The following is a 57671-nucleotide window of genomic DNA, read 5'->3' as shown; positions in this document are numbered from 1 at the left end:
CGACCGGTATCCGGACCGACGTGGGGATTAAAGTCTACGGTCAGCGCCTCGACACCATCGCCAGCGTATCCGAGCGGGTGCGCCGCGCACTGGAGGGCACGCCGGGGGTCACGGACCTCTATGTGGAGCCGGTGACAGGCGGCAAATACCTTGGCGTGAATATCCGGCGGAATGACCTGGCGCGCTACGGGCTCAGTGCCGACGATGTGAACCGCACCGTAGAAACCGCGCTGGGCGGCGCTCCCATCGGCACTACCATCGAAGGGCGCAGGCGGTTTTCCATCAGTTTGCGGCTGGCGCAGGATTACCGCAACAGCCTCGACCAGATCCGCCGCATCCCGCTGGCATCGCCCGCATTCGGGGAAGTACCGCTTTCCGCGGTGGCGGATGTGGTGCTGGAAGATGGTCCGCCGATGATCACATCCGACAACGCCATGTTACGCGGGGCCGTGCTGTTCAACGTACGTGGCCGCGACCTGGGCAGCACCGTGGAAGACGCCATGAAGCAGCTCCGCGGGCAGGAAGGGTTATTGCCGCAGGGGTATTTCCTCGAATGGAGCGGTCAGTACGAGAACCTGGTGCGCGGGCAGCGGACTTTGCTCTGGATCGCGCCCATCGTGCTGGTAATCATCTTCGCTTCGTTGTATTTCGCATTCAGATCGGTGCGCGAAGCGTTCCTCAGCCTCATCACCGTACCCTTCGCTCTTATCGGCGGCGCTTACATGATCTGGATCTGGGGCGCCAACCTCTCGGTGGCCGTGGCGGTAGGTTTTATCGCGTTGTTCGGGATAGCGGTGGAAACGGGGATCGTGATGGTGATTTACCTGAACGACGCCATGCAGCAGCTTGTAAAGCTCAAAGGCAACAGCGCTGCAACCATCACCCGGCAAGACCTCCGGGAATATGTGATCCACGGCGCGGCCAAACGCCTCAGGCCCAAGCTCATGACCGTGTGCGTGTCGCTCTTCGGGCTGATACCCGTGCTCTGGGCCGGCGGCGTGGGCACCGATGTGATGAAGCCAATTGTATTACCCATGATCGGCGGCGTACTCACCAGCTCCACGCATATTTTGCTGGTTACGCCGCTCATCTTCCTAATGACGAAAGAATATGAATTACGCAAATACGGCAAGCTGGAAATCCATCCTGGCGGCCATTAGCATCCTATTCCTCACCAGCGCCGCATCCGCGCAAACGCTGCCGCTCGACAGCATCCTGGCCCGGATCGACGGCAACAACCTGCTGCTGAAAAGCTACGGGCAAAAAGCCGAAGGTTTCCGGCACAGCGCAGATGCCGCCACCGCCTGGATGGCGCCCATGGCCGGCGCGGGAACTTTCATGACGCCCTGGCCCGGACAAATGGTGATGGACGGCCGCGACAAAGGCAGCATCATGCTGCAGCTGAAACAGGACATTCCCAATCCCGCGAAGCAACAGGCCAAAAAACGCTTCATCGCTTCGCAGGGGAACGCTGAAACGGCCGCCCGCGGCGTGACGCTCAACGAGCTGCGCGCCCAGGCCCGGAAGCTGTACTACGCCTGGGTAATCTCCGAACGGAAGCAACGATTGCTGCAGCAAAATGAGAAGATCATGCATATGATACTGGAGATCGAAAAGCTGCGGTACCCTTACAATCAATCGCAGCTGGGCAATGCTTTCCGCGCGGAAGCGAAGCTGGAGGAAAATGCCAACATGCTGCGCATGGAAGAAGGAATCGTCATCAAATCGAGGTCCTGGCTGAACAGCCTGATGAACCAGCCCGGCATGGCCGAATTCGCGGTAGACACTACCTGGGAGCCGCACTTCTCACCCACCGTGCACGATACGGCAACGATCGCATCGGCAAGAATGGATATCCGGAAGATGGAAGAAAACATCCGCACGATGCAACTCGGTATCCGGTCGATGCAGGCGGAAAAGAAGCCCGATTTCCGCGTGCGCCTCGACCATATGTTCCCGCTCGCTTCCGGCATGCCGAAAGCGTACAGCGTGATGGGGATGCTCAGCATCCCGATAGCGCCGTGGTCGAGGGGGATGTACCGTTCCGAAATCAAATCCATGGAACGAAACATCGCCGCAATGGAAAACGAGCGCAGCGCCATGTTGCAGGAAACGCAAGGCATGTTGTACGGCATGCTGGCGGAGATAAGGCAGATGGACCGGCGGATTGCATCGATGGAAAAAGTGATCATCCCCTCGCTCCGCAAAGCCCTCGACGCCAACTTCGCGGCTTACCAGGAAAACCGCCTGCAGCTCCCCGTGGTGATCGACGCCTGGGAAGCGCTGACGATGAGCGAAACCGGTTTGCAGGATGAAAAATTTAAACGTTACGAAATGATCGTGGAATATGAAAAAGCGCTTTACCGTTAATATACTCCTCCTCACCGCCATGGCGGCTTTCGCGGCTTGCGGCACGGCGCCCGCAACTAAGGAAGCGCCCGCCGCAAACGCCGATTCCCTCCCGCTGCTATTCCCGCGGCAGCAAAGCAGGGTCGTGGTGATGGAGGCCCCCGGCACCGTGCGCTACGACAGCCGCAACCGGGCCATCCTGCCGGCACGCGTGGCCGGAAGGATCGAAAAATTGTACGTGCGGTATAATTACCAGCCGGTCCGGAAAGGACAGCTCATCCTCGAAATTTATGCGCCCGAACTGGTGGCCGCGCAACGGGAAATGTTGTCTGTCGGCAACGATCCGCAGATGCAGGCACTGGCCGTCCGCAAGCTGGAGCTGATGGGCATGCCGGGGAACCTGGTGCGGGAGGTCCTCCGCACCCGCCAGGTACGCGTGACCATCCCGGTGTACAGTAACGCCGACGGCTATATCCTCGAGGAATCCGCCGTTGCATCGGCGGATTCGCCGGCCCCAGCCGCGGCGCCCGCGAGAGGAGACGCAATGGGCAACATGGGCGCCGCCGCGCCGATGGCCGCGCCTTCCGGCCCCGCTCCTACCCAATCGCCTGTATTGCTGCGGGCCGGGCAATACGTAACAGCCGGGCAGAACCTGTTTTCCATTTACAAAACCGGCCGCATGATCGCTGAATTCGCGCTGCCCGCGGGTATCGCCGCAGCCGCAGGGCCTGGCGCCCGCGTGCTGATCGGCGGCAACGGCATGAACGGGGAACTGCGCAACGGCAACATCCACCTGCTCGAACCCGTATTCGCCAACGGCGAAAAGTTCAGCAGGGCCAGGGTGTACATCGACGGACAAGCCGCCGCCGGCCAGCTCATCACCGCCTGGATTCCCGTCCTCATCCGCAACAGCTGGTGGGTGCCTGCATCCGCGGTGATCCGGCTGGGACAGGAGAATGTGGTATTCAAAAAGTCGGGGCAGGAATACCTGGCGATGCCGGTGCGCACGGGCATCCGGACAGGCGGGATGGTGCAACTGACGGAAGAGATATCCGGCATCGCCGCCAACGCCGCCTACATCGCCGACAGCGAAGGTTTCATTTGGCCGGAGGCCAGCATTTCATCATCACATCCATAACCGAAACATATGGAAAGAAGACATTTTCTCAGGTCCATCGCCGTAGCGGCTGCAGCGCCAGCGGTATTGCTCGCCGCATGTGGGGAAACGGCAGAAAAAACAGCCGGCGCGCAGCAGACTTTCACCTGCCCCATGCACCCGCAGGTTATCCAGAACTCGCCGGGCGCCTGCCCCATTTGCGCAATGGACCTGGTGCCGTTCGATAAAAACAGCACCAGCGCCTCCCTCCAGCTGATGGACAATCAGGTGCAACTCGCCAACATCACCACCGCCACCGCAGGCGCAGGCATGCTCACGCAAACGCGCAGCCTCAACGCGCGGCTCATGCCCGATCCTCAGCGCACGGGCATCATCAGCGCCCGGATCGCGGGGCGGATCGATAAATTGCATATCCGCGAAACGGGCGTCCGTATTCAAAAAGGACAAGCCCTGTACGCCATCTATTCCGAAAACCTCGCCACCCTGCAATCCGAATACCTGCTGGCCGCCGCGCAAACGCGACGGTTCCCGGAAGATGCGCGGTTCCGGCAGATCGCCGAAGGCGCCAAAACGAAGCTCGAACGCTACGGGCAAAACACTACAGATATCGCGCAGCTGGAAAAGGAAGGCATGCCCCGGCCATTGGTTACCTATCATGCGGAACAGGGCGGCCTGGTAACGGAATTGTCGGTCACTGAAGGGCAATACGTTTCTGAAGGCGGAACGCTACTGCAGGTGGAAGATTACAGCCGGTTGTGGGTGGAAGCAGATATTTATCCTTCCGAAGCCGCTTTGCTGAAAGAAGGCCAAACGTTGCAGGTAACGGTCCCGGGGTGGGAAAACGAGCCCCTGCGCATGCAGGCTGAATTCGTTTACCCCGCGATCCAGACCGGCAAGCAAACCCTCCAGCTCCGCGGCTCCATCGCCAACCCCGATGCGCGCTGGCAACCAGGAATGGCCGCCACCGTGCTGCTGCCCGTCGCTTCGCGCAGCGAATCCCTTCAGGTACCCATCGATGCCGTCATCCGCGACGGCGCCTCCGCGCACATCTGGATCGAAAAGCCAAAGAATACCTTCACACCGCGGAAAGTGAGGACAGGACTGGAAAACAACCGCTCCGTCGAAATCACGGAAGGCTTGGCGGAGGGCGAAAAAGTGGTGGTTACCGGGGCCTATTTGTTGTACAGCGAATTTGTCCTGAAGAGAGGAAAACAGCCCGTTTAAAAAATTTTCATCATATTCATCATTCAAAAAACACCTGAAATCATGAAACAATGGATCCTTCCCGCCGCATTAACCGTACTGGCAGCCTGCGGCGGCAACGCCACCCAGCAATCGGAACAAAAGCAACCCGCCGCCGAATCCACAGCGCCCGCGGCTGCCCCCGCCGGCGTGGTGCTGAAGAACGACGCACTGAATGCCGTGTTTGAACATTACGAAAATCTGACCGAAGCCCTCGTGAAAGGCGATGCTTCCGCGGCGAAAATCTCCGCCGCCGCAATCGAAACCGGCGCCACTGCGGCCGATCCTTCCGGCAAACTGGCCGAAGCCGCTAAAACCATCGGCGCCGCAGCGGATATCAAAGCCCAGCGCGATGCCTTTTCAGTGTTAAACGATACTTTTATCGGACTGGTGAAAACATCAGGACTGAGCAGCGGCGAACTGCACGTAGAATTCTGCCCGATGGCGCTAAACGACAAAGGTGCCCATTGGCTCAGCCGTTCCAAAGATATCCGCAACCCGTATTTTGGCGACGAAATGCTGACCTGCGGCACCGTGGAAGAAACCCTGCAATAAAGCGCCATGTTGATAGCCGGCAAGCCCGGCCCACGAAAGAAAGCCGGTCCCGGGACCGGCTCTTCTTTTTACGGTTAATTTCTATAAAAAACGGCGCATACAGTCATGCATGCGCCGTTTTTAGGGCCACCAACAATTGATAATCAATCATGTGGCAGCTTTTCCGGTCATTTCTATAGCTGTACCGATTTCCTTCGTTTCCAGCGTTTCGTTGTCAGCTCCCTCCTCGAACCAGTGCAAAGCACCTTCATTGTCCTCTTTCCTCACAAGGTAGAGATCTTTCCACGGCAACGAAACGAGGAAGAGGTTTTCTTCTTCCAGCGATACCGGGATGTCGTGGCTCCTGTAGCGGATGTGAAAAGTGTTCATACCGCTACAACTGCAATCACTGTGCCTGAATGCGGTACGATACGCCTAGGGTAAAGTAAATATTATACATCGGAAAGTCCATTCCCCGGAAATCAGAAGTAAAAACGGGCCGCAATCCCCAATTGAGGGTACCCATTACATTAATTTTCTTCCCGTCACGCCTTTCTGCGCCGCCCCTGGGCGGTACGTCTTTGATACAGGACTGGAGCAGCGCAAACGACACGGAAATGGCGCGGATGTTTAAAAACGGAAAACCCGCCAGGTAAGTGACGGGCTGAATCCGGTTTTGTAGCCAGAAGCAAGGATTCCGTTGCGGACAAACAACGTCTCAGTATAAAATTTCCACCACCCTTCCTACCTGTCCGTCTTCCAGCCTGACTTTAATACCTCTGGAATGGTACGCAGCGGAAGTGAGGAGATCTTGAACGATACCGTAAGTCACTTTTCCGCTGCGCTGGTCTTTCTTCAGGACTATGCCGACTTCGAGGCCGGGTGTAATGTTTTTTCTGTATTGTGCGTCTTCCCTCATGCTGGTCGCGGATTTTTTTGTGTCGCGCGAAGGTACGAAATCAGCCCCAGTTGCCGCTGTAGCCGAAAAGGTAACTGAACATGTGCGGATTGGCTTCGCCTGCGCGGGTTCCGGTTTCACGCGGGGCTATTTTTCTGGTAAGGAAAAAACGGACGTTTCCGGATGCTTCCAGGGAGCCGGGGTTGGTTTTCCCCTTTTCTACCTGTAATACGAAATGTGAATAATCGTCTACGATCCCGGGTGCCGGGTCTATGTAGGCCGGGCAGCCGGCTACGTTTCCTAAGGAATACCTGTTTTCCTCCGCTTCCTTGGCATTGCCGTGGACGCATGTGAGTGAAAAACCTTCTACACAACTTCCGCTGATCCTGAATTCTAACGGACCGTAGCGTGAAACGAGTTGCCGGATTAATTGCATAGCCGGTTTGGCGGCTACGATTCTGGAGTCATTCATAATGGGCGGTTGTGGTTACAATACATCCGTGCTGATGTTGGTCATAGGGTGCGCTGCAATTCTTCGAACATCATGATGCTAAATTCACACAAATACGGAAAAGCCCCCGCTACTTTCGTACTGTTTATTAGCACGATTGTACCCGACTTCATGCCAGTTTCGGGAAAAAAACCTTATTTTGAAATAGTTACATCTGTTATGGCCCGGAAACACCTGTTAGAGCATATTGAGCTGATGCCCGCCAGAATGTTGAAGACTTTGGTGGAAAACCGTCGCGTTTTCAATTTGAATAACTGCGAGCTGAATGTTTTTGAATGTTTTGAAACGGCCTGGGCCGTGCCAATGCAGTTCAATGAGTTCATCGTCACCAGTATGGTGCGTGGAAAGAAGATCATGCATCTTCCCAACCAGCCCAGTTTCGACTACCTTCCCGGCGAAACGGTCATTTACCCGGCCAACGAAAAAATGGCGATCGATTTTCCCGAAGCCAGTTTCGACAATCCTACCCAATGTATCGCGCTGGCTATCGACGCGCTGTATGTGCGCGGCACGATCGAATACCTGAATAATTATTATCAATCGCCTGACGAGCGCCGTTCCTGGCGTTTGCAGTTCAACCAGTATCATTTCGAGAACGACGATGAGGTTTCGGCGCTGATCAACAAGCTGATCCGTATCTGCTGCAGTGCGGATAACAGTAAGGACATTTACGCCGATCTCAACCTGAAGGAGCTGCTCATCCGCCTGATGCAGAGCCAGCACCTCACGCAGGTGATGACGGAATCCGCGGTCAGCAACAACCAGAGCCGCCAGCACTTTGTGCTCAACTATATCCGCGAGCACCTGACCGAGCGCATTTCGGTGGACACGCTCAGCAAGAAAGCCTACCTGAGCCGCAATCTCTTTTTCCGCTGGTTCCGCGAGCAATTCGGCATCACGCCGCTGGAATACATCAACCGCGAGCGCATCACGCTGGCCAAGCGCCTCCTCTCCCAACCCGACCATAGCGTGGGCGACGTGAGCGAGCTTTGCGGGTTCACTGATGTCAACTATTTCATCCGGATGTTTAAAAAAGTGGAAGGCATCACGCCCAAAACCTACCAGACCATCAGCTCCGACCATTCGAGCCTGATCGCTTCCCAACCGTAAACTTACCCCGTGGCACATCGTTTGCCCTTGTTCCGGAAACTTCCGGATATGAAAACACTGGGTATTATTCTCATCATTGCGGGCATCGTCATGATGCTGGTACGCGGCTTCTTCATTCAAGAAGACAAAGAAATCCTCGACGCGGGCCCCATCGAGATCACCAAAAAGGAAAACCGCTGGATCGGCTGGCCTACTTATGTGGGCGCAGTGGTAACGGTAGCGGGGATCGTGATGGTGATGAGCGGCAGGCGGCGCGGCGCATAGGCATAAAACCGGGCCCCTGCGATCAGGGGCCCGGCGGATTGCTTCCATATTAATCATTACACATTCTGCCTTTCGAAAACGGCCAGGGTCCGGCGCTTCCCGGGCGCGGCGCCGTAGGTTCCCCGGCCTTGTCTCTTTATTTTTCCTGCAGATAAGCCTTCAGCCATTTGCCGGCCTGTATGCGATCGTCTTCCCCGGCCGCGCCGAAGATGAGCGTCAGCCGCTGCGGATAAGCCCGCCCAGCGTTATGTCTTCCAGTTCTACCATGGCATTACCGTTTACGCAGGCGCATTTCCCTCCGGTCGATAACGATCTGGGCCACCACGCCCCATACCTGGAACGCGTCGCTGTCGCGGATAACGATGGGGTCGTACAGGGAGTTTTCGGGATAGAGCATCCAGCCGGTGGACGATTTGACGAGGGTTTTGACGGTGAATTCACCATTGAGGACGGCCACCACGATATCGTTGGGCATGGGCTTGAGGGAGCGGTCTACCACCAAGTAACTCCTGTCGGGAACGTGCGCGTCGGTCATGGAATTACCGTCGACGCGGACGATGAACACCGAGGGTTTGTTCATTCCCAGCAGGTTCACGAGGTCGATTTCTTCTTCCATATAGTCCTGCGCGGGCGAAGGGAAGCCTGCTTTCAGCGGGGTCCAGACATAGGGAACGCTGATCTCTCCTGTCTCCCGGACGGCGTAAAAGGAAAGGCCGTTCCGTTGGTTAACTGCACACATGACTGCTAATATTTTTAGCAATATTAGCTAACAAATTTAGTAAAACTGATGGGCAGCAACCCAACATCCGGGGGCGCGGATAAAGTTATGTTAAAGAACGGCCGTATATCACACAAATGTGTTACCTTGAAACAACTATAATGTCATCCTGTGACCCCTTCATTTGAAAAACCGAACATCATGCAATCACGTATTCTATTAATTTCCCCCAGCGGGCCGCTTTGCTTCATCGACTATAGCACGATCGATGAGGGCATGGCAGTTTTGGAGCAGATGAAGAGAACGGTTAACATCAGCAGGTTAACGAGCATGATTTATGAGTTCAGATTATTCAGAATGATACAGGACAGCTTTGTCGGCATCGACCACTTGCTCCTCCCACGGTTCGACCGCAAAAGCATTGATATCTTCCTCGACAGCTGTTATCGCGCTACGCGATTACAATAAAATCCCCGCCAGCAGGAGTCCCATCACAACAGATACGGTAGCCGCCACGAGCCCCGGCCGCATGAAACTGTGGTTGATCAGGTATTTGCCTACCCGGGTAGTGCCGGTTTTGTCGAATTCCATGGCGCGCTGCATGTGGAAGATAAGCGTGTAAATGTTTTTTCAAACAACACGCAAGGCGGACCGCATCTACCACCAAGCCAGCGGCGCCCCCATCGCAAAAGCCCACACGATTAGCGTCGCGTATTCGCCGGAAATTCATTTTTGAAATGGGTACCTACCCCGAAGGTGCCGGCGGCCCAGTCGGTGGAGTAGTTATTTTCTTCGTCCATCCGTTGCCGGCTGAGGCGGTAGATGCGGTCCGCTTTCCCGTGGAACCGGTCGTAGCTCAGTTCGTTGGAAACATACTGGAGGATCAGCAGCGAGGCGGCGATGCCGGCGGCGAGGCCCAGGATGTTGATGACAGAGAACATCTTGTTGCGGGTGAGGTTACGCCAGGCGATTTTAATATAATTCATCCACATACGGGAAAGGATTTGGCCGATGGGTCCAAACAGGTTGGCATAAATGGGTTTGCAGCACCAGCAAGGGTTTCGGGTTACGGCGACCGGGGGAAACGTCCGGATTCGGACAGGGTACGCCCGGCCCCGGGCGCTTCGCGGCGGCATCGCTGCTTGCAGAAACGGGCGGGTTTGAATATTTTTATACCCAGATGAAAAATATGAACAAACCGATACTTGTCATAAAATTTGGTACGGCATCCATTACGCACGGCAACGGGGAGCTGAATGAATCCGTGATCGCCGAGATCGCCAAACAGGTGGCGGCGGTACACGACCGGTATAATGTAGTGCTGGTTTCTTCCGGGGCCGTGGCCGCAGGCAGGCGTTTCCTGAAAGATTATTCCGGCACCATCAGCGAGCGAAAAGCGGCTGCCGCCATCGGCAATCCCTTGCTGCTCAATCATTACACCCATCATTTCGCCCAATACGGCATCCCCGTGGCGCAGAGCCTCTGCGAACGGAGCCACTTTTCCAACCGCAACCAGTTCCTCCAGCTCCATAAGACTTACGAAGAGCTGTGGGCGAGCGGTATCATCCCCATCGCCAACGAAAACGATGTGGTGAGCGACCTGGAGCTGAAATTCTCCGATAACGACGAGCTGGCCACGCTTATCGCCGTGGGCTTCGGCGCCTCCATGCTGCTGTTCTCCACCAGCGTAGGCGGCGTGCTCGACCGTTCGAATACCATCGTGCCCCTGATCCCCGTGATCGACGAAGCCGCCTTTTCGCTGGCAGATACCAGCAAATCGAGCCTCGGCCTGGGCGGCATGGTGTCCAAACTGACGTTTGCCCGCCTGGCTACCCGCATGGGCATCCAGGTGGTGATTTTCGGGATCGGGACGCCCAACGGCATCGCCCTGGCCACCGAAGGCAAAACCGGGACGCTCTGCCCGCCGCAACCCTGCAGCATGCCCGCCCGCCGCAAATGGCTGGCCAGCGGCAGCCTGGTGACCGGCAGGATCCGCGTGGACGCCGGCGCGCAACATGCGCTGGAAAAACGGCATTCCCTGCTCGCCGTGGGCGTACGCGAAGTGCTGGAGAAGTTCGAATGCGGGGAAGTGATTGAAATTGCAGGCGAATCCGGCGAGGTGTTTGCCGTGGCCCGCGCGAAAGTCAGCTCCGAAGCCATCGCCGGCGGCAACCGCGCGAAGAACGTGGAGGTTGCCCATGCCGACGAAATCGTGATCCTTTAAAAAACTAATTATGTCCACCACCATCATACCCCTTCTCGAAAAAGCGCAAAACGCCTCCCGCTCCGTCAAATCTTCGGCCGACGCCGCCAAACAGGCGATCCTTCGCCGCATCGGCGCGCTCCTGCAGGAAAACGCCGCCGCTATCATGGCCGAAAACCAGAAAGATCTCGACGCCATGGCCGACGGTGATCCGCGGAAAGACAGGCTCCTGCTCAACGAGCGCCGCATCCGCGACCTGGCCCAAAGCCTGGAAGATATTGCGATGCTGCCAGATCCCTCCGGCCAATTGCTCTCCGAAAAACAGTTGGAGAACGGCTTGCTCGTACGAAAAGTAACGGCGCCCCTGGGCGTGGTGGGCGTTATTTACGAATCGCGGCCCAATGTAACGGTGGACGTGGCCGCCCTCTGCATCCGCTCCGGCAACGCCGCCGTGCTCCGCGGCGGAACCGACGCCTTCCATACCAATACCATCCTCGTTTCCCTCATCCGCCGCGCCCTGGAAGAAAACAGTATCGACCCCGACGCCGTTGTGCTTCTGCCCACCGACCGCGCCCTGGTAAACGAGCTGCTTACCGCCACGCAGTATGTGGACATCATCATTCCACGCGGCTCACAGCAACTGATCGATTTCGTGCGGCAGCATTCCCGCGTGCCCGTGATCGAAACCGGCGCCGGCGTTTGCCATACCTACGTAGAATCCAGCGCCGACCTGGAAAAAGCCGCCAACATCGTTACCAACGCGAAAGTGAGCCGTCCTTCCGTTTGCAACGCGCTCGACACGGTGATCGTGGACGCCGGGATCGCTGAAAACTTTCTTCTGCTTCTCGCGCCTTCCCTCGCCGCATATAACGTGGAGATTTTCGCGGACGAAGCTGCCTGGCCCATCCTCGAAAAAGTAGGGTATCCTTACCTGCAACACGCTGCGGAAGCGGATTTCGGCAGGGAATTCCTCGATTTCAAATGCTCCGTGAAAACGGTGGACGGCCCGGAAGCAGCGCTGTCGCACATCCGCCGCTATTCCAGCCGGCATTCCGAAGCCATCATTACTCAAAACTCCACGCTGGGCGAGCGTTTCCAGCAGGAAGTGGATGCCGCCGCTGTGTATGTCAACGCTTCCACCCGGTTTACCGACGGCGGCGTGTTCGGGTTAGGTGCGGAAATAGGGATTTCGACACAGAAACTACATGCCCGCGGGCCTTTCGCGCTCGAAAAACTGGTGACCGAAAAATGGATCGTGACCGGCGACGGCCAAACCCGCTGAGCTTTCCCCCGAACAAAACAGGCAAAACGGTTGTTCTCCATTAGAACAATCCGAATTCCCATGTTGAAAGATCAAATGCATAAACTGGCCCAAACCCAGGAAGGGCCCTGCATCACTATCGCACTCGCCACGCACCGCACGCATCCCGACAACCAGCAGGACGCCATTCTGCTGAAGAACCTGATTCATGAGGCGGAAGACCGGCTGCTGAAGCACAACGACCGCCGGAGCGTGGATGCCGTATTGAAAAACCTTCATGCCATCGAGCCCAAAATCGACAACCGCCTCAACGACTTCGGGCTGTACGTGTTCGTGTCCGGCAATACCGCGGAATTTATTCGCACCATGTGGCCGCCGGCGGAAAATAAAGTGTACGTCGACAAGGAATTCGCCATGCGCGACATTATCAAAGCCTACAACCGCTCCGAAGATTATTATATCCTCCACCTCAGTCAATCTGGCGTACAGCTGTATGAAGCCCTGAACGACCGGATTTACGGCGAAGTGGAGCACAACGGCTTCCCGTTCCGCGACAACCCGCATTACCTCACCGACCGCCTGGCGAAAAGCGATCCGAAGAAAATCGATAATCAAATAAAGGAATTTTTAAATACGGTGGATAAATCGATGGTGGCGGTACATGCCATGCACCCGATGGAGATCGTGGTGGCTTCCACGCGGGAGAATTTCGATTTCCTGCTGGAAGTGGCCGACCAGCCGAAAATCTATTCCGGGCATTTTGCGATAGACGCGGGCCGGGCGGATATTCATTACCTGTCAGACAAGGCATGGCCCGTGGTGAAAGATCTCCAGAAGGCGCGCCGTGCCGCGGCGATCGACGAGCTGATGGCGGGTATATCCAGCGGAAAGGTGCTGACCGACATGCAGGAAATCTACCAGGCCGCCCGGGAAGGGCGCGGTGAGCTGCTCCTGGTGAAAAGTAATTTCTCCCAGCCTATCGATATAACGCCTAAAGGGTTTGATTTTGTGAAAGACGCCACCGTGCCGGGGATCAACGACGACATCGTGAACGACATCGCCTGGGAGGTGGTGGATAAGAAAGGGCGGGTATACTTCACCGACCAGCCGGCGCTCCGCCAGCTCGGCGATATCGCACTGCTGACGCGTTATTGATGCAAATCACGCGGAATTGCGCCGAATTCGTTTTCTTTGCAAAGCATGTCGCTATATTTCACATCGCTCAATTCGGGCAGCAACGGGAACTGTTATTACGTCGGCAACAGCCAGGAGGCAGTGCTGGTGGATGCGGGCATCTCGTGCCGGGAAACCGAGCGCCGCATGGCGCGGCTCGGATTGGATATGGGCAAGGTGAAGGCGATCGTGGTGTCTCACGAGCATGTGGACCACATCCGCGGGATACCGGTGCTCAGTAAAAAGTACAATCTCCCCGTATATATCACCGAGGCAACGCTGCGCCACAGCGGCATGCAGCTGGAAGGGCGGGCATTCAGCGCCACGGAGCCCATCCGCATCGGCGCGCTGGAAATCCAGCCGTTCGTGAAATACCATGACGCCGCCGATCCGCATAGTTTCCTTATCAGCTCCGGCCAGGCGCGCGTAGGCGTGTTTACCGACATCGGGCGGCCCTGCGGGGAGCTGGCGCGTTATTTCTCCATGTGCCACGCCGCCTTCCTCGAAACCAATTACGACACCGACATGCTCGACAAAGGGCGTTACCCTGTTTTCCTGAAAAACCGGATCAGGGGCGGCCACGGGCATCTTTCCAATAACGAGGCGCTGGAAGTGTTTCTCCGGCACCGCACGCGGCACCTCAGCCACGTATTGCTCTCGCACCTGTCGCAGGACAATAACGACCCCGACCTGGTGCATTCGCTCTTCACGCGGCATTCCAACGGCACGCAAATCGTGGTGGCAGGGCGATACGCCGAAACGCCGGTGTTCCACATCAACCCTACCGAAGTCCCGGAACCGGTGCATCTTCCCATCACCCAGCTTCCGGCCATCCTCCCCCAGCCTGCCGCCAGCCGCAAATCTTCCGCACAAAAAAACCGGCCTGTCCAGACATCGCTGTTCTGAACCAACCGGAAACGGTGGATGGTGATCCCGCGGTATTTATCCGGCCGGTGCCTGCCGGAATGCTTACTCTTAACACGCGGATTCGCAGAAGGTTATAAAAATCAGGAAGTCTGGATCGTGAGGTTGAACAGGTCATCGAACGCCAGGCGGCCATCTTTTTCACCATTGGGCGTAACGAGGCCTTTGATTTTGCCGGTCTTGCCTTTTGAGAGGAGGTCTTCGAGTTGTTTGTCGCTCAATTTTTTCCCGAACGCCTCGAAGGGCACCTTGAACCCGCAGACGGCGAAGTTGGCGCAACCGTAAGCCGTATTCCCTTTTTTGACGGGGTGGGCTTTGCATTTGGGGCAAGTGGCGGCGGTGGGATCGGCGGCTTTTTTGGGCGCTTTCGGTTTGGGCGGCGCGGCGTCCTTTTCCTTTTTCTCTTTTTCGGCGGGCTTGTCGGGTGCAAAGGAAATGGAGCGGCCGGTATTGTTCTTCACGTCGCGGATGAGGGCGATCACCATTTCGGTGAGCTCCTGGCGGAAGGCTTCCATCGCGTATTCCCCCTTCTCCATGAGGCGCAGCTTTCGCTCCCAGGCGCCGGTGAGCTCGGGGCTTTTGAGCAGTTCGTTTTCGATCGTATCGATGAGGTCGATGCCGGTTTGGGTGGCGAAGATGTTCTTCTTCTTCTTTTCGATGTATTTGCGGCGGAAGAGCGTTTCGATGATATTGGCGCGGGTGGAGGGGCGGCCGATGCCGTTATCCTTCAGCAGTTCGCGCATTTCCTCGTTGTCGACCTGTTTGCCGGCGGTTTCCATGGCGCGCAGCAGCGTGGCCTCGGTGTAGGGTTTCGGTGGCGAGGTTTTGCCTTTGTGGATGCGGGGCTCGTGCGGGCCGCTTTCGCCTACCTCGAACACCGGGAGGATTTTTTCCCCTTCCTCGGCGGGTTCGTCATTTTCCTTGTCGCCGTCCCTGGCGGCGGGCGCGTCGTTGGCGTATACTTCCTTCCAGCCGGGTTCGAGGATTTGCTTGCCGGTGGCTTTGAATTCCACCTGGCCTACTTTCCCGAGCACGGTGGTATTGGAAATTTTACATTCCGGATAGAAGGCGGCGATAAATCGGCGTGCCACGAGGTCGTAGATCCGCTTTTCGTCGAGGTGCAGGTTTTCGGGGTACATGCCGGTGGGGATGATGGCATGGTGGTCTGTCACTTTTTTATCGTCGAAAACGGATTTGAGTTTCGGGATCGGCTTTTCAAGCAGTGGCGCGATGAGGTTCGCGTAGGGCGTCATGTCTTTAAGGATGCCGGCGATTTTGGGATGGAGGTCTTCGGAAAGGTAAGTGGTGTCTACCCTGGGATAAGTCACCAGTTTTTTCTCGTAGAGGCTCTGGATATAGCGCAGGGTATCGTCTGCCGAATAGGCGTATTTTTTGTTGGCTTCCACCTGCAGGGCGGTGAGGTCGAACAGGCGGGGATTGCCTTCTTTGCCTTCCTTTTTCTCGAAGGAAGTGATTTCGAAGGGATGTTCCTTGAGGTAGGCGAGCCCTTTTTCAGCGCGTTCCACGATTACGATACGGTCGATGGCGGCGGTGAATTCGACTTTTTTATAGATGGTTTTCAGTTCCCAGTATTCGGCGGAAACGAAGGCGTTGATTTCCTTTTGGCGGGCCACGATCATGGCGAGCGTAGGCGTCTGGACGCGGCCGATGGAGAGTACGGCTTTGCCTTGCGCAAACTTTTTGGTGAAGAGGCGCGTGGCGTTCATGCCGAGCAGCCAGTCGCCGATGGCGCGCGCGCTGCCGGCGGCGTAGAGGTTATCGTATTGGGCGGCGTCTTTAAGGGATTGAAAGCCGTTGCGGATGGCTTCTTCGGTGAGGGAAGAGATCCAAAGGCGTTTGACCGGCGCGGCGCAGCGGGCTTTCAGGAGCACCCAGCGCTGGATGAGCTCGCCTTCCTGGCCGGCGTCACCGCAGTTGATGACTTCCTCGCATTGCTGTATGAGGCTTTCGATGACGCGGAATTGTTTTTCCACCCCGTTGTTCTCGATCAGCTTGATGCCGAACTGGGATGGGATGATGGGCAGGTCGGACAGGGACCAGTATTTCCAGTGGGGGGAATAGTCGTGCGGTTCTTTGAGGGTACAGAAGTGCCCGAAGGTCCAGGTGACCTGGAACCCGTTCCCTTCATAATACCCATCTTTCCGGGTTTTGGCGCCCAGCACTTCTGCAATGTCGCGCGCAACGCTCGGTTTTTCCGCTATACAGACTTTCATATCTGCCGCGAATTTCGTGGAAATGGGGGAATATTACAAAGGTAAGTGGGTGCATTACCTGCAATTTTTCCACAATGATGGTATGAATACCAATTTGAAAAATGGTACGGCAAAATCAACTTCCGAAAAAGTTTTGCATGCATTTAGCCCTTACATTAGGCAAAAATTATTTGCTATGGATATACATCTTTCCTACAAAAGAGCTTATATGAAAGAGCTGTTAAGATTAACTTATTCGCTGGAACATGCCAAGACTTTGAGAACGCCCAAAACCGAGCAACGCTGAAAGTTATAACCACCAAATAAAAACAATGTCCATTAGTTTGAAAAACCCGTTAATGCTGGTTGCTTCCAATCAACAGAAGTAACGTTTCCAATTAGTTGCTTTTGCACTTTTACCATCCTGATATCCATCGTGGGTATTGGGATGATACTATTAGTATTGAAATTCGATGCTTCAGGAATACAGCCGTATGAACCTGCGCATACCAGCTACGCTGCAACATCCCGTCATTCGGCACTTTCGGATAGTTTATTCTATCGCTTGCGCATAGAAGCCGCAATTATTGCGCAGGAAGAAAAGAAGGAATTCCGGGAGTTTTTCCTGAAAATTTGCCAGACGGTGCTGTTGAATCTCTTACTCCCTACGCTGACGGCTACCTTGGGATACCAACTCCGTGGCAGCAAGGACGATTAATTCTTCGCTCGGGGCGGAAATTTTCCGTTGGGATGTTTATTTTTGACGGGTAATTACAGGAAGCTTTCCTTACCCTGAAAAACTGAACTTATGGCAACCCAATCCGGCAAAAAGAAAATACCGGCCGATCAGGCGGAAGAATTGTTAAAAACGCTAAAAACGCGTTTCGAGAAAAATATGCGCAGGCATAAGGGGCTCGACTGGCAAAAGGTCCTGGAAAGGATCGAATCGCATCCTGCGAAGTTGTGGTCGCTCAACGAGATGGAGGAAACCGGTGGCGAGCCGGACGTAATTGGCTTCGATAAAAAGTCGGGCGAGTTTATATTCTGTGACTGCGCTCCGGAGAGTCCCAAAGGCCGGAGGAGCACCTGTTACGATTATGAGGCATTGCAGTCCAGGAAGGAGCACAAGCCTAAAACCAGCGCGATGGACATGGCGCATGAGATCGGCATTGAGATGTTGACGGAGGAGCAGTACCGGTCATTGCAGGAGCTCGGCGAATTCGACCTCAAAACATCCAGCTGGGTCAAGACTCCTGACGATATCCGCGAGCTGGGCGGCGCGATATTCTGCGACCGCCGGTACAACAAGGTATTCATGTACCACAACGGCGCCGAGTCGTATTACGGGGCGAGGGGGTTTAGGGGGCTGCTGAAAGTGTAGTCTGCGCGGCTGTTGCATGCGGCTGGCCATTAAGACGTCATCACCGCAGCAGCCGCATCCGGTAGGCGTTCATGGCGGTTTCACCGAGGCGGGTAACGAGCCGGTAGTTGACGACAACGCCCACCGCAGCGCCGATCACCGGCATCAGCTGGGCCATTTTCGCGATATCGAGGTAGTCGCGGTATTCCTGTTGGAAAGCCCTCCAGTCAAAGGACTCCTCCTTTTCCGGAAGCGCTCCCGCCCGGTGGTCCCAGTCTTCCATTTGCCCAAACACCTTCCGCCGGTGGTCCTGGCTGCTGAAAGCCAGTTGGAAAATAAACAGGATGTACAACCGCTCCCGGTAATCCTTCACATCAAACCCGTACATCGTTGCAATATCAAACAGCAATTTCAATTTCATAGATAACAGGATCGGGAAATCCGCCAGCCCCAGCAAGATCCCTCCCGCGCCCGTCACCCCGCCTTCCGCCGCAGCCGTATGCCGGTAAAAACCAATCCGCTTCCGCACCGCTTCTTCCATCTCCGCAAACGACGCATACACCTGCTTGCCCGGCACCGAATACGACGACCCGAACAACACCCCGCGCACCATCTGTTTGATCGTCACCGTAATCGCTTTGTGCACCTTTCTGGAATAATCCGGTTCACCCGCGCCTGCAAGGTGCGCGACAACCGCTGCACCGCGTTCGGCACCTTACGCATGCGGACCTTCCAGGATTCCATTTCAGCGCGCGTCTGTAATTCGTATAGCATATTGTTGAATCAGGTGAAAACTTGTTTGTCATTGTTTGCGGCGCTTTCGCATCACACATGCACCACCAGCCTGCAGGGCAACTGAATGCTCCGGGCCAATTGCCCCTCTCCTTCACTTTCGCTGATCCGGGAAAACAGCTGCATGGCCGCTTCCAGCCCCATCTCCCGGGAGCCCTCCTCGATCGAGGCCGCCGGTTTATGATCCAGGTAACCGAGGATGGGCAAATTCCCGAACCCTGTAAACCGGAACGTATCCAGCAACGCCGGATGATACTTCTTCAGATACGCGATCCCATCCAGCGCCACATAATTCTTAAACGCAAAAACAGCCGTGGGTGGCGTTTCCAATGCCAGCATCCTGGCCAGCGCCGCTTCCGTATTCTCCCGCGTAAAATCCACCACTTCCACCAGCTCCTCCCGCAACGGAATCCCGTGCTGCTCCAATGCCAGCCGGTACCCTTCATACCGCGCCCTGCCCGTCCGCATTTCCTCGGGCCCGCGCAAATGCGCGATGTGGCGATGCCCCTGCCGGATCAGAAAATCCGTTGCCAGTCGCCCGCCTTCCATATTATCGCTCGAAACAAAATCGAATTCCGGCGTCGATGGCTCCCGGCCGATACACACCACCGGAATCCCGATCGACAGTAACTTCTGATAAGGCGCCATGTCTGTCCGCGTCTTCGAAATCGCCGCCACCACGCCATCCACCCGGTTGCGGATCATCAGGTCGATGATGCGCTCTTCCTTCTGCTCGTCTTCCCGCGATTGCGCCAACATCACATGATACCCCTTCTCCTCCGCCGCCGCTTCCACGCCATTAGCCGCAAAAGCATAATACTGGTCGAGAATATCAGGCACGATCAGCCCCAACGTAAACGTACGGTTCAACTTGAAATGCCGCGCCGCTTCGTTGGGAACATAGTTCAGTTCCCGCGCCAAAGCCTTCACCCGCTCGCTTGTCAACGAACTGATGGTAGCATCATTATTCAACGCTTTCGAAACCGTCGATACCGACATATTCAATTTCCGCGCAATATCTTTTATCGTTACTCCCCTTTTCATAATTCAAAAAAAACGATTTCAAACGTTGTAATAGACTTTTTCCGTCCTCATATAAAGTTAAATCGATTGCAAATACTAATTTGGTAAAAGAACATTGAAAAATCGCGTTTACGGTAATATATTTTTTCACGTTAAAAATTGATGCACGTTTACCCTCCGCTATTCTAACCATATTTTTCGCCCGTTTACGGTAGGATGATTTCACGTTGATGCTGGCAACCGGTCCCCCTCCCGCCATTCGGACCCTACGCGCCAGGTGTGCTGCCACCCGTTTGACCACCCGCCGGTCAGGCACTATTACACCCGTTACGGAAAAGACATATTTCAAACTGCAAACTGATCCATACATCACGTTTACGGCAAACTATTTTTTCACGATAAAACAGGTACAGCAATTCACACGTTACGAAGTATTCCGAACATTTAACACTAACACGTCGATATTACCATTTCTAAATCCTTAATCTGATTCACCATGACAATGCGTATCGGAAGGAGCCTCTATTGGCCCTCCCCGGCCTGTTGCGCCCTGCTACTTGCGCTAACGGCCGGAAGCCCCGCCGCCAGCGGCATGCATGCAACCGATTTCAAGATGCATGTGCATGTAGCGAAAGACATTTCCGGCATCGTCCGCGACAAATCCGGATCCCCGCTCCCCGGCGTGACCGTCGCCATCGAAGGCACATCCAAAGGCACCACCACCGGTCCCGAAGGCAAATTCACGCTGAACGGTGTGCCCGACAACGCCACGCTTGTATTCAGCTTCATCGGCTACCAGGCGCAGAAAGTGCCCGTGGCCGGCACCACCAGCTGGACCATCATCCTGCAAGACAATGCCACCGAACTCGACCAGCTCGTGGTGGTAGGATACGGCACCCGCAAAAAATCGGATCTCACGGGCGCCGTAGCCCAGCTGCAGCTCGGCAAACTGGAGAACGAAAACCCCTCCGCCGTACAGGATGCCCTTCGCGGCAATATCCCCGGCCTTTCCGTGACGGGCAACAACTCCGCCAAAGGCGGCGGCGACCTCCAGATCCGCGGGCGCTCTTCCCTCAACGCCAACAGCTCGCCCCTCCTCGTGCTCGATGGTGTGATCTATCCCGGCGCCCTGTCCGACATCAACCCGAACGATATCCAGACCATAGACGTACTCAAAGATGCCAGCGCGGCCGCCGTTTTCGGCGCCAAATCCGCTTCGGGCGTAGTGCTGATCACCACCAAAAAAGGCTCCACCGGCAAACCCACCGTAACCCTTAACAGCAACATCGGGCTGGCCACGCTGGCCATGGACCAACCGCTATACGACGGCGCGGGATTCGTGCGCTGGCGGACCGACGTGCTCAAAAGCATGAACGCCAATGCAAAGCCCTACCAGTTCGACGATCCCCGGCAACTCCCATCCGATATCACCATCGACCAATGGAAGGCATACGACAACTCTCAGGGCGACCCCGTGGATATCTGGCTGAACCGCCTCAAAATTCTCTCGCTCGAAGTGAAAAACTATAAAGCCGGCCAGGAAACAGACTGGTACAGCCAAATGTTCCAAAAAGGCCTCCGCAACGACCATACCGTGAGCGTGAGCGGCAAAAACGAAAACGTTTCCTACTACATTTCGGCGGGATATACCAACAATGAAGGCGTTATCCTCGGCGATAAATTCACCACCTTCCGCACCCGCATCAACGTGGAAGCAAAAGCCGCCAAATGGGCCACCGTGGGCATCAACCTCCAATTCGCCGACCGCGACGAAAGCCAGGTAACGGTGGATTGGGGACAGATGATCAACGCCAGCCCATGGGGCCAGAAATACAAAGACGACGGCGTTACCTTGCGCGACAGTCCCAACGACGACATCGGCAACAACACCAATCCTTTCCTCAACTACGCATACACCGACCGGCTGCAGAAATTCCATACGCTGTTCGGGAGCATTTATGCGAAAGGGGAAATCGGTTACGGCTTTTCATACCAGGTGAACTTCACGCCCAATTTCGAATGGGGCAAATACTTCAACGCGAACCTCGCGAAAGATTTCCGGTATGCGGCCCGTAAAGGATATGCGGTAAGAAGACAACAGGATTTCTTCAACTGGCAGATCGATAATATCCTTCGCTGGAACAAGTCTTACGGCGATCATGATTTCGATGTGACGCTGCTGTACAACTCCGAAAAATACCAGAGCTGGCGCAACCAGATGGAAAATGAAGGATTCGATCCCAACGATAACCTGAGCTGGCACAACATCGGAAGCGGCATCAAGCCCGTGATTTCCAGCTTCGACTCCCTGGCCACCGGCGACGCGCTGATGGGAAGGCTCAACTATTCGTGGAAACAGAAATACATGCTGACGGCGTCCATCCGCCGCGACGGGTATTCCGCTTTCGGGCAGTCGAATCCCCGGGCCAATTTCCCTTCCATTGGCCTTGGCTGGGTTTTCAGCAAGGAGAAATTCGTAAACCTTCCCTGGCTCGATTTCGGTAAGCTCCGCGCCTCCTGGGGGGTAGTCGGCAACCGCGACATCGGGCGGTACGTGGCCCTCGGCAACCTCACCACCGGCAAATACCAGTACATCATGCCCAACGGCAACATCGTGCTGGTATCGCAACTGTACGGCAGCCGCATGCCCAACCCGCAACTCAAATGGGAAAAGAGCATTTCCTATAACCTGGGACTCGATTTCAGCGTGCTGAACAACCGGCTGTCCGGAACGGTGGAAGTGTACCGGAAAAGCACGACGGATCTCCTCACCAGCCGCTCCCTTTCCGACGTTACGGGCTACGACAACGTAATTTCCAACCTCGGGGAAATCCAGAACCGGGGGATCGAACTTAGCCTTAACAGCGTCAATGTGCAGTCAGCGGACTTTGAATGGGGCACCAGTCTCAATTTCTTCACCAACCGCAACCGCATCGTCAGCCTTTACGGGCCTGTTCCGGTGAAAGGCGCAGACGGAAAGATCGAGATGAAGGAACTGGACGACCGCGGCAACCGCTGGTTCATCGGCCGTGATATCGATGAGATCTGGGACATGAAAGTCCTCGGCGTGTGGAAGACATCCGAAGCCGCCGAAGCCGCCAAATTCGGCGTGAAACCGGGCGACTTCAAGCTGCAGGACACCAATGGCGACGGCAAGTTCTCCGACGACGACAAGCAGTTCCTCGGCTACCGCTCGCCCCGCTATCAATGGACGCTCCGCAACGATTTTTCCTACAGGGGGCTTTCCTTGTCGTTCATGCTGTACAGCCATTGGGGGCATTACAAGGATTACAACCAGGCGAAGAACAACTCGGGCTTCATCGACCGGCAAAATTCCTACATCATTCCGTACTGGACGCCGGAAAACCAGATCGACGATCATGCCCGCCTGTTCTCCAACAACGGCAGCATCGGCTTCACCAATTTCCGCAAAGCCTCCTTCATCCGGCTGAACACCGTAGCGCTGGCATATTCGGTTCCCCAGGCAATCAGCAGGCGGATCGGGATCGGCTCCCTGAAAGTGTACGGCAACATCAGCAACGCAGCCGTATGGCAGCCCGACTGGATGTTCTGGGACGCCGAATACGGCAACAACATTCCTGCCCGCAACTATTCCCTGGGTATCAATGCCACTTTTTAATGAGTTGAAAAAAGAATGATCATGAACAAGCATACACAACATATCAGCAAGATCGTCCTGTTCGTGGGGGCGCTGGCCATCGGAACGGGATGCGGCAAAGACTGGCTGACGCCGAAACCGCTGTCGTTTTACGAGCCCGATGAAACATTTGTAGACGCCGCCGCCATGCGCGCCGCCCTCGTGGCATGCGCGCGCAACGCCCGGATCGAGTATTACGGCGACAATCCGCCCATCCTCACCGAAATGCTTTTCTCCGAAGTAACGGTGGAAGGCGTGACCGACAAATCCGGTCCCCCGCAGGACCTCAACCTGCTCATCACGCCGGACGGCGCCAATGAGAACAGCGCCGACCGTGCCCGTATTTACCATTACTGGAACGAGGGATACAAAGGCATCAAATATGCGAATACGGTGATTTCCCGGATCGACGACGCCACTTACGCCAGCGCCGCGGAGCGTAATTCGATCCTCGGTTCCGCGCTGTTCCACCGCGCGCTCCGTTATTACCGGTTGTGCATGCAGTTCGGCGACGTGCCCGCACCCATGAAGGAGATCGTTTCGCCAAGGACCAACTTTTACACCACCAAGCGCGATGTGATCCTGGAATACATCAAAAAAGACCTGGATTCCGCGAAGGGATGGGTGACGGATAACGTAGCGCGGGGAGAAGTGACGAAAGGCGCGGTGCTGCACCTGCTCACCAAAGTAAACCTGGCGCTCGGCAAATTCGACGACGCGATCGCATCCGCCGGCGCAGTGATCGACGGAGGCGCGTACAGCCTCATGCGGCAGCCTTTCGGCGCCACGAAGAAAAACGTGATCTGGGATTTGCACCGCCCGGAAAATAAATCGCTTGGCGAAAACCGGGAAGGGCTCTTTTATGTGATCGACCGGTTCGGCGACGGCGGGTACGACGGCGGGATGCGCATCATGCGGCAGGCGGTGCCATTATGGGGCTCCAATATTTCCACACCATCCGGGAAAAAAGGTACAAACGACAATACCAACCCGGAGTTCGTACAGAGCAACCTCTACGGCCGCGGGATCGGCCGTTGCCGCCCCACACCTTATAGCCTGTATGAAATCTGGGACGACCCCAACGACCTTCGTCACGCCAAAGGCAACTGGATGAACATGGAAGACCTGGTATACAACGATATGGGCCTCAAAACCAACAACGATCCCTGGTATATGAAGAACCTGCAACTGCGCAACGATGCCGGCGGCCTGCTGTGCGTGGACACGATCCGCTGCTGGTTCGGATGGCCCCATTACAAGATCTTCGTGCCGGATACGGAAAACTCCCCCATGCAGGGCGGTCACTCCGACTGGTACATCTTCCGCCTCGCGGAAACTTACCTACTCCGGGCCGAAGCCTACTACTGGAAAGGACAGCTGGGCCTGGCGGCCGACGATCTGAACCAGGTACGGACACGGGCCGGCTGCGCGCCTTTCGCCGGCACCCTGGATCTTAGCACGATCCTCGACGAGCGCGCGCGGGAATTGTTTTTCGAAGAACCGCGCAAAACGGAGCTCACCCGCATGTCGATCATTTTCGCGCGGACGGGCAAAGCGGCTCCGAACGGCAAGACATACACGATGGAGCGCATCTCGGAAGAAAATTTCTTCTACGACCGCATTATCGCGAAAAACGACTTCTACCGGTTGGGCATCGTCACCAACCACGGCGACAAATTCACGATCAGCCCTTACCACATCTTCTGGCCCGTGCCCACGAAATCGATACAGTCGAACGTACACGGCATCATCAACCAGAACAAAGGGTACGTGGGAACGGAAAGGAACGAAGCGCCCAAAGACGCGGTAGACGACCAGGAAAAATAACGATTAGCGATATACATCCCCTTAAGCACAATTAAGAACAGCGGTCGCCGGTTTCGGCGGCCGCTTGCCATTAAAGGTGTTGATTTAAAACAACTTGTAAATAAGCGGGACAACAACTGTATATTTCCGGACTACTGACAGCCTACTGACATCCTTCAATGATCCTCCAAGCGTGTCCAATGCTGGCTTAGGTTTGAGGGTGTTTACTTGGAGGATGACTGAAGGATGCCTGAAGGATCGCTGAAGGATTCCGCCCTTGCATCACTGCCGGCAATTCCCTATTTTTAAGGAAATCCTATCAAATTCCACGTATATGACCACTTTTCATATCAACCGCCGCCATTTTCTCAAAGGCGCAACGGCGGCACTGGCGCTTTCTGCCCTCGGCGCATACGGCCTTGACGTCGTAAACCCCAACAAACCGTATCGCGTAGGCCTTATCGGTACCGGCTGGTATGGTAAAAGCGATCTTTTCCGGTTGATGCAGGTGGCGCCGGTTCAGGTGATCGCCCTGTGCGATGCCGATGAAAACCAGTTGAAGGAAGCGGGCGCCATGGTGGCGCAGCGGCAAAAATCCGGTAAAACACCGAAACTGTACCGCGACTTCCGGAAGATGCTCTCCGAAAACCAGCTGGATATCGTACTCGTGGGCTCCCCTGACCATTGGCATGCCCTGCAAACCATCGAAGCCCTTACATCAGGGGCGAACGTGTATGTACAAAAGCCGATCAGCGTAGACGTGCTGGAAGGCGAAGCCATGCTGGCCGCCGCGCGCAAATACGGCAAAACGGTGCAGGTGGGCACCCAGCGCAAAAGCACCCCGCACCTCATCGACGCGAAGAAAACGATTGTGGACACAGGGCTCCTGGGCAAGATATCCCATGTCGAAATGTGCTGCTACTACCATATGCGCGCCAACGGCAACCCCGCCGTCCAGGCCGTTCCCGATCATTTCGATTATGAAATGTGGACCGGCCCCGCACCCCTCCGCCCGTTCGACGGCATGCCGCACGTCCGCTGGTGGCGCACCTTCATGGAATACGGCAACGGCATCATGGGCGATATGTGCATCCATATGTTTGACACGGTTCGCTGGATGCTGCAGCTCGGGTGGCCGAAGCGCATCTCTTCCACGGGCGGCATTTACGTGCAGAAAGAAGGGAAATCCAACATCGCGGATACGCAATCCGCCATTTTCGAATACGACGATCTCAACTGTACCTGGCAACACCGCACCTGGGGCACGCCGGCGGATCCGAAATACCCCTGGGCCTTTACGCTTTACGGTGAAAAAGGCACCCTGAAAGCCAGCACGATGTCGTACGACTTCATCCCGCAAGGCAAAGGCGACCCGATCCACAAAGATGTGGTTTATGAAAAAGAAAAATATCCGGAAGATGTCAACGAGAAAGGCATCGAGCTGAACGCCGCGCCCGCCACCCGCCTCCATATGCTCAACTTCCTCGAAGCCATCGCCTCCAAAGGCAGGCCCGTGGCGGATATTGAAGACGGGCACATCAGCACCGCCAGCTGTATCCTCGCCAATATTTCCATGCAAACCGGAAGGCCTGTGGTGTACGACCCTTCCAAAAGGATCATCGTAGGCGACAACGAAGCCACCGGCCTGCTGCAACGCCCTTATCGCGGCCCATGGCAACACCCTTCGGCTTTGCTGGTGTAAAACCCATCATGTCATATTTCGTATAATTCGAGTGGAAGCCCGTCGGGATCGGTGAAGAATGTGAATTTTTTGCCGGTGAATTCGTCGGCGCGCACCGCCTCGCAGACGACGCCATGTTGCTCCAGCATCGCTACGGAAGCCGCCACATCTTGCACGGCAAATGCCAGGTGGCGCAGGCCGCGCGCTTCGGGCGACGAAACGCGGGCGGGCGGATCAGGAAAGGAAAAAAGTTCGATGATATAGGATCCGTTCAGCGCCAGGTCCAGCTTCCAGGAATCGCGGGCGGCGCGGTAATGTTCAGCCACAATCGTGCAGCCCAGCACTTCCGTGTAAAAAGCTTTGGAGCGGGCGTAATCGGAACAAATGATGGCGATATGGTGGATGTTTTGCAGTTGCAGCATAGGGCAAAAGTAAGGAATCAGCGGATGAGGGTCACCGTTCCCTGCCGGCTGAACTTCCGGCCGGTATAATCCGTTCCTTCCACCACCCACACATACGTGCCCGCCGATGCGGGCCGCCCGTTTTGCTCGCCATTCCAGAAGTCGGACAGCGATTTCGCTTCCCAGACCAACTTTCCCCATCTGTCCCATACCCGGAAATACCCCAACTGAGGAACACCCGGCGCAATGACCCGAAAACGGTCGTTCACGCCGTCGTTATTAGGTGTAAAAGCCGTGGGCACGTAAAATTCCGGCCCGGTATAGACTTTCACCATCAATTCATCTTCCTGCACGCAACCTTCCGGTGAGCGCACAATCAAACGGTATAACTGGTCCCTATCGGGAATCGCGATGGCATCCGGCGCGGAGGCGTCGCTGAGACTGTTCGCCGGCCACCATTCATAAATGAGCCTTTCGCCCGTTGCGGCGGGATGCATGCGCAACGGCTGCCCCCGGGCGATCGTGGTATCGGGACCGGCGTACAGCGCAATGTCGGTTACCACGGCTTCCAGCGAAACCGGTTTGGACGCGCATCCATCGCCGGATGTTGCCTGCACCATCACGGGGTATTTGCCGCCCCGGGTAAATTGGTAGGAAGTATTTTGCCGGTTGATTTCCGCGTCATTGTTCACCGTCCATTTCCATTCCGTGATATTGACGCCCGGCGTGAGGTGCTGCGCCCGCAGCTCCGTCACTTCTCCGATACAGGCATGTGCCGCTGTGGCGGCGATCTCCGGAGACTGATAAACCGCTACGTTCTGCGTGACCGTTGCCACACAACCCTCGGCAGACGTGGCTTCCAGCGTTACGGGATACGTTCCGGGAGCGGTGAAGGGCGCCAGGGGATTCCGCGTGGTCGCGGTACGGCCGCCGCCGAAGTTCCACCGCCAGCTGCCCGGGCTGCCCACTTCTATTTTCGTGGCATCGTTCAATTGCAACGGATCACCGAGGCAGAGCCGGTCCGGTGTAAACGCGGGCTCGGGCCAGGAACCGATGGTGACGGTGTTCCGGAGCGTGTCGGAGATGCATCCGCTGTTGTCTTCTATCACCATTTTCACTTCATACTTACCTGCCGCCGGATAGGTATGCGCCGCGGGAAGCGGATCGGTTATTTTGGTACCATCGCCCAGGTCCCAGTACCAGCGCGTGATGGCGCCGAAAGTGCTGGAATTGTCGCGGAACGTGACCGGCGTGCCGTCGCAAAGGATCTGACCATTGTCGAACTGGAATTCGGGATGGAGGGCCGCACAGAATTGCTGCAGGTTGGAAGCGCCCGCCGTAGCACCGGCGAAGCCCCAGTACACCATCGGATCGTTGCCAAATACGTCGGCTACCAGGTCGATGACGGTGGTGAGCCGCAGCTGTCCGTCGACCCATATATCGAATTGATGGGCCGTGGCGTTCCAGCGGATGCGGAACAGGTGCCATTGGCAGTCTTCGATATTGTCGACCCCGGCCAACAACTGCGCGGGCCCGGCGAGATTCTGGGGCGCGCCGTGGTCCGATTCGCCGTTAATCTGGATGGAAATATGATCGAAAGCGGGATCGTTCTCGTCGGCATTGTGCCAGGTATCGATGAGGATGCCCACCGATGGCGAAACGCCCTGGAACCCCATACCCTGCCCTATACCGCCGAGATTGGTGCCTTCGGTCTGGAGGATGAACCCGATCCCGTCGGCCCCGGTCTGGTCTTTACACCCGAGAAAGATTTCGAAAGTATAATCGAAAGACTGAAGGAGGCTGATTTTATTTTTATTCCATACCGAACCGCCGGATTGGAGCTGGTCTTGTGTGAGCACATAACAATTGCAGCTCTGCTGTGTAGCGGAGCCGTTGAGAATATATGGCTGCTGTATCTGTGCCCATGCGGGAGCCAACGCAAAAAACAGGCAGGAAATAAGGCTGAGTGCGCTCTTCATGACAGGAGTCGGCGATAGGCGTACAAGATAGTCAAAAAAGTATGCGAAGGGGAATGCGACGGGAAAAACAACACAGAATTTACTGGTTTGGGTAAGATGGCGGCCTCCAATCATACCGTTTGATGCCATGTGCCGCACTAAATGGCCCGATTGCCCCGGAAATGTCTAAATTAGCACCTCCAAGAAACGTGATTATGGAATGGAAGAATGGCAGCACCTACGCGGCGGCTGCGAATGTGGCCGGAACGATTGCATCGCATTTCCTGCGGCACCAGGACGAAGCCCGTGCCCGGCAGGAAGACGACGGTCTGGCCAGCGTGCCCTCCGCCCGCCGGATCGAACAGATCATCGACGTGGCTTTCTGGGCCAGTTTACGGAAAGAGGAAGGCCTCCCTACCCGCATATCTATCGCTTACCTGCAACCTTCGGAAGCGGGCAAACCCATGCTGTTTGAGCACCGGTTGCCGTATTCGCCGAAAGTGCTGGCCAAGCTCGCACCCGGCGTGGAGCGCGCGGGCGTGCATGTGGGAATATGGGAAGATGACGGGGAATTGTATGTATGGGGCACCACCCTCACCCTCCCGAAATACTGCTTCGTGCTCGACGTGTCGGAACCGGGACTGCTGGTGGTGAAGCACCGCCGCGCCGCGGGGCTTGGCAAGTTCATCAACGTGGCCGTGTTGCAGGGCGATTCGGTGAAGGTGGTGAATGAACAATGCGGCATCAAGACGGATTGCCCCAGCATGCTCACCTCCCTGCTCGGCATTCACGCTTCCCCGCTCTGGAATCACCCGGTGAACGTGCTCATACAGATCGCGGTATCGATGCGGGCGCACGGGCGCGGGGGTACCCTGCTGGTCACCCCGCACCAGCACGAAAAATGGAAAGAGTCCATCGTGCAGCCGCTCACCTACCCCGTGTCTCCCGCTTTCAGCGGCGTAGCCGATCTGATCCGGCAAGACGGGGAAGCATCCAGCGAAATATACTGGCAGAATGCCCTGCGCCGCGAAGTAGCCTACGTAACGGGGCTTACGGCGGTCGACGGCGCCACCATCATCAACGACCGCCACGAGCTGCTCGCTTTCGGCGCCAAGATCACCCGCGCAGGCACCTCCCGGCCGATAGAGGAAGTACTGCTTTCCGAACCGGTGACCGACCGGCAGCCACTGCTCATGCACCCTTCCCGCCTTGGCGGCACCCGCCACCTTTCCGCCGCGCAATTCGTGTTCGACCAACACGACGCGCAGGCCCTGGTAGCATCCCAGGATGGGTATTTCACCGTCTTCTCCTGGTCGCCCGAATCGCAGATCGTGATGGCGCACCGGATAGACGTGCTGCTCATCTGACCTATTTTCTGATCCCTGATTTCAATGCTATGTCACAACAAACGATCGACAGCCTCCGCGAGGCGCTGAAATACTCGCCCGACAATGTGCCGCTGCGCCTCCACCTCGCCGAAACCCTCCTGCAAATGGAGCGCTTCGACGAAGCCGAGCAGGAGTTCCGCGAAGCCCTGGGCAAAGCCCCCGGCGAAAAAGCCCTCATCGGCCTGGCCAAAGTGTATTACCGCAAAGGCGCCTACGCCACCTGCAACGTGATCCTGGAAGACCTCCTGCGCACGCAGCCCGACAATCTCGACGTGCTCCTGCTCTATACCCGCTCCTCCCTGAAGGAAAACGATATGGACACGGCCGCACGCACCTACCAGCAACTGCTCGACCTCCATCCCGAATTCTCGGATCCGGAACTGGACAGCAAGCTGCGCGTCCGCAGTTATTCCGGCGACCTGTCGGACGACGATGAGGAATATGATGATGACAATATCACACAATTCATGCAGAAGCCCGATATCACGTTTACGGACGTGAGCGGGATGGAACATGTGAAAAAGGAAATCGACGTCAAGATCATCCGCCCCATGCAGCACCCCGAGCTGTATGCCGCTTATGGGAAAAAGACAGGCGGGAGCATTTTGCTCTACGGCCCTCCCGGCTGCGGTAAAACCATGATCGCGAAGGCAACGGCCGGGCAGGTGAACGCACGCTTCATCAACGTGGGCCTCAACGAGATCCTGGACATGTACCTCGGCAACAGTGAAAAAAACCTGCACCGGATTTTCGAATATGCGCGGAACAATACGCCCTGCGTGCTGTTCTTCGACGAAATCGACGCCATCGGCGCCAACCGCAACGATATGAAGCAATCCGCCGGGCGGCAGCTGATCAACCAGTTTTTACAGGAGCTTGACGGGGTGGAATACGATAACTCCGGCATCCTCATCCTCGGCGCCACCAATACGCCCTGGCATATGGACCCCGCCTTCCGCCGGCCCGGGCGGTTCGACCGGATGATTTTCGTGCCACCGCCGGACCAGCCCGCGCGCACGGCCATGCTGCAAAAGAAATTGCAGCACAAACCGGTGGAGCAGATCGATTATGAATCCATTAGCAAACAAATCCCCGAGTTCTCCGGCGCCGACATCGAAGCCGTGATCGATATGGCGGTGGAAGCCAGGCTGGAAGAGTCTTTCAAAGACGGCATCCCCCAGCCCATCCGCACCAAAGACTTACTGGCGGCTGCCAAACGCCACCGCGCCAGCACGCGGGAATGGTTTTCCACCGCAAAAAATTTCGCGCTGTACGCCAACGAAGCCGGGCTGTACGACGACATCCTCCTATACCTGAAAAATATGAAATAACCATGGAGCAGAACCTGATAGACCGGGCCGTATTCCTCATGCAGCATCGTAAATACCGCGAAGCGGAAACCGCTATTCAACAATCGCTGGCGCGCTACCCCATGGACGTGAACGCCCTGGGGCTGCTCGCGGAAGTGAAGATCCAGCTGGATGAGCACGACGAAGCCCTGCAGATCGTGAACGACACAATCGGCATCGACCCTACGGACGACCGTTTGTATTACCAGCGCGCGCGCATCCACCTCAATAAAGAACAATTCGACGCCGCGGAAGCCGACCTCCGCGAATCCATCCGCCTCGACCCGCAGGAGGCATCTTACTACGCCATTTACGCCATGGTGCTAATCCAGCGGAAGAAATTCGCCGAAGCGCTTTCCTATGCGGAACAGGCTTTGCAGGTGGACCCGGAAAACGTGTATGCCCTCAACGCCCGCAGCACGGCGCTGTTGAAACTAAACCGGAAGCAGGAAAGTTTTGAAGGGATGGAAGACGCTTTCCGGCACGATCCCGAGAACGCCTACACGCATGCCAACTACGGCTGGGGCCTGCTCGAAAAAGGCGACGCAAAAAAAGCGCTGGAGCATTTCCGGGAATCGCTGCGTATCGACCCGTCGATGAGCATGGCGCAGGCCGGCATGATCGAGGCGCTGAAGAGCCGCTATCTCGTGTACAGGCTGTTTTTGAAGTATGCGTTTTTTATGTCGAAGCTCAGCGAGAAGTTCCAGTGGATCTTCATTATCGGGTTATACCTGGCCACGAAGTTCCTCAGCAATACGGCGCAATCCAACCCCGAACTGGCGCCATACCTGATGCCGGTCGTTTATATCCTGATCGCGTTCGCATTTTCGACCTGGATCATGGAGCCGGTGAGCAACCTGTTTTTGCGGTTCAATAAGTACGGGCGGTACATGCTCGACCGCAAGGAGATCAGCGCGTCCAATGGCGTGGCGGTGAGCCTGGCTGTGGCGGTTATCGGCGCGGTGGGGCTTTTTACCGTAGGCGGCGCGGGATGGCTGGCGATGACATTTGCCGGGATTTCTTACATGATCCCGCTGAGTGTGCGCAACAAGCAGTTCAAACAGCCGGCGCTGATGCAGGTCTTTATTTACGGCCTCGGCGTGCTGGCCCTCGGCGCGATTGCCTCGGGATTCATTACGGGCGAAGCCTTCTCGCTGTGGTTCCTCATCTATGCCGGCGGGTTCATCGCTTTCCAGTGGATCGTGAATTTCGCGATGATCCGGCGGAACAACAGGTAATCTTCTCTTCAGAAAAAAATACATATCGTTTGCCCGCGGCTTTTCCGGCCGCGGGCTTTTTCATCGTCCCCCAGACAAACTTATTACCATCTGCCGTTACCGGAAAAGGCATTTTATTTCCAGATGCGGCGTGGTATCTTGGGAATCATGAAAACATGCTTCGTTTGGCTGCTGGGCGCCCTTTTGCTCTCCGGCGCAGCCACCGCACAGGATACCCTCTTCCGCTTCGCGCTCGTGACAGACACGCACGTGGGCGTGGAAACGGGATTGGAAGACCTGGAGCGTACCATCCGCGACCTCAACCAGCTTTCCGGTATCGATTTCGTTATTTTTTCGGGAGACGTGACCGAGTTCGGGTCGGATGCGGAATTGAAAATTGCCAAACAGGCGATCGACCAACTGCAGAAACCCTGGCACATCATTCCCGGCAACCACGACACGAAGTGGTCGGAAAGCGGGTGCAATTCTTTCCGGACCGTTTTCGGCGACGAAACGTTCCTGTTCGACCACAAAGGCTACCGCTTCATCGGCACCAACAGCGGTCCCAATATGCGCATGGGCCCGGGACAGGTACCACGCGAGAATATGGTCTGGCTCCGCAAAACCCTCGACCGCACGCCCGCCACAATGCCAATCGTGTACATCAACCACTACCCCCTCGACGAAGGGCTCAACAACTGGCTCGACGTGTACGGCATGCTCCGCGAAAAAAACGTGCAGCTGATGCTTTGCGGCCATGGCCATGCCAACCGAATCATGACGCGCACTTCCATCCCCAACGTCATGTGCCGCTCCAACCTCCGCGCCAAAGCAGCCGAAGGCGGGTATAACCTGGTTACCGTCCGCAGGGATTCCATCCTCTTCGCCGAGCGCCACCCCTCCGGCCAAACGCTCCCCGAATGGCACCGGATGGCCGCCGCAACCGGAGGCCCGACCGTATATCCCGCCATCGCCGACGATGCCGCCAAACGCGTGAACGATTCCTTCCCGGGTGTGAAAGTCAAATGGCAGATACAGGAAGACGGCGACATGGGCAGCGCCGTGGCCATCGCCGAGGGAAAGATTATTTATACCACCACCAACGGCGACATCAAAGCCGCTGACATAGAAACCGGTAAAATCCGCTGGCGCTACAAAGCCGGCGGGAAAATATACGCTACCCCGCTGGTACATGCCGGTCATGTGGTGGTACCCTGCTCCGACGGTAAAGTGTATTGCCTCCGGCTCGCCAACGGCAAACGCGCCTGGGTCCGCGAAACGGGCATGGCCATCGTTTCCTCTCCCGCCCTGCACGGCGAGATGGCCATCGTAGCGGGTTCCGACGGGCATTGCCGCGCCTGGAACATCCGCACGGGCGCGCCCGCCTGGGACCACCCGGGCCTGAAAGGCTTCGTAGAAACCAAACCGCTCGTTTATGGCGGTAAAGTGATGTTCGGCACCTGGGGCAATAAATTCTACGCATTGCACGCCGGCACCGGCGATTCCGCCTGGCAATGGTCAAACGGCGCCGCCAACCGCATGTTCTCCCCCGCCGCCGTTTGGCCCGTAGCCGCCGCCGGCCGCGCATGGATCGTTTCGCCGGACCGGTACATGACTGTCATCGACACCGAAACCGGCCGGCAGATCTGGCGCTTCCGCGACGATAAGCAATGGGTCCGTGAATCGCTGGGCCAGTCGGAAGACAGCGCCCGGGTGTACGCCAAAACCATGCAAGGCAACATCCTCGCCTTCGACGCCACCGTGCCGGAGCGCAAGCTGGTATGGCAATCGCCCGTGCAGCTGGGATACGAAATCTGCCCTACGCCTATCACCGAAAAAGACGGCGTGGTGTTCATCGCCGGGCAATCGGGCCTGGTGTGCGCCCTGTCGGCGACAGACGGCTCCCTGCGCTGGAAACACCAGTTCTCCAACTGCCTCGTCAATACCGTGCAACCGCTCAGCGGGCGCCTGGTACTTGCCTCGTCTATGGACGGGAAGCTGGTGTGCCTGGAAGCGGCGAATTAATGCATACGCACAAAAATGCCGGCGGGATCATGGTTCCGCCGGCATTTTTGTGTCTTGAAATGCGAGTTTACGCCACTGCCTCAAATTCGTTGGGATACACCACCTCCCCTGATTTGCCGGCGAGGGCGCCAGGCGCCAGTTCGATGGCCATAAAGGCCGCGTCGGGTACTTCATAGGCGGTCCGGATACCGAATTTCGATGCGGGCGCGAAGCCGAAACGCGGATAATATTCCGGGTGCCCTAAAACGATCACGGATTCAAAACCCATGTCTGCCGCGGTTTTCAGGGCATGCCTGATGAGCTGCCCGCCGATGCCCATCTGGTGCAGCGCCGGCGTTACGGCCATGGGCGCCAGGGCGAGGGTTTCGTAGGTTTGCCCGTCGTTGCCCTGCAGCGGCAGGCGCGTAAGCAGGATGTGCCCCACGAGGTATTCGCCGGCGTAGGCCACCACCGACAGTTCGGGAATGAAATGTTCCGAATCGCGCAGCTTGTTGATAAGCCGGCTTTCGTTGTCCTGGCCGAATGCCAGCTCATGTAATTCATAAATGGCAGGGATTTCGGCGGCTGTCTCTGGTCTAATGTCTAATTTCATAATAGTTCAGCTACGTTTTAGTTTTTTAAACAATGGGGTTACCGTTCTGTCTCATGTTGATGTAAAAGTAAAAAAAATGCGCGGACATGTGCCCGCGCATCCGCCATTTCCAGCGCATTCTTATAAACCCTGGTATTGTATTCCTTTCGGATGTTTGACGGTGTAGCCGAGGCGCAGCGTCCTGGTTTCTCCCGGTTTCAGTTCCAGCTCCCAGGTGAGCTCGCCGGTTTCCGCGTTGGATGCGGCGCCTGAGGCTTCGGTGAGCTCTACTTCCACGTTTTTATCGGTAGATACGGGATATTGGTCTTTCAGCTGCAGTTTTACCGCCTCCTGTTTGCCGTTGCGCACGCGGATTTCGTAAGTGTAAGCTTTACGTACCGAGCTGCCGATCATTTTGGTACCGCTCATCTGCGCCATCAGTTCCCGGCGGACCACCACCTGGCGGTCGCGGCCGAGGCTTACTTTCAGCGTGTCTTCCGTGGCCTGCGGGTTGATCCAGGTTTTCCCGGCGTAGCGGTTGCCGATCATGATATTGGCTTCGCCGGGAAGCAGGTTGTATGCCGCGAAATCTTGCACATTGGCAATAAGAAAGGCGTCCTGGTCGAGTTTCGGAACGGCGTAGTAGGTATATCCGGCGGGCATATCCATTTCCTTCAGCACCACCGAATGGTTTTCGCTGTTCCCGGCGATGTCGTAAGGAATGTCGATATCAAAGCTGGCGCTGGTCTGGTGCTGCACGATCGCGGTGGGAACGGCGGCCATCACCGGCGGGGCGGCGGCGCCATTTTCGCTTTCTTGTTCATGTTAGCCGAGCCTTCACTGCCGTAACCCGTTACCACTACTTCCTGTAACCCCAGGGCTCTGCCTGCCAATGCGTCCGCGGTACCGCGAAGGCGCACCACCGGGTTGAGGAACCAGGTGGCCAGTTCCGGCACCACGCCGGCGCTGGAAGGATTGCCCGTATTGAGCGTGAGCTTCACATTTTTCCAGTCGAGGCCCGTATGCTGGCGTACATTGGCTTTATAGACGAGTTTCAGGGGTTTGCTGATGTTTTCGAGCTTCAGGTCGTAGTGCGTGCTCCAGGAGGCATCACGCGCTACGTAGCGGATCTCCATCGGGCCGTTCACGTCCGCGCCGGCCATTACCTGCAGGGCGATCTGTCCGCCTGCTGCTTCCGGGTTTTCGTTCAGTTCCGCAAGCTGGCTTTCGATCCGCTCCATGAGCGCTGCCAGTTTCGCTTCCTTTTCCACCAGGCCGTAAATGCTATTGCGCAACTCGATTTGTTTGGCGGTGTAGTATTCAGCGAGTTTGGTCAGCTCCGCCACGTTGGCGCCATTGCCGCCCAATGCCTGGTTTTTATCCAGCAGGGCAAGGGTGCCTTCCTGCGCGGTGCGCGTATTGCGCAGCCGGGAGAGCGAGGACTTCACGGATTCGAGGCTGTCCTGCAGCTTGCGGTACGCCGGTTTTTCGGCGATTTCGGGGAGGAAGTTGCGGCCGAAAGTGGCAGACATCACCGTTACCCCGCCGGGCGCGCTCACCTGGATGCTGCTTTCGTCGATATTCCCGGCTACTTTCGTAACCACCACCTTGCTGACGCCTTTGGAAACCGTCAGCCGGGCGGTATGCGTCATTTCCGCGCCGCGGCTGTACACCGTAACGGATTTCAGGGAGGAAGGCGCAAACTGCGGCGTTTGCGCGGCGGCCGGCAGCGCCGGAGATATCATTAATAACAGGGCAAATCTTTTTATCATATCCGTGCTTTTTTACCTTCCGGATGCAGTATTTTCTCCTTTTCCATATCCGAATTGTTAAAAATTTCCAAAATGCGTTACAACATGATATTTGTCATGGCCGGCGGATCGGAACGGCGGTACATTTGCCCTACACCAAAACGTAAAGCCCATGAAGCGCATATTCCTGACTTTATCTGCCGCCATGTTAGGTGTTGTGCTCAGCCTCCCCGCTGCTGCGCAGTCCGGTAAAACCGGGCTCTATCTTTCCGATGCAGATTATGCGGAAGGAAAGATCAGCTACGGCGCCGAACATCATAAAATCAAAGCAAACGTTCCCTTCCAGCACGGTAAAGTGAAAGTATGGCATGGCGACCAGCAAATGCTGCTGGAGAAAAGCCAGCTGTACGGCTATCGCGACAAAAACCAGCAGGATTACAGGTTTGTAGGCAACAATGCTTACAAAATCCTGGACGCCAACGGGTTCAATATGTATAGCCGTGAAGTGGAAACCAGCAAAGGCAAAGGCCGCGTGAAAGAAACGAAGTTCTACTTCAGCACCGAACCCGGCAGCGAAGTAATGGAACTGACCATCGCCAACCTCAAAAAGGCATTCCCCGAAAACGGGAAATTCCACCAGCTGATCGACTTGCAATTCCGCAGCAACGACGAACTGGCGAGGTACGACGATTTTTCAAAAATGTACAAACTAAAGACGATATATAACGAAACGATTTAATCAAAGAATCATTAGCAAGTAAGTGTGAACGAGTGAATCGTGTGAGTGTTTCAGTAGAGGATTAAAAGGCCGGCTTTTTGCCGGTCTTTTGTTTTTTACATGAATGGAGATACAACCCCACCGCATTTGTGTACTTTAGCCCCCCTAACCCGGAAACACGACTTTACTTTGCGACGACTCATTCCATGTTTATTCGGCTGCATATTCACGCTCCAGGCGGCGGCACAGAAGAAAAACGAACAATACCGCCTGCAGATGCGCAAGGCAACTTCCGCCATCAAAATCGACGGCGTGGCCGACGAGCCCGCCTGGCGCGACGCGGATTCCGTGTCCAACTTCTACATGATCCTGCCGATGGATACGAGTTACGCCAACGTCCGCACCGACGTGAAGATGACGTACGACAATGACCAGATCTACCTGCTCGTCATCAATTACAACGGCGCGCCGGGGCCTTACATGGTAGAAAGCCTCCGCCGCGATTTCGCCTTTCTCAAAAACGATAACTTCCTGATGTTCCTCGACCCCTTCGACGATCAGACCAACGGCTTCGCCTTCGGCTCCAACGCCGCGGGAGCGCAGTGGGACGGATTGATGTACGACGGCGGGAAGGTGGACCTCAGCTGGGAAAACAAATGGACGTCCTTAGTGAAGAATTACCCGGACAAATGGGTGTTTGAAGCCTCCATTCCCTTCAAGACCATCCGTTACAAGAAGGGGATCACGCGCTGGGGAATCAATTTCGGGCGAAACGACCTGAAAACCACCGAAAAAAGCAGCTGGGCCCCGGTGCCCAGGCAATTCCCGTCCGCCTCGCTCGCCTATACCGGCGTGCTCGACTGGGATACCATCCCCCCCAACGCCGGGCCCAATATCTCGCTCATCCCCTATATGCTGGGCGGCCTCAATAAAGACTACATCTCCGACAACCCCACCAAATGGCGCCGCGACGCCGGGTTGGACGCCAAGATCGGCATCACTTCTTCCCTCAACCTCGACCTGACCGTCAACCCGGATTTCTCGCAGGTGGATGTAGACAAGCAGGTGACCAACCTCGACCGCTTCGAGCTGTTCTTCCCCGAGCGGCGGCAGTTTTTCCTCGAAAACGGCGATCAGTTCACCAATTTCGGGTACAGCACGCTCCGGCCCTTCTTTTCGCGGCGCATCGGGCTGGGAACGCCCATCCATTTCGGCGCGCGCCTTTCCGGCAAGCTCAACCGCAATTGGCGGCTGGGGGTGATGAATATGCAAACGGGGAAACAATCGGCTACATCGCTGCCCGCGCAGAACTTCACCGTGGCAGCACTGCAGCGCCGCGTGTTTTCGCGGTCCAACATCGGGATGCTGCTCATCAACAAGGAATCCATCAACTACGATCCGGGGAAAGCGGAGCCGGGAGACCCTGTCTATTCCCGCTACAACCGCAACTTCGGGCTGGAATATAACCTGGCTTCGGCCAATAACTTCTGGACCGGCAAGGCCCTCGCCCTCAAATCCTTCTCGCCCGGCCTGCGCAGCAAAGACTGGGCGCATGCCGCCAACCTGCAATACACCAGCAAAGTTTGGAGCATTGGCTGGCAGCATGAATATGTTGGAAAGAATTACAAAGCGGAAGTCGGATATGTTCCCAGGACGGGTTACATCAAATTCGCGCCCACCGCCACCCGCCTCTTTTTCCCGAAAACCGGCGCATTGCTCAGCCATGGGCCGCAGCTGACGTCCACCAATTTCTTCACCGAAAAAATGGAACGGACGGACAATGAACTCATGCTGAACTACGGCCTCGTCTGGCGCGCGCGCAATACGCTCAACATCTGGGCCAGCACCACATACATCCAGCTGCTGCAACCCTTCGATCCGCTGAACCTCGGGAAAGACAGCCTGCAGGCCTTTTCCAAACATAGCTGGAACACCGTGGGGGCCGATTACGTGTCCAAGCCGCAGAGCCTCCTCACCTACGCCCTCAGCGCCCGCTACGGTGGTTATTATGCCGGCGGGCGGCGCTTCACGGCCACCGGGGAGCTGGGATACCGGTTCCAGCCGTACGTGAGCATCGCCATGAGCGCGAACTACAACCAACTGAACCTGCCGAAGCCCTGGGGCAACAACGGTTTCTGGCTCGTAGGCCCGCGGCTTGATGTTACCATGACCAACACGCTCTATTTCACCGGGTTCGTGCAGTACAACGAGCAGATGAAGAACATGAACCTCAACACCCGCCTGCAATGGCGCTACCGCCCGGCTTCGGACCTCTTCATCGTGTATACCGACAACTACCTGCCGGAACCGTTTTACGTGAAGAACCGCGCGCTGGTGCTGAAACTGGTGTACTGGCTGAACCTCTAAAAAAGAAACCGGGCGCAAACTGCGTCCCGGCTTTCGTTACCATTTATTGAACCTACTAAACACGCTGTTTTTCAGCTGCTACCACACGTATGTGCCTACCGCGCCGGGCGCCAGTTCCGTGGCGGCCTGCTTTCCCTTGTACTGGATGTTGAACGGCTGCGCGTTGGCGCCACTGTTCAGCACGATGAGCACCTTCTTACCGTCGGGTGTGCGGAAGGCGACGTTTTCCAGCGAGCCCGGCAGGTTCGAAGCGATGCGTACCGAACCGGGGCGCACGAATTTGGAAGCATGGGCGATGATGTAGTATGCCACATTTTTCGTGTAATCGCTTCCGATAGTCAGCGCACCGAGGCAGGTAGTGCAGCCGCCCGGGGTGTGGGGTTTGTAATCCGCCGTGGCGGCGAGGTTCCACTCCAGCACATTGCGGCTCCAGTTGCGGGGCGCGCCGATGATGAGGTTCGAAACATGCCATTTCAGATCACCCGCGAAGTTGCCGGGGCCGCCCACCCACTGTTCCGTGAAATACACGTGCTTGTCGGGGAAGGCATTGTGTACCTGCGTGAGCGCGGAAATGGAACCGCCGTACAAGTGAAACGCTGAGCCGTCGGTGAATTGCGCGGCTTTGGCGTCGCCGAGCACGGTGAGCGGGTAATCCGGCCGGTCGGCGTTGTGGTCGTAACAGATGATTTTTGTAGTGATGCCCGCTGCGCGGAAAGCGGGGCCGAGATGATTGCCGATGAAATCTGCCTGCTCCGCCGCCTGCATATCCAGGCTGGGATTGTTGCCCGGATGCAGCGGTTCGTTTTGCGGCGTGATCGCGTCGATGGGAATCCCTTCTGCCTGCATCGCTTTCACATACTTCACGAAATATTGCGCATAGGCCGCGTAATATTCCGGCTTCAGTTTTCCGCCTTTGAAATTCCCGTTCGTTTTCATCCACTCCGGCGGCGACCACGGCGAACCGAGGATTTTGATATGGGGGTTGATGGCCAAAATACGTTGCAGTACCGGGATCAGATCTGTTTTCTCTACCTGGATGGAAAAGTTCGCGAGCGTGGGATCCGTTTGCCCGGCGGGCATGTCGTTATAACTGAAAGTAGACGCGCTGAGATCGGACGCGCCGATGCTGATCCGGAGGTAGCTGACGCCGATATGCGTACTGTCCCACCGGAACAAATCCTCCAGCAACGCGGTCTTCCTCGCTTCGGGCAATCCGTTGATGAGTGTGGCGCTGCCGCCTGTGAGCGTATAGCCGAAGCCGTCTATCTCCTGGTAAGCCTGCGATTCATCAACCGTGATATTCGGCGATGCGTTGAGCTGGCTGCTGAAATTGAGGATCACGTTTTGTTTGGCGAAAAGCACGGATCTATCGCCTTTCGTGAGCCAAAACGCCACGTCCGACGGCCCCTGCGGCCCCGGAGGGTCCACCGGACCGGGGCCGGGCCCGTCGCTGCCTTTGCAGCTGAAGACGCAGCAAAGCAACCCCAGCAGGAAGGTTTTCATGGAAACATTCATTTATCAATCATTTTATAAGCGCGTACATAATCGACTTCCATGGTGGCGGGAAAAACGCTGTCGTCTATCCCCTGTTGCCCGCCCCAGTTGCCGCCCACGGCGACATTGAGGAGGAAATGGAATTTCTTGTCGAAAGGCCATGCGGCCGCGCCTTTGTTTTCGTTGATGAAGGTGAACAGCAAGTTACCGTCGATGTAACCGCGGATGGCGTATGGCGTCCAGTCCACGCGGTACACATGGAATTCCCCGATCGCCTTGTCCACGATTTTATGCGCGGTTTTCTGGGTGTTGATGCTGTGATTGTAAGCTTCGGTGTGGACGCTCATGTGCACGCGGTTGGGATCATAGCCTACGTGCTCCATGATGTCGATTTCACCGGATTTCGGCCAGCCGCCGTAGGCCCAGTCTGTCGGCAGCATCCAGATGGCGGGCCAGGTGCCCTTTCCACCGGGCAGCTTCGCTTTGATCTCGAAACGCCCGTACAGGAAATCGCCGCGCCCTTTGGAGACGAGCCTCGCGGAGGTGTAAGCGCGCCCTTCGAGCGCTTCCTTCCTGGCGGTAATTGACAACAGGCCATTGCCCACCTGCGCATTGGAAAGCTTATCAGTGTAGTATTGCAGCTCGTTGTTGCCCCAGCCATGGCCACCCAGGTCGTAGGTCCACCGGGCGGGATCGGGCAGGCCGTCGTAATCGAACTCATCGGCCCAAACGGGCGTGGTTTCAAATTGCCAATGCTTGTCTTCAAACGTTGGCGGGATGTAAGGCGGCGGCGCAGGATCGTTGTTTTTGCCGCCGCAGGCCAGCATGTGCAGGCCGATCAGCAGCACCGGCAGAAAGTGGATCGTTTTCATATCAGGTTTAAAAAAGAGGGGGCCGGAATGACCGGCCCCGCCGGGTTATATGATTTCTTCGAGGAAACGCACGTCATCGAGCTGGATGCCGCCGGTACCGAGGGTACCGCCGCTGCTGCCGGCTTTGATCACGATGTAGATGGTGCCGTCCGCATCAAACCGGATAACGCCGCCCTTGCCCGTGCCGGAGCCATCGCATCCGATATCGTTGATGTCTCCGTTGAACGGAGCTTTGCCGCAGTTGCTCCAGGTATTGAGCGACAGGAACTTATTGCCGCTGTAATCGCTTCCCTGGACCGGCGCCGCGGTGCCGATGATGATTTCGAACCAGGAGTTGGTGGCGCCGTTGCCGGTCACTTTACCGGAGAAGATGTAATCTATGCCTTTTTTGACCGTCAGCGCCTGGTAAATCGCGCCGTTGGAATTCCCTGTGTTGGAGAACACGAGTTTGCCGTTCACGAACTGGATGGAAGTTTGCGTGCCACCGGTATTCAGCAGCGTCCAGTGCGCATTGGCGCCGGCTTCCATATCGCCGCCCTTGAGGATATTGGGAATGCCTTCCACGGCTACTTTCTGCGAAGCCGTTGCAGAACCGCCTCTTCCGAAAGCCCTCAGCGAGATCACATATTCACCTTTTTCTGCGAAGGTAAGCGTGTCTTTCGGGCGGTCGCCCACGTGCGCCGTGCTTACGCCGTTGTACCAGAACCACCTGAAAGTGCCCGGTGTGGTATTTTCCACGATGATCTTGTTCGGGCGGTTCGGCATGGGCGTAACGGTGAACGACACCTGTGGCAGCGGTCCCAGTTCCGCATCTTCGGAACCGGGTGTGCAGGCGGTCATGCATAATGCAGCCGCCGCTATATATGGGATGAATTTCATTTGGTCAGGATTTGTGATGATGGATTATTTGGTGCCGCCCCATTCTTTGTTCTGCTCCAGTTTCGTGCTTTGCAGGTCGTTGAAGGGAATCGGGAACACATAGTGTTTCGTTTCGTCGAATCCGCGCGTTTTCAAAACAGTTTCCGCCTGTTTGGTGCGGATCAGGTCGAAGAAGCGGTGCCCCTCGCCGGCGAGCTCTTTCCTTCTTTCGAGGAAGATATTGTCGATGGTGGCGGGGATCGGCCCCAGGCCCACACGGTCGCGCACGGCGTTGAGCAAGGCGTACGCCCTCGAACCCGCGCCGCTGCCCTGGCCCGCGCGCACGAGTGCTTCGGCTTCGAGCAGGTAAGTATCCGCCAGGCGCATGTCGTACAGGTTCTGCGGGAAGTTCAGCTCGGGGATGCCGCTTGGAACGCGGTTGGAGGCGCGGCCCATGAATTTCTCCAGGAAGTAACCGGTATCGTCGTACCCCGGGGCATACGTCGCTTTACCCGCCGCCACGAGCGCCTTGAGATCGGCGATGGTATGTGGGAACCGGGGATCGTCCTTCATCACGGCGTACAATTCCTTCGACACGGTTAAAAAGCTCCAGCCCGACACGTAATCCGGCGCATCGTCGGCCGTGGCCGTATAGCTGCGCGGCCCCGTCATGATGTTGAGCACATTGCCTTCTGTACAGGCCACGCAGTTCCAGGTTCCCTGCGACGTATTGGTATACGAAATCTCGAAAATGGATTCTTTGTTGAACTTGAATTCCGGCTCGGATTTCCAGAGATCGCCAAAATTTTCGAGGAGCGCATAGCCATACGTCGGGTTTTGCTGGCCGGGCGTGGCATTTACCAATGCCAGTTCTGCGGCGGCTTCCGGCCACTTCTCCTGGTAGATGTACACTTTCCCCAGCAATGCGTGCGCGGCGCCTTTGGTAGCGCGGGCTTTCTCGTTTACTTCCGTGATCCGGTCGGGCAGCTGGGTTTCCGCGATGGCTTCTTTCAGGTCGCTTTCGATCTGCGCCCATACCTCGGCCGGCGTGGCCTGCGTTACGTCGAACATCTCGTTCACATCGAGTGGCTTGACGAGCAGCGGGATATTTTTGAACATGCGCACCAGGTCGAAATAGAAGTAGGCCCTGAGGAATTTGCATTCGGCCACGAAACGCGCTTTCTTCGCGTCGCTCATGGGCACGGCGGACAGCTTTTCGAGCAGTTTGTTGGCGCGGAACACACCGGAGAAGCCTTTGCGCCAGAGGTCGTTGTGCGGGCCGATTTCTGGCGTCAGCTCCCAGCGGGTCATCACCTGCAGGTCGTTCACGTCGCTGGCGCCACCACCACCGGCGTGGTGGTCGTCGGACGCGGCATCAGCCATACCGGTGCGGGTCACGTATCCCCCGCCCTGCCAGCCTACCACGTCGTACACGGCAACCAGTCCTTTAAATGCTTCTTCTTCGTTTTTATAGAAATTGGATTCCAGGTTGGTACCCCGCATTTCGGGATCCAGCCAGCTGTCGGCGCAGGAAGCCAGGGTTAATCCGGCCGTGAGCGCGCATATGATGGAAAAATATTTCGCTTTCATGTGTCAGTCTTTCTTTTTGCGATTAATAGGTAAAATTCAGGCCGAACATAAATGTGCGCGCCTGCGGATAAATACCGCGGTCGATACTCAGGATGCCGCCGCCGATTTCGGGATCGTAGCCGGTGTATTTCGTGAAAGTGAGCAGGTTTTCACCCATCACATGCACGCGCACCCTTTCGAAACCGGCTTTCTTTACCAGGTTCGTGGGCAGCGTATAACCGAGCTGAACGATCTTGAAACGGAAATAATCGCCGTCTTCGAGATAGAACTGCGAGCCGCGCGAATAGTTATCGTTCGGATCGTCGAAAGTCATGCGGGGATGGGTGTTCGATGTGCCTTCGCCATGCCAGCGGTTCAGGGATTTGTTCTGCCAGTTGGCAGTCAGGATATCGAGCCTGCGCAGCCCCTGGAATATCTGGTTGCCTGCCGCACCCTGACCAAAGATCACGAGATCGAAATTTTTGTACGCGGCATTAAGGGTCACGCCATACGTCCAGTTAGGCGTGGGATTGCCGATGTAATCGCGGTCGTCGTCATTGATCTGTCCGTCGCCGTTGATATCTTTCCATTTGAAATCGCCCGGTTTCGCATTCGGCTGGATCTTCCCCCCGTTCTTATTCACATATGCATCGATCTCCGCCTGGTTCTGGAAAATACCCAGGTGCTCGAACATGTAAAATGCGTTAAACGGACGGCCGATTTCGGCCCGGGTGATATTGCCCATATTCTGGAACGATGCGGAGCCGAGGTACAGGAACTGGCGGTTTTCGCCAAGGTAAGTCACCTTGTTCTTCATGTAGCTCACGTTGCCGCCCAGGTTGAAGTTGAAATCCCCGAATTCCTGGTTATACGACAACTCCAGTTCCACGCCCGCGTTTTCCATGCCCCCGATATTGGCCGCCGGATCGCTTACAGAACCCACGTACCAGGGCAGGCGCCTGCTCATGAGGATATCTTTCGTATTCTTTTTGAACCAGTCGAACTGCACGTTTAGCCTTTTGAAGAGATAGGCTTCGAAACCGATGTTGGTTTGATGGGTTTCTTCCCACTTCAGGTCGGGGTTGGCCGGTGCGTTGGGGCTGGAGCCTTCGGCGATGGTGCCGCCGATGGTGTAATCGCGGCCGCTGCCGATGGTGGGCAGATACGCAAAATCATCGATGGCATCACTCCCTACCACGCCGTATCCGCCGCGGATCTTGAGCAGGTCCACCACGTTGTTCTGCGGCCAGAAGTTTTCGCGGCTGGGCACCCATCCGAGCGAGAAGGAAGGGAAAACGCCGTATTTCTTGTTGGCGCCGAAGCGGGAGGAGCCGTCGCGGCGGATGATACCTTCCACCAGGTACTTTTCATCATAGTTATAGTTCACCCGCGCGAAGAGCGACGACACAAGGTGATCTATCCCCTCCCCGCCTTCGGCCCTGCGCTTTTCCTTGGCTACTTTGTAGTTGAAGGAAGCTTCATCGAAAGTGAGCGCCGGCACGTCGTCGAAGAAAATCTCCGTGCTCCGTGCGCCGCCTTCCTTGTAGGCGCCCTGCCCTACCAGCACGGTAGCGGTGTGGAGGTTTAGCTCGCGGGTGTATGAAAGCGTGTTTTCGATGTTCCAGAAGAAAATGTTATTGATGCCGCGGTTGAAAATCGCGATCGTTTGTTCCGTGGAGGAGTTCAGCAGGAACTTGGGCGTAAACGCCTCATGACCGTAGAACGCCAGCTTGGAACCAACGGAAGAGCGCGCTTTCAGGCCTTTTACCGGTTCAGCTTCCAGGTAAACGTTACCTACGATGTTGTGGCTCCAGTTGTAGTTGCCGAGGCGCGTGGAAATGTACGCCAGCGGGTTGGTCATTTCCTGGGTCACGATCTGGGAGATGCCGTAAGGCTGCCCCAGCGCGTTGCGGCGCACCGTGGGTTTGTCATACGGGCTGGCATTGGCTTTGGCGGGATCCGTTTCCACGACGGGCGTGATGGGATCGAGGTTGATCGCGGAGCTGAGGGGGCCGCCGAACTCGGAGTTGGTATTGCCCAGGCCCACGGATTTATCGTACGAATACCCGATGTTTTCACCGAACGTCAGCCAGGGTGTAATTTTATACGTCGAGTTGATCCGCGCGTTGAAACGTTTGTAATTAGAGATATCGCTGGCCACGATGCCCTCCTGGTTGAGGAAACCGAAAGAGGTGTAGAAAGTGGACTTCTCACTGCCGCCGCTGATGCTCAGTTCATGATTCTGGCGTACAGCGCTGTTGTTGAAGATGGTCGACTGCCAGTCGGTCCCTTTGCCCAAAGCCGCGGGATCGCTGTACACCGGCTGATCCCCGTCGTTTACGTTTGCTTCGTTGATCATGGTCGCATATGCGCGCGCATCCATGAGCTTGAGCTTGCGGGCCGGCTGCGACACGCCGTAATAGCCATTATACCCGATCTGCAGCTTTCCTGCGCGGCCTTTCTTGGTGGTGATGAGGATCACCCCGGCCGCGGCGCGCGCACCGTAAATCGCCTGCGAAGCCGCGTCTTTCAACACCTGGATGGATTCTATATCGTTCTGATTGAGGAAACCGATGCCGCCATTGTCGACCACCACGCCGTCGACCACCCAGAGCGGATTATTGTTATTGAACGTGGTAAGGCCGCGGATGCGCACCGTAGCCGCGGAACCCGGCTGGCCGGAATTGGACGCGATGATCACGCCGGAAGTTCGGCCCTGCAACGCCTGCTCCACCCGGTTGATGGGCATGTTCTCCAGGTCTTTGGCGCGCACGGACGAGATCGCTCCCGTCACCACCGCCTTTTTCTGGGTGCCGTACCCTACCACAACGGTTTCGGTGAGGGAAGTTTCGGAGAGCGACAGCTGAACATCGAGGGTACCGCCGCTGGTGCCCAGCGTGCGGGATGTATAACCTAAAATACTGAAAACCAATTGCGCGCTCTTGCCTGGCGCCTGAAGGCTGTAACGGCCCTCGCCATTGGAAGTAGTGCCGATGGAGGTATGGAGAATGCGGACCGTTACCCCTGGCAACGGCGCCCCTTTGTCGTCGGTAACCACCCCGCTCACAGGGAAAGTGGTATCTGCCGCAGTAACCGGCATAACCATGGGGCGGATAACGATCTTCTGCCCCTCCATCGTAAAACCAACGGGCTGGTTGAGCAACAGCAGGTTAAGCGCCTGTTTGACCGGTACCTCCCGGATATCGATCGTGACCCTGCTGGTCCCCGCCAGGAGGCTTTCGTCGTACACGATCGAAAGGCCCGACTGGCGGGATATTTCTTTCAACACCTTCTTCAAGGGCGCGTTGCGCTCCTTGAGGGTGACCTGCTGCGACAAGCCTTTGGCGCTGATCTGCAGACACGCGACTAGCAGTAATAAGGTGGTGAGTTTCATAACAATGCAGCATTTACCGAAGCCATCCTTCCAGGATCCATACCGCGGAAAAACGTGGAACGACGCGGGATAAACAGCGCGAACAACCCGGACAAAGGAAGCTCCGCCGCTAAAGTTAAATTTCATACTTTTGCAGTGTTTGGGAATTACGAGATAAAAGTTCTGTCAGAGGTCTTTTTTCGGAAGCCCGGATATGCCGGAAGTGTTGCGAGCGCTTCCGGTTTTTTATTGCAGGGCGTCCGTTAGTGTCATGTGGTGGAATGTTTGTTCATAACGATGCGTTTAGTTTTGGTTTATGTAATTGAATGGTAAAGAGATAGATTAATGAACGATGAGCCGGCGCCCTTCCATGCTGAACTTCGCGCCGTTATCTTCCAACATTTTCAGCAGCTCCGACAAAGGTAACTGGCGGCTGATGCGTCCCCCGATCAGGAGCTTCGTTTTTCCACGGTATACCACTTCTACATCGTACCAGCGCGCCGCCTGGCGCAGGATGTCGTCGATATCCGCGTTATCGAATTCGAAGAAGCCCGTTTTCCAGGCGATTACCTGCTGTACATCTGCCGGCGCGACGGTGATCGTGCCGGTGGCGTGTTCGAGCCGGGCCTGTTGGCCGGGTTTGAGCCGTACATCCTTTACTTTCACGGCGCCTTCCAACAGTGTGGTGTTCATGGTCCGCTCATCCGGGTATGCCATAACGTCGAACCCTGTTCCCAGTACTTCCACGTTGGCCGCTTGGGTTTGTACGATAAAGGGTTTGAGGGCGTCTTTGCTCACTTCGAAATACCCCTGCCCTTCCAGCTCCACCACGCGCTTGTTGTCGTGGAAGGCGGTCGGGAAACGGAGTTTGGACGTGGAATTCAGCCATACGCGGCTTCCGTCGGGCAATACGATCTGGAACTGGCCGCCACGGGGCACCGTGAGGGTGTTGAAGCCCGCCGCCACCGGATGGCCTGCCACACTGTACAATAACTTCCCGTTTTGCTGCCGCACGAGTGTTTCGCCCTGGCGGATCACCTGGTTGCCGGCGCTGTCGAGGGTTACCACCGAACCGTCGGCCAGGGTCAGCACGGCTTTGTCTGACCCCGGCGCGATGTCGGCCGCGGAAATGGGTTTTGCTTCCGCTACAGATGGACTTTTGGAAGATGGACGGGTAAGGAAAAATGCGCCTCCCGCGCCCAGGAGCAGGAGTACGGCGGCGGCGGCGACCCAACGGCGGACCGGCAGGCGGCGCACTTTGGTGGCGCGGATGCTTTCGAGCAGGCGCGCTTCTATACGTTGACTGATTTCTGGTGAAATTTCAGGGCGGGATGCCATCATAACCGGGAACTCTTCCTGCATCTTTTGCAGCACCTCCCGGTGCGCGCCGGATTGCCGGAGCCTTTCCATAAGTTCAGCCGCCTCTTCGGGCGTACAATCGCCGTCGAGGTATCGTTGCAGCAGTTTTTCGTGGTCCGTGGATGTAGACATATCAGCAGGCGCCTTTGACGTGGTACCTGTATATAATATCCGGGAAATGGAAAAGAGGGTACCCCTCCCTAAAAATAATTTTTGAAATAAAAGGCCACCGAGAGGGAAACGCCGCCGTAGCGGAAGATATAATCGTGGATGAAACGCATGCCGAGCACCATATGTTTTTTAACGGCATTGCGGGAAATGCCGAGGATTTCGGCGGCTTCGTCGTAAGTGCGCCCTTCCTGCCTGCAGAGGCGGAACACGTTGAGGCGCTGGGGCGGCATCTGGTTGAGGGCTTCGTGGAAAAGGCGGTCGTATTCCTTGGATTTCACCACCTGCTCGGGATGGAAGCCTTCTGGCAAAGTGTTCAGCTGCGCCAGGATCTGCTCCCGCAGGCCGCGGTCGGTAGCCGCGCGCTCAAGGGTTTTGAAAACGTGGTTACGGGCAATGCGGTAAATATAACCGGCGAAAGGAAGCTCCGGCTGGATGCGTTCCCGGATCTCCCATACTTTCAAAAAACGTCATGCACAAGATCCTCCGCCAGCGAAGGTACCTTGCAATAACGCAGAATAAACATGTAGAGGGATGGGTGAAACCGATGGTAAATAGCTGCAAAGGCTTGCTCGTCGCCGTTCTTCATCCGTATCAGCAAATCCGTCCCGGATAGGTTGCTATCCATGCCGACTATCAAATTTTGGTTGCCTGGTTGACTGTAAATCTAACTAAAATCGGTTAATCGCCAAATGGGGCATTATACCTACATTTATGGTCCGGATTTACCGGAAAGGATCTAACCGACGGAAGATGAAGCAGATAAAATTGAGTGTACTGGACCAGTCCGTGATCCGGACCGGCAGTAACGTACGGGAAACCTTGCTGGAAACCATGGCATTGGCGCAAATGGCCGACAAACTGGGCTATTCGCGTTTCTGGGTTTCGGAGCACCATAACATTGCAACGATCGCCGGCTCCACGCCGGAAGTATTACTGGCATTTTTGACAGCGCATACCGAGTATATCCGCCTTGGCTCCGCCGGTGTGATGTTACCGAACCACAGTTCGCTGAAGGTAGCGGAGAATTTCCGGATGCTGGAAGCCCTCGCGCCCGGGCGCATCGATCTCGGCGTGGGGCGCGCTCCCGGTGGCGACCGGCTCACTGCGCGTATCCTCAACCCGCAGAATACGTTCAGCGACAAAGATTTCGTGCAGCAGATCATGGACCTGCAGCATTTCCTCACGGACCATGCGCCCGAGGGCACGCTGTATGAAAAAGTGAAAGCCATGCCGCAGGCGGAAACCGCTCCGCCCATCTGGCTGCTGACTTCCAGCGGCGGCAGCGCGAGCGTGGCGGCGCACTTCGGAACCGCCCTCTCCTTCGCCCATTTCATCAATCCCAGCGGCGGGCCGGAAGTCGTGCATCAATACCGCGAAACCTTCCGCCCTTCGGAAACGCTTTCCGCTCCGCTCGCCAACTTTGGCATTTTCGCGTTCACCTCCGAAAACCCGGAAGCCGTTGAGCGCTGGCAAACCATCATGGACTACCGACTGCTCCAGATCGAGCGCGGCAGCGATGCGGCGCTTCCCTCCTACGAAGCCATCCGCGAACAGGAGTACATGCCCGATGAGCAGCTGCGCGTCAACTACAACCGCCGCCGCATGATCTGCGGTTCACCGGAAGTAGTGAAAGCGAAGATCACCGCGCTCTGCGAAACTTATGAAGTCGACGAAGCCGTGATCAGCACCATCGCCGAGCATGCCGACGAAAGAATGGAATCGTTCCGTTTGCTCGCCAAAGCTTTCGGTCTAACACCCCGCAACTGATTTTAACATTTCGCTAAGGTTACATTTTTGCATTGCACATTGTTGCCGCAGTGGTCACGAGCCGTGTTTCGCCGAATCCCCGCCATTCGAGCCGGTTGCGGGCGATGCCTTTCTGCACGAGATATTGCACGGCGGACTCCGCGCGATGTTCTGAGAGGCGGAGATTATAGGCGCCGTTTCCACGTCTATCCATATGTGATTCCAGTGAAATCCGCATGGCGGGATGATCCTGGAGGATAATGGCCGGCGAATCCAGCACACGCGTGGCATCCGGGTAATGGATGGCGTACTTGTCGAAATCGTAATACAAACCCTTCAGCACGAGCACGTCTCCTTTTTTCGGTAGACCAAGGGCGCAGAAATGCGGCATTTTACACATTGGATAGTTTTTCATGTGACCTGTCATTAATAACCGCTATCCCGCCGAATTGTGTGTAAGTAAATGGGGTATGGAGATATTAAAACGACAAAAACCCCGTGCCACGGAGCTTTTGTCGTTTCTGAAGGACGAGATACCTTCACCAGGTAACGATATGGTTTATCACAGGAGTATGGTATGCGTTTACTGTCCCTTGATGAAGTGCACCGGCTCTACCCGGAAATATTTCCGGAAAGCGATGCGGAATGCGGCCACCGAATCGAACCCGGTATCTTCGGCGATCCGGGAGAAAGGGGCTTTCGTTTTCATCAGGGCGAGGTATGCCACGTGCATGCGTTTATCCATGATAAATTCAGGAATGGTGCGGCCGTACCGGGCTACAAACGAGGCTTCCAGCAATGTATGATCGAGGGAAAAGCGTTCACCGAGGCTTTCCACCGTATGCGGTTTCGCGAAATTCCGGACCAGGTAATGGTAGCAGGCCGCGGTCTTCTTCCGGTTTTTGGTAGACATCCGGACTTCACCCGCGTCTTGCCGCATGGCGCGGAGAAAAACGGTGAGCAGGTTAACCGCCTGCCGGCGGAGGAAATACTCAGCCGTATCGCCGATTTGTTTGCAACAAAGGATATTTTTCAAAGCGCGTTGGCAAACTTCATTGAACACCACATGCCTGGCATTGATCCGCCCTTCTCCCTGGAGGATTTCCGGCGTAATGAGTCCGGCCAGTTCGGGAACGGTGTCCATCAGCTCGCCTGCCGATTCCGGCCTGAAATTGATGTGGAAACTATCGAACCACTGCCCGGGTTCCAGGGGTACAGTATTAAAATAACTTTCCAGGTTAAAAAGATCCATCCGGTGGTTGCGCAAATCCGTCAACCGCCCGTTTCCCATCAGTACGCGCACATTGTTGCCGAGCATGAGATGAAGAATGACGTTGCGCATAGTCGTTTTCGGCAGCAGGACCATGGGGAAGAAGGGCATCACGTGGTGAAACCACATGGAAACGGGCCCTACCAGCCTGATCTCCTGTGTTACGATCTTACAATCCGGGTACATTTCATAATACACACGGGCAAAGGGCAATAGTCCTTTCAGTTCATCGTCAGGAATGCTGGCAAAAGGCATAGGTTCAATTTGCGGTGCATCGATCCACAAAATCCTGTTTGGAGGCAGATGGCTTTCCATAATACATAATGTATTTGGTGACAGTTCAAAAAATTGCTTTCGGCTGAAATGTCTGAAGCCAATTGGAGAAGAATCAAAACGGGGTTCGCATAGTACTAGTCTGTCAGACGTGAATGAAATGCATTCACTGGTAAGATAAGTTGGAGAAGATCAGCTAGTCAGTGGTATTTGTACCTACTATAACAATGCAAAAATGCTCCTCAAGGGTGAATACCCGATCAAAAAAATCTCATCATGCGAAAAAAAAGCGGCGGAAAACCAGAAGGTCTTCCGCCGCGAGGCATGTATTTCCGATCGGTGCGTTTAGTTTAACGTATTGATCCAGCTGGCGATACGCAGCGCATCGGCCTTTGGAACCTGTGGCATGGGCGGCATTTCGGTAGCGTAGCCGGGCCAGTTTTCAGGATTCGGGTTATAGATAAGTTTCACGATCATCTCGTTCGTGTACTTTTTACGCGCGATGTCTTTGAATGCCGGGCCAACCTGTTTTTTGTCTGCATTGTGGCAGGCGGAGCAGGTATATTTTGCCAGGAGGGGTTTTACTTCCTCGTAGGTAGCCGCTTTGGGAGCGGCAGGCTTGGCGGCGGTGGTTTCAGGCGTTTTCGCGGCGGGTTTGGCGCCGGTGGCCTTCGCTTTGGCGGCTTCAGCGGCTTTCGCTTTCGCGGCGGCGGCTTCGGCTTCCTTCACGGAGTTGCGGGTGCTCACTTCGCTCATCGCCAGTTTGGCGCCATCGGGGATGTTGTTGAGCGTGTAGTAAGCGTTGGGGTGCACGGCGGTATAGAAGAAGTCCTTCTCGCGCACGCCTTCCACGGAAATGTTGTGGATGTAATACTGGCGCAGGTTATCGACGATCAGGCGCACTTTGGTGCCGTCTTCAGATACTTTCACACCTTTCACTTCGCATCTTTCCGGGTTTACGGTAGGGCTGCCATATACAGGGTGATATTTGTAAATGAAGCTTTCCACGTTATAGGCGGCCAGGTCGGCGGCGGACTTCTTGTCTACCGGCAATGTAAACTCGATCTCGAAGCCGTCGGGCATCGCTTTCACGGTTTTCATTTCGAAAGGAATACGGTTGCTCCACACCAGGCGCTGCAAACCTTCGTTGGCATCGCCGGCCGAGCCCCAGCCGCGGTTGGTTTCACCGACGTACAGGGAACCGTCTTTCCCCCAGGCCATGCGCAACACGCCGGACTGGAAACCACCCCTGAAATCAAATGCCACGCCCTGGAACTCCCCTTTCACTTTTTCCAACACCACACGCATGATCTTGCTTTGCCCCTGGTCCCCCACGAGGAGCTGACCGGCAAACGGACCAAAAGTATTTTCCGGGATGGGAAGGATTTCGGAGTTGGAAATGCCCAGCACGCCGTGCGGGAGCCACACTGCCGGCAACTTGATCTGCGGGATGGCTTTCTTCACTTCCGATAGCGTTTTGAACTGCTCGTCCACCACGTTTTCAGGTTTCACCATGCGGCCTTCCGCATTGCGGATGCGGCGCTGGTCCACTTGTTTATAAAGATCTTCTTCTTTCAGTTTGAGGGGAGATTCCGGGTGGTCGGTCCAGCGGAGGCCAGCGGGATGCCCTACGAAATCACCTTTTTTCACCTGCCAAACGCCGCCGGAACCCATCCAGTCGCCCTGGTTTTCGGAATAGAACAGTTCGCCATCGATCATACCGAGACCGCAGGGAGAGCGCATACCGGTGGCCCAGGGCTCCATGTGGCTGCCGTCGGGAGAAATATGCATTACCCAGCCGCGCCAGGGAACACGGCTTTCGCCGCGCCACCATTCCTCGTTACCGAAAGCTACGTTGCCGGATACGAAGAAAGAGCCGTCGGGCGCCAGTTTGGGCCCGAAGCTGTATTCGTGGTAGTGACCGGAAAGCGGCCAGGCGTATACGGTTTCATATACATCGGCCTTGCCGTCGTTGTTGGTGTCGGAAAGACGGGTAAGCTCGCCGCGCTGGGCGCAGTAGAGGTCGCCGTTCTTATAGGCCAGGCCCAGTATTTCGTGCAGACCGCTGGCGAATTTGCGGAAATGCGGGCGGCGGCTACCGGGATTTTCCACGATGTAGACGTCGCCACGGCGGGTTGCCACGCCGAGGTCGCCGTTGGGCAATACGGTGAGGCCGCCCACTTCGAGCAGCGTACCTTCCGGCGCGCTTACTTTCAGAATACGGAAATAGTCTTCTTCTTTCGGCGTTTCCTGCGCTGAGGAAGAGAGTTGCGTCATCAGCGGGAGCAGGCACATCGCCGCTTTTTTGATTATATGCTTCATTGCGATGATTCAGTCATTGGTTTAGAAAAGGATGGAATAGCTCAGCTTGCCGCGAACGGGAACGATCAGTTCCTGTTTGCCGCCGGAGGTGCGCACAACTGGTTTGGCGCCGCCGGCGTCGGTGAGGCGGAGGTAGAAGGATTTTCCATCCACTACATACAGGTCTTTTTCCACCTGCTCGATCTGCGCGCCTTCGGCGAGCTTGGCGAAGAGATCGGCCGCGGGGGCGGATACCTCGAGATCGCGGGTGAAACCGGAGCCGTCGGGCAGGATGCGGATGGCGTCAGTCACATTGCTGCCGAAAATCTGGTAGCGGAAAGTGGGCCTGTCTTTTTCATCGAGCACATATCCTTTGGGACGGTAGCTGGTACCGGTGGAGTCTGCTTTCCATTCCGCGCCGGCATCAGCCAGACGGTTGAGGGTAAATGCGGTTTTACCGAAACGCTGCAGGGCGCCTATGGGGCGGGCGGTGCCATTGCCGCGCTCGTGCCACATGGGGGTGGTTTCGAGGAAGCGGCCGCGCCATACCTGGAGCAGCATGCCGTTATCGAGATCATAGGAATAATGCACCTTTTCGGGGCTCCCTACAGAAATGGCATGTGTAATTTTTTCACGGCCCGGCATATCGAGGAAGCTGCGGAGCAGGGTGTTCTGGTCTGCTTCCACGAGGATGGGATCGGTATTATCGGGGGAAACGGGATCGCCGTAGAGCGTTTCGCGCAGGCCGTTGCCAACGACGGACAGCGTAACGGAGGGAGCGCCCCAGTCGCCTTCGCGGCCGTAGATGATTTCCACGTCGGAAGCGCCTGCCGGAAGTTGCACGTTTCCGCGGTTGTTGCCGCCGTAGCGGGTTACCTCTTTGCCATTGATTTTGAGGCTTGCGCCGCCGCCTTGCGCGTAAACGCCTACGCCGTATTCGCCAGCTTTCGGTACGTTGAGCTTGCCGGTGTAACGGAGCTGGTAACCGTGGGTGAAGGGGCCGGCGTTGGCGGTCAGCTTATCGCTGGCGCCTTTGGCTTCCACTTTCGCGCTGGCGGGGTCGAGGTCCCGGGCGCCGGCGGTTTTGTATACGGAGTATTCCAGGCCCGTAAGCGAGGGGCGCGGGGTGGAATAGTCGGTGATCTGGATATTGCGGAAAGCGACGGCGCCATGATCGCCCTGGATGCGCAGGGGGCCCGTGGGGGCTTCGTTGCCGTTGGCGCCGCGGGTGGCGCCGAGGAGCTCAAGGTTTTCGTGGATGGTTACGCCGTTGAGCTCGGCGCGGATGATACGGGCGTTTACGATCTTATTGCCCGCCGCATCGAACCGGGGCGCCTGGAAGGATACCTTCAGGTGCTGCCAGAGGCCAGGCGCCTTGCTGGCGTTCTGGCGGGGAGCGTAGCCCTGGTAGCCTTTCTGGCCTTCGGGCTTGCTGTCGTCCCAGCGCTCATAAATACCGCCATTGTCGGCTGCGCGGGGGAAGGATTCCCCCAGCTGTCGAACAGCTGGAATTCGTAGCGCCCCTGGAAATAGATACCGGAATTGGATCCCGCGGCCATCATATAATCAAGTTCCAGGTCGATATCCCCGTGTTGGAAGTTGGAATAGAGGTCTTCCCCGTGTTGTTTTTTGCCGGGGAGGTTCACCAGTACACCGGTGCCTTTAACGGTTTCGAGGGCATTGGGCTTGCTGATCCTGGCGGACACGTCGCCGGCGATCTGCCAGGTGCCGCCGGGCTGGCGGAAGGCGGAGAGGTCCGTCAGCGGCCATTTTCCGGATTGCGCCGTAGCAGGTTGGGCCAGC

At 56.4% G+C, this 57671-nt stretch carries 51 protein-coding genes and 1 pseudogene (2 of these 52 running past the window's edge); 25 read left to right on the top strand and 27 right to left on the bottom strand.

Going from position 1 to position 57671, the window contains the following annotated elements; all coding sequences use genetic code 11:
- The 5 genes in view from WJU16_RS24400 to WJU16_RS24380 are tightly spaced (at most 42 nt apart) and all read left to right on the top strand, a layout consistent with a single transcriptional unit that may run on beyond the window.
- Window positions 1–1160, top strand: partial view of an efflux RND transporter permease subunit gene (locus tag WJU16_RS24400; RefSeq protein ID WP_341835967.1) — the 3' portion only. It extends 775 nt beyond the left edge of the window; only the last 1160 of its 1935 coding nucleotides appear in the window; its start codon lies beyond the left edge, outside the window; its stop codon occupies window positions 1158–1160.
- Complete coding sequence (locus WJU16_RS24395; protein ID WP_341835966.1) at window positions 1111–2370, top strand: TolC family protein; 1260 nt, start codon at window positions 1111–1113, stop codon at window positions 2368–2370. The genes WJU16_RS24400 and WJU16_RS24395 overlap by 50 nt, the downstream gene beginning before the upstream one ends.
- Window positions 2348–3487, top strand: a complete 1140-nt coding sequence (locus tag WJU16_RS24390) for an efflux RND transporter periplasmic adaptor subunit (RefSeq protein ID WP_341835965.1) — start codon at window positions 2348–2350, stop codon at window positions 3485–3487. Before WJU16_RS24395 ends, WJU16_RS24390 begins: the two co-directional genes overlap by 23 nt.
- 9 nt (window positions 3488–3496) lie before the next feature.
- Window positions 3497–4690 carry an efflux RND transporter periplasmic adaptor subunit gene (locus WJU16_RS24385; RefSeq protein ID WP_341835964.1) on the top strand — a complete coding sequence of 398 codons (1194 nt, stop codon included), beginning with the start codon at window positions 3497–3499 and terminating at the stop codon, window positions 4688–4690.
- A 42-nt stretch (window positions 4691–4732) separates the two neighbouring features.
- The gene (locus tag WJU16_RS24380) at window positions 4733–5263 is read left to right on the top strand and encodes a DUF3347 domain-containing protein (protein ID WP_341835963.1); all 531 of its coding nucleotides are present in this window, start codon (window positions 4733–4735) and stop codon (window positions 5261–5263) included.
- 147 nt (window positions 5264–5410) lie between these two features.
- Here WJU16_RS24380 and WJU16_RS24375 read toward each other — a convergent pair whose 3' ends face one another.
- From WJU16_RS24375 to WJU16_RS24365, 3 genes are all read right to left on the bottom strand, one after another.
- Complete coding sequence (locus WJU16_RS24375) at window positions 5411–5632, bottom strand: hypothetical protein (protein WP_341835962.1); 222 nt, start codon at window positions 5630–5632, stop codon at window positions 5411–5413.
- A 328-nt stretch (window positions 5633–5960) separates the two neighbouring features.
- Complete coding sequence (locus WJU16_RS24370; protein WP_298717035.1) at window positions 5961–6161, bottom strand: YwbE family protein; 201 nt, start codon at window positions 6159–6161, stop codon at window positions 5961–5963.
- 40 nt (window positions 6162–6201) lie between these two features.
- A complete protein-coding gene (locus tag WJU16_RS24365) occupies window positions 6202–6612 on the bottom strand; it encodes a DUF779 domain-containing protein (RefSeq protein ID WP_341835961.1) in 411 nt (136 codons plus the stop codon).
- Window positions 6613–6810: 198 nt separating this feature from the next.
- On the opposite strand from WJU16_RS24365, the gene WJU16_RS24360 reads away from it, so the two are divergent.
- On the top strand, window positions 6811–7761 hold the full coding sequence (locus WJU16_RS24360; protein ID WP_341835960.1) for an AraC family transcriptional regulator: 951 nt from the start codon (window positions 6811–6813) through the stop codon (window positions 7759–7761).
- 48 nt (window positions 7762–7809) lie between these two features.
- Window positions 7810–8025 (top strand): hypothetical protein, encoded by a 216-nt coding sequence (locus tag WJU16_RS24355; protein WP_341835959.1) that lies wholly within the window; start codon window positions 7810–7812, stop codon window positions 8023–8025.
- Between the two features lie 271 nt (window positions 8026–8296).
- Here WJU16_RS24355 and WJU16_RS24350 read toward each other — a convergent pair whose 3' ends face one another.
- Window positions 8297–8764, bottom strand: coding sequence for a translesion error-prone DNA polymerase V autoproteolytic subunit (locus WJU16_RS24350; protein WP_341835958.1), 468 nt, complete (start codon window positions 8762–8764; stop codon window positions 8297–8299).
- A gap of 180 nt (window positions 8765–8944) precedes the next feature.
- On the opposite strand from WJU16_RS24350, the gene WJU16_RS24345 reads away from it, so the two are divergent.
- The gene (locus tag WJU16_RS24345; RefSeq protein ID WP_341835957.1) at window positions 8945–9211 is read left to right on the top strand and encodes a hypothetical protein; all 267 of its coding nucleotides are present in this window, start codon (window positions 8945–8947) and stop codon (window positions 9209–9211) included.
- On the opposite strand, the gene WJU16_RS24340 is transcribed toward WJU16_RS24345, so the two are convergent.
- Both WJU16_RS24340 and WJU16_RS24335 read right to left on the bottom strand, forming a co-directional pair.
- Window positions 9203–9346 (bottom strand): hypothetical protein, encoded by a 144-nt coding sequence (locus WJU16_RS24340; RefSeq protein ID WP_341835956.1) that lies wholly within the window; start codon window positions 9344–9346, stop codon window positions 9203–9205. The genes WJU16_RS24345 and WJU16_RS24340 overlap by 9 nt on opposite strands.
- A 98-nt stretch (window positions 9347–9444) precedes the next feature.
- On the bottom strand, window positions 9445–9735 hold the full coding sequence (locus WJU16_RS24335; RefSeq protein WP_341835955.1) for an ABC transporter permease: 291 nt from the start codon (window positions 9733–9735) through the stop codon (window positions 9445–9447).
- Between the two features lie 197 nt (window positions 9736–9932).
- Here WJU16_RS24335 and proB point away from each other — a divergent pair, with 197 nt between their 5' ends.
- The 4 genes from proB to WJU16_RS24315 are packed head-to-tail and all read left to right on the top strand — an operon-like array spanning window position 9933 to window position 14286.
- On the top strand, window positions 9933–10967 hold the full coding sequence (proB, locus tag WJU16_RS24330) for a glutamate 5-kinase (protein ID WP_341835954.1): 1035 nt from the start codon (window positions 9933–9935) through the stop codon (window positions 10965–10967).
- 10 nt (window positions 10968–10977) lie between these two features.
- A complete protein-coding gene (locus tag WJU16_RS24325) occupies window positions 10978–12228 on the top strand; it encodes a glutamate-5-semialdehyde dehydrogenase (RefSeq protein WP_341835953.1) in 1251 nt (416 codons plus the stop codon).
- Between the two features lie 60 nt (window positions 12229–12288).
- Window positions 12289–13362 carry a hypothetical protein gene (locus WJU16_RS24320; protein WP_341835952.1) on the top strand — a complete coding sequence of 358 codons (1074 nt, stop codon included), beginning with the start codon at window positions 12289–12291 and terminating at the stop codon, window positions 13360–13362.
- A gap of 45 nt (window positions 13363–13407) precedes the next feature.
- Window positions 13408–14286 carry an MBL fold metallo-hydrolase gene (locus WJU16_RS24315; RefSeq protein ID WP_341835951.1) on the top strand — a complete coding sequence of 293 codons (879 nt, stop codon included), beginning with the start codon at window positions 13408–13410 and terminating at the stop codon, window positions 14284–14286.
- 101 nt (window positions 14287–14387) lie between these two features.
- Here the strand turns inward: WJU16_RS24315 and WJU16_RS24310 are convergent, their stop codons facing one another.
- Complete coding sequence (locus WJU16_RS24310; protein ID WP_341835950.1) at window positions 14388–16538, bottom strand: DNA topoisomerase 3; 2151 nt, start codon at window positions 16536–16538, stop codon at window positions 14388–14390.
- Between the two features lie 22 nt (window positions 16539–16560).
- On the opposite strand from WJU16_RS24310, the gene WJU16_RS24305 reads away from it, so the two are divergent.
- The 3 genes from WJU16_RS24305 (at window position 16561) to WJU16_RS24295 (ending at window position 17898) form a co-directional block, all read left to right on the top strand.
- Window positions 16561–16824 carry a hypothetical protein gene (locus tag WJU16_RS24305; RefSeq protein ID WP_341835949.1) on the top strand — a complete coding sequence of 88 codons (264 nt, stop codon included), beginning with the start codon at window positions 16561–16563 and terminating at the stop codon, window positions 16822–16824.
- 141 nt (window positions 16825–16965) lie between these two features.
- Window positions 16966–17235 carry a hypothetical protein gene (locus tag WJU16_RS24300; RefSeq protein ID WP_341835948.1) on the top strand — a complete coding sequence of 90 codons (270 nt, stop codon included), beginning with the start codon at window positions 16966–16968 and terminating at the stop codon, window positions 17233–17235.
- Window positions 17236–17325: 90 nt separating this feature from the next.
- Window positions 17326–17898: a DUF4256 domain-containing protein gene (locus WJU16_RS24295; protein ID WP_341835947.1), complete on the top strand. Its 573-nt coding sequence runs from the start codon at window positions 17326–17328 to the stop codon at window positions 17896–17898.
- Window positions 17899–17938: 40 nt separating this feature from the next.
- On the opposite strand, the gene WJU16_RS24290 is transcribed toward WJU16_RS24295, so the two are convergent.
- Both WJU16_RS24290 and WJU16_RS24285 read right to left on the bottom strand, forming a co-directional pair.
- Window positions 17939–18523 carry an EcsC family protein gene (locus WJU16_RS24290; protein WP_341835946.1) on the bottom strand — a complete coding sequence of 195 codons (585 nt, stop codon included), beginning with the start codon at window positions 18521–18523 and terminating at the stop codon, window positions 17939–17941.
- A gap of 179 nt (window positions 18524–18702) precedes the next feature.
- Complete coding sequence (locus WJU16_RS24285) at window positions 18703–19713, bottom strand: LacI family DNA-binding transcriptional regulator (RefSeq protein WP_341835945.1); 1011 nt, start codon at window positions 19711–19713, stop codon at window positions 18703–18705.
- 475 nt (window positions 19714–20188) lie between these two features.
- On the opposite strand from WJU16_RS24285, the gene WJU16_RS24280 reads away from it, so the two are divergent.
- The 3 genes from WJU16_RS24280 to WJU16_RS24270 all read left to right on the top strand — a co-directional run bounded on the left by WJU16_RS24280 (window position 20189) and on the right by WJU16_RS24270 (window position 26858).
- Window positions 20189–23332 (top strand): TonB-dependent receptor, encoded by a 3144-nt coding sequence (locus WJU16_RS24280; RefSeq protein WP_341835944.1) that lies wholly within the window; start codon window positions 20189–20191, stop codon window positions 23330–23332.
- Window positions 23333–23353: 21 nt separating this feature from the next.
- Window positions 23354–25177 (top strand): RagB/SusD family nutrient uptake outer membrane protein, encoded by a 1824-nt coding sequence (locus WJU16_RS24275; protein ID WP_341835943.1) that lies wholly within the window; start codon window positions 23354–23356, stop codon window positions 25175–25177.
- 313 nt (window positions 25178–25490) lie between these two features.
- Window positions 25491–26858, top strand: coding sequence for a Gfo/Idh/MocA family oxidoreductase (locus tag WJU16_RS24270; RefSeq protein ID WP_341835942.1), 1368 nt, complete (start codon window positions 25491–25493; stop codon window positions 26856–26858).
- 11 nt (window positions 26859–26869) lie between these two features.
- Here the strand turns inward: WJU16_RS24270 and WJU16_RS24265 are convergent, their stop codons facing one another.
- A complete protein-coding gene (locus WJU16_RS24265; protein ID WP_341835941.1) occupies window positions 26870–27259 on the bottom strand; it encodes a VOC family protein in 390 nt (129 codons plus the stop codon).
- Between the two features lie 17 nt (window positions 27260–27276).
- A complete protein-coding gene (locus WJU16_RS24260) occupies window positions 27277–29217 on the bottom strand; it encodes a lectin-like domain-containing protein (RefSeq protein WP_341835940.1) in 1941 nt (646 codons plus the stop codon).
- 194 nt (window positions 29218–29411) lie between these two features.
- Here WJU16_RS24260 and WJU16_RS24255 point away from each other — a divergent pair, with 194 nt between their 5' ends.
- From WJU16_RS24255 to WJU16_RS24240, 4 genes are all read left to right on the top strand, one after another.
- Window positions 29412–30563, top strand: a complete 1152-nt coding sequence (locus WJU16_RS24255) for a putative sensor domain DACNV-containing protein (protein ID WP_341835939.1) — start codon at window positions 29412–29414, stop codon at window positions 30561–30563.
- 29 nt (window positions 30564–30592) lie between these two features.
- Entirely contained in the window at window positions 30593–31915 is a 1323-nt protein-coding gene (locus tag WJU16_RS24250) for an AAA family ATPase (RefSeq protein WP_341835938.1), read from the top strand.
- 2 nt (window positions 31916–31917) lie between these two features.
- A complete protein-coding gene (locus WJU16_RS24245) occupies window positions 31918–33171 on the top strand; it encodes a tetratricopeptide repeat protein (protein WP_341835937.1) in 1254 nt (417 codons plus the stop codon).
- A 147-nt stretch (window positions 33172–33318) separates the two neighbouring features.
- On the top strand, window positions 33319–35175 hold the full coding sequence (locus tag WJU16_RS24240; protein ID WP_341835936.1) for a PQQ-binding-like beta-propeller repeat protein: 1857 nt from the start codon (window positions 33319–33321) through the stop codon (window positions 35173–35175).
- A 67-nt stretch (window positions 35176–35242) separates the two neighbouring features.
- Here the strand turns inward: WJU16_RS24240 and WJU16_RS24235 are convergent, their stop codons facing one another.
- From WJU16_RS24235 to WJU16_RS24225, 3 genes are all read right to left on the bottom strand, one after another.
- The gene (locus WJU16_RS24235; protein ID WP_341835935.1) at window positions 35243–35767 is read right to left on the bottom strand and encodes an N-acetyltransferase; all 525 of its coding nucleotides are present in this window, start codon (window positions 35765–35767) and stop codon (window positions 35243–35245) included.
- Window positions 35768–35887: 120 nt separating this feature from the next.
- Complete coding sequence (locus tag WJU16_RS24230; RefSeq protein WP_341835934.1) at window positions 35888–36529, bottom strand: DUF4139 domain-containing protein; 642 nt, start codon at window positions 36527–36529, stop codon at window positions 35888–35890.
- The gene (locus WJU16_RS24225; protein WP_341835933.1) at window positions 36529–37518 is read right to left on the bottom strand and encodes a DUF4139 domain-containing protein; all 990 of its coding nucleotides are present in this window, start codon (window positions 37516–37518) and stop codon (window positions 36529–36531) included. The genes WJU16_RS24230 and WJU16_RS24225 overlap by 1 nt, the downstream gene beginning before the upstream one ends.
- A gap of 151 nt (window positions 37519–37669) precedes the next feature.
- Here WJU16_RS24225 and WJU16_RS24220 point away from each other — a divergent pair, with 151 nt between their 5' ends.
- Together WJU16_RS24220 and WJU16_RS24215 are read left to right on the top strand one after the other, a co-directional pair.
- On the top strand, window positions 37670–38236 hold the full coding sequence (locus WJU16_RS24220; protein WP_341835932.1) for a hypothetical protein: 567 nt from the start codon (window positions 37670–37672) through the stop codon (window positions 38234–38236).
- A 168-nt stretch (window positions 38237–38404) separates the two neighbouring features.
- A complete protein-coding gene (locus WJU16_RS24215) occupies window positions 38405–40582 on the top strand; it encodes a DUF5916 domain-containing protein (RefSeq protein ID WP_341835931.1) in 2178 nt (725 codons plus the stop codon).
- Between the two features lie 78 nt (window positions 40583–40660).
- On the opposite strand, the gene WJU16_RS24210 is transcribed toward WJU16_RS24215, so the two are convergent.
- From WJU16_RS24210 to WJU16_RS24180, 7 genes are all read right to left on the bottom strand, one after another.
- The gene (locus WJU16_RS24210; RefSeq protein WP_341835930.1) at window positions 40661–42085 is read right to left on the bottom strand and encodes a glycoside hydrolase family 30 beta sandwich domain-containing protein; all 1425 of its coding nucleotides are present in this window, start codon (window positions 42083–42085) and stop codon (window positions 40661–40663) included.
- A gap of 8 nt (window positions 42086–42093) precedes the next feature.
- On the bottom strand, window positions 42094–42948 hold the full coding sequence (locus WJU16_RS24205; protein ID WP_341835929.1) for a glycoside hydrolase family 16 protein: 855 nt from the start codon (window positions 42946–42948) through the stop codon (window positions 42094–42096).
- A gap of 45 nt (window positions 42949–42993) precedes the next feature.
- Complete coding sequence (locus WJU16_RS24200; protein WP_341835928.1) at window positions 42994–43827, bottom strand: hypothetical protein; 834 nt, start codon at window positions 43825–43827, stop codon at window positions 42994–42996.
- Between the two features lie 24 nt (window positions 43828–43851).
- A complete protein-coding gene (locus WJU16_RS24195) occupies window positions 43852–45396 on the bottom strand; it encodes a RagB/SusD family nutrient uptake outer membrane protein (protein ID WP_341835927.1) in 1545 nt (514 codons plus the stop codon).
- A 22-nt stretch (window positions 45397–45418) separates the two neighbouring features.
- Window positions 45419–48769 (bottom strand): TonB-dependent receptor, encoded by a 3351-nt coding sequence (locus tag WJU16_RS24190; RefSeq protein ID WP_341835926.1) that lies wholly within the window; start codon window positions 48767–48769, stop codon window positions 45419–45421.
- Window positions 48770–49090: 321 nt separating this feature from the next.
- Window positions 49091–50239 (bottom strand): FecR domain-containing protein, encoded by a 1149-nt coding sequence (locus WJU16_RS24185; protein ID WP_341835925.1) that lies wholly within the window; start codon window positions 50237–50239, stop codon window positions 49091–49093.
- A 68-nt stretch (window positions 50240–50307) separates the two neighbouring features.
- Window positions 50308–50739 carry a sigma-70 family RNA polymerase sigma factor gene (locus WJU16_RS24180; RefSeq protein WP_341835924.1) on the bottom strand — a complete coding sequence of 144 codons (432 nt, stop codon included), beginning with the start codon at window positions 50737–50739 and terminating at the stop codon, window positions 50308–50310.
- Between the two features lie 289 nt (window positions 50740–51028).
- On the opposite strand from WJU16_RS24180, the gene WJU16_RS24175 reads away from it, so the two are divergent.
- Window positions 51029–52045 (top strand): LLM class flavin-dependent oxidoreductase, encoded by a 1017-nt coding sequence (locus WJU16_RS24175; protein ID WP_341835923.1) that lies wholly within the window; start codon window positions 51029–51031, stop codon window positions 52043–52045.
- Window positions 52046–52064: 19 nt separating this feature from the next.
- On the opposite strand, the gene WJU16_RS24170 is transcribed toward WJU16_RS24175, so the two are convergent.
- The 6 genes and pseudogenes from WJU16_RS24170 to WJU16_RS24150 all read right to left on the bottom strand — a co-directional run.
- Window positions 52065–52439 carry an OmpA family protein gene (locus tag WJU16_RS24170; protein ID WP_341835922.1) on the bottom strand — a complete coding sequence of 125 codons (375 nt, stop codon included), beginning with the start codon at window positions 52437–52439 and terminating at the stop codon, window positions 52065–52067.
- Window positions 52440–52607: 168 nt separating this feature from the next.
- The gene (locus WJU16_RS24165) at window positions 52608–53549 is read right to left on the bottom strand and encodes an AraC family transcriptional regulator (RefSeq protein WP_341835921.1); all 942 of its coding nucleotides are present in this window, start codon (window positions 53547–53549) and stop codon (window positions 52608–52610) included.
- A 363-nt stretch (window positions 53550–53912) separates the two neighbouring features.
- On the bottom strand, window positions 53913–55889 hold the full coding sequence (locus WJU16_RS24160; protein ID WP_341835920.1) for a hypothetical protein: 1977 nt from the start codon (window positions 55887–55889) through the stop codon (window positions 53913–53915).
- Between the two features lie 21 nt (window positions 55890–55910).
- Window positions 55911–56912 carry a hypothetical protein gene (locus WJU16_RS24155; protein ID WP_341835919.1) on the bottom strand — a complete coding sequence of 334 codons (1002 nt, stop codon included), beginning with the start codon at window positions 56910–56912 and terminating at the stop codon, window positions 55911–55913.
- Window positions 56913–57065: 153 nt separating this feature from the next.
- A pseudogene (locus WJU16_RS26205) lies at window positions 57066–57323 on the bottom strand (hypothetical protein); the annotation flags it as partial.
- Window positions 57218–57671 carry the 3' portion of a family 16 glycoside hydrolase gene (locus tag WJU16_RS24150; protein WP_341835918.1) on the bottom strand. The gene runs 38 nt beyond the window's last position, so 454 of the gene's 492 nt are visible here — the last part of the coding sequence; its start codon lies off the right edge, out of view; the stop codon is at window positions 57218–57220. The gene WJU16_RS24150 and the pseudogene WJU16_RS26205, both read right to left, overlap by 106 nt.

Source organism: Chitinophaga pollutisoli, from assembly GCF_038396755.1.
GTDB lineage: Bacteria > Bacteroidota > Bacteroidia > Chitinophagales > Chitinophagaceae > Chitinophaga > Chitinophaga pollutisoli.
Note: the sequence above shows the minus strand (reverse complement) of the source record. Positions and strands in the feature narration are given on the sequence as shown.

What these genes read in the sequence shown, in the direction of transcription:
- WJU16_RS24230 (WP_341835934.1), bottom strand. Translation starts at nt 36,529, where the DNA reads ATGGCCGCCGTTCCCACCGCGATCGTGCAGCACCAGACCAGCGCCAGC.
- WJU16_RS24270 (WP_341835942.1), top strand. Translation starts at nt 25,491, where the DNA reads ATGACCACTTTTCATATCAACCGCCGCCATTTTCTCAAAGGCGCAACG.
- WJU16_RS24300 (WP_341835948.1), top strand. Translation starts at nt 16,966, where the DNA reads ATGATACTATTAGTATTGAAATTCGATGCTTCAGGAATACAGCCGTAT.
- WJU16_RS24200 (WP_341835928.1), bottom strand. Translation starts at nt 43,827, where the DNA reads ATGAAATTCATCCCATATATAGCGGCGGCTGCATTATGCATGACCGCC.
- WJU16_RS24280 (WP_341835944.1), top strand. Translation starts at nt 20,189, where the DNA reads ATGACAATGCGTATCGGAAGGAGCCTCTATTGGCCCTCCCCGGCCTGT.
- WJU16_RS24315 (WP_341835951.1), top strand. Translation starts at nt 13,408, where the DNA reads ATGTCGCTATATTTCACATCGCTCAATTCGGGCAGCAACGGGAACTGT.
- WJU16_RS24195 (WP_341835927.1), bottom strand. Translation starts at nt 45,396, where the DNA reads ATGAAAGCGAAATATTTTTCCATCATATGCGCGCTCACGGCCGGATTA.
- WJU16_RS24225 (WP_341835933.1), bottom strand. Translation starts at nt 37,518, where the DNA reads ATGATAAAAAGATTTGCCCTGTTATTAATGATATCTCCGGCGCTGCCG.
- WJU16_RS24165 (WP_341835921.1), bottom strand. Translation starts at nt 53,549, where the DNA reads ATGCCTTTTGCCAGCATTCCTGACGATGAACTGAAAGGACTATTGCCC.
- WJU16_RS24340 (WP_341835956.1), bottom strand. Translation starts at nt 9,346, where the DNA reads ATGCAGCGCGCCATGGAATTCGACAAAACCGGCACTACCCGGGTAGGC.
- WJU16_RS24390 (WP_341835965.1), top strand. Translation starts at nt 2,348, where the DNA reads ATGAAAAAGCGCTTTACCGTTAATATACTCCTCCTCACCGCCATGGCG.
- WJU16_RS24160 (WP_341835920.1), bottom strand. Translation starts at nt 55,889, where the DNA reads ATGAAGCATATAATCAAAAAAGCGGCGATGTGCCTGCTCCCGCTGATG.
- WJU16_RS24370 (WP_298717035.1), bottom strand. Translation starts at nt 6,161, where the DNA reads ATGAGGGAAGACGCACAATACAGAAAAAACATTACACCCGGCCTCGAA.
- WJU16_RS24250 (WP_341835938.1), top strand. Translation starts at nt 30,593, where the DNA reads ATGTCACAACAAACGATCGACAGCCTCCGCGAGGCGCTGAAATACTCG.
- WJU16_RS24255 (WP_341835939.1), top strand. Translation starts at nt 29,412, where the DNA reads ATGGAATGGAAGAATGGCAGCACCTACGCGGCGGCTGCGAATGTGGCC.
- WJU16_RS24285 (WP_341835945.1), bottom strand. Translation starts at nt 19,713, where the DNA reads ATGAAAAGGGGAGTAACGATAAAAGATATTGCGCGGAAATTGAATATG.
- WJU16_RS24325 (WP_341835953.1), top strand. Translation starts at nt 10,978, where the DNA reads ATGTCCACCACCATCATACCCCTTCTCGAAAAAGCGCAAAACGCCTCC.
- WJU16_RS24380 (WP_341835963.1), top strand. Translation starts at nt 4,733, where the DNA reads ATGAAACAATGGATCCTTCCCGCCGCATTAACCGTACTGGCAGCCTGC.
- WJU16_RS24335 (WP_341835955.1), bottom strand. Translation starts at nt 9,735, where the DNA reads ATGTGGATGAATTATATTAAAATCGCCTGGCGTAACCTCACCCGCAAC.
- WJU16_RS24320 (WP_341835952.1), top strand. Translation starts at nt 12,289, where the DNA reads ATGTTGAAAGATCAAATGCATAAACTGGCCCAAACCCAGGAAGGGCCC.
- WJU16_RS24360 (WP_341835960.1), top strand. Translation starts at nt 6,811, where the DNA reads ATGGCCCGGAAACACCTGTTAGAGCATATTGAGCTGATGCCCGCCAGA.
- WJU16_RS24305 (WP_341835949.1), top strand. Translation starts at nt 16,561, where the DNA reads ATGGGGGAATATTACAAAGGTAAGTGGGTGCATTACCTGCAATTTTTC.
- WJU16_RS24235 (WP_341835935.1), bottom strand. Translation starts at nt 35,767, where the DNA reads ATGAAATTAGACATTAGACCAGAGACAGCCGCCGAAATCCCTGCCATT.
- WJU16_RS24260 (WP_341835940.1), bottom strand. Translation starts at nt 29,217, where the DNA reads ATGAAGAGCGCACTCAGCCTTATTTCCTGCCTGTTTTTTGCGTTGGCT.
- WJU16_RS24265 (WP_341835941.1), bottom strand. Translation starts at nt 27,259, where the DNA reads ATGCTGCAACTGCAAAACATCCACCATATCGCCATCATTTGTTCCGAT.
- WJU16_RS24365 (WP_341835961.1), bottom strand. Translation starts at nt 6,612, where the DNA reads ATGAATGACTCCAGAATCGTAGCCGCCAAACCGGCTATGCAATTAATC.
- WJU16_RS24310 (WP_341835950.1), bottom strand. Translation starts at nt 16,538, where the DNA reads ATGAAAGTCTGTATAGCGGAAAAACCGAGCGTTGCGCGCGACATTGCA.
- WJU16_RS24295 (WP_341835947.1), top strand. Translation starts at nt 17,326, where the DNA reads ATGGCAACCCAATCCGGCAAAAAGAAAATACCGGCCGATCAGGCGGAA.
- WJU16_RS24345 (WP_341835957.1), top strand. Translation starts at nt 8,945, where the DNA reads ATGCAATCACGTATTCTATTAATTTCCCCCAGCGGGCCGCTTTGCTTC.
- WJU16_RS24245 (WP_341835937.1), top strand. Translation starts at nt 31,918, where the DNA reads ATGGAGCAGAACCTGATAGACCGGGCCGTATTCCTCATGCAGCATCGT.
- WJU16_RS24190 (WP_341835926.1), bottom strand. Translation starts at nt 48,769, where the DNA reads ATGAAACTCACCACCTTATTACTGCTAGTCGCGTGTCTGCAGATCAGC.
- WJU16_RS24275 (WP_341835943.1), top strand. Translation starts at nt 23,354, where the DNA reads ATGAACAAGCATACACAACATATCAGCAAGATCGTCCTGTTCGTGGGG.
- WJU16_RS24170 (WP_341835922.1), bottom strand. Translation starts at nt 52,439, where the DNA reads ATGAAAAACTATCCAATGTGTAAAATGCCGCATTTCTGCGCCCTTGGT.
- WJU16_RS24350 (WP_341835958.1), bottom strand. Translation starts at nt 8,764, where the DNA reads ATGTGTGCAGTTAACCAACGGAACGGCCTTTCCTTTTACGCCGTCCGG.
- WJU16_RS24210 (WP_341835930.1), bottom strand. Translation starts at nt 42,085, where the DNA reads ATGAAAACCTTCCTGCTGGGGTTGCTTTGCTGCGTCTTCAGCTGCAAA.
- WJU16_RS24220 (WP_341835932.1), top strand. Translation starts at nt 37,670, where the DNA reads ATGAAGCGCATATTCCTGACTTTATCTGCCGCCATGTTAGGTGTTGTG.
- WJU16_RS24375 (WP_341835962.1), bottom strand. Translation starts at nt 5,632, where the DNA reads ATGAACACTTTTCACATCCGCTACAGGAGCCACGACATCCCGGTATCG.
- WJU16_RS24355 (WP_341835959.1), top strand. Translation starts at nt 7,810, where the DNA reads ATGAAAACACTGGGTATTATTCTCATCATTGCGGGCATCGTCATGATG.
- WJU16_RS24205 (WP_341835929.1), bottom strand. Translation starts at nt 42,948, where the DNA reads ATGAAAACGATCCACTTTCTGCCGGTGCTGCTGATCGGCCTGCACATG.
- WJU16_RS24185 (WP_341835925.1), bottom strand. Translation starts at nt 50,239, where the DNA reads ATGTCTACATCCACGGACCACGAAAAACTGCTGCAACGATACCTCGAC.
- WJU16_RS24385 (WP_341835964.1), top strand. Translation starts at nt 3,497, where the DNA reads ATGGAAAGAAGACATTTTCTCAGGTCCATCGCCGTAGCGGCTGCAGCG.
- WJU16_RS24175 (WP_341835923.1), top strand. Translation starts at nt 51,029, where the DNA reads ATGAAGCAGATAAAATTGAGTGTACTGGACCAGTCCGTGATCCGGACC.
- proB (WP_341835954.1), top strand. Translation starts at nt 9,933, where the DNA reads ATGAACAAACCGATACTTGTCATAAAATTTGGTACGGCATCCATTACG.
- WJU16_RS24240 (WP_341835936.1), top strand. Translation starts at nt 33,319, where the DNA reads ATGAAAACATGCTTCGTTTGGCTGCTGGGCGCCCTTTTGCTCTCCGGC.
- WJU16_RS24395 (WP_341835966.1), top strand. Translation starts at nt 1,111, where the DNA reads ATGAATTACGCAAATACGGCAAGCTGGAAATCCATCCTGGCGGCCATT.